This window comes from Bradyrhizobium sp. SPXBL-04 (assembly GCF_051853035.1).
In the GTDB taxonomy this organism is placed as follows: Bacteria; Pseudomonadota; Alphaproteobacteria; order Rhizobiales; family Xanthobacteraceae; genus Bradyrhizobium; species Bradyrhizobium zhanjiangense.
Genome location: NZ_CP182472.1, coordinates 4,081,092 through 4,136,236, shown reverse-complemented (window position 1 = coordinate 4,136,236; position 55,145 = coordinate 4,081,092). Strand labels below are relative to the sequence as shown.

58 protein-coding genes and 1 tRNA gene (2 of these 59 cut by a window edge) are annotated in these 55,145 nt (G+C 63.6%); 20 read left to right on the top strand and 39 right to left on the bottom strand.

What is annotated here, in order from left to right; translation table 11 throughout:
• Together ACNJX8_RS19525 and ACNJX8_RS19520 are read left to right on the top strand one after the other, a co-directional pair.
• Positions 1-171: the 3' portion of a hypothetical protein gene (locus tag ACNJX8_RS19525; protein ID WP_007603456.1), read on the top strand. The gene continues 27 nt to the left of window position 1, outside the view; only the last 171 of its 198 coding nucleotides appear in the window; its start codon lies off the left edge, out of view; its stop codon occupies positions 169-171.
• 74 nt (positions 172-245) lie between these two features.
• Positions 246-749, top strand: coding sequence for a GcrA family cell cycle regulator (locus ACNJX8_RS19520; protein WP_128955732.1), 504 nt, complete (start codon positions 246-248; stop codon positions 747-749).
• A 476-nt stretch (positions 750-1,225) separates the two neighbouring features.
• Here the strand turns inward: ACNJX8_RS19520 and ACNJX8_RS19515 are convergent, their stop codons facing one another.
• A complete protein-coding gene (locus tag ACNJX8_RS19515; RefSeq protein WP_128933386.1) occupies positions 1,226-2,749 on the bottom strand; it encodes a porin in 1,524 nt (507 codons plus the stop codon).
• Between the two features lie 407 nt (positions 2,750-3,156).
• Here ACNJX8_RS19515 and ACNJX8_RS19510 point away from each other — a divergent pair, with 407 nt between their 5' ends.
• Complete coding sequence (locus ACNJX8_RS19510) at positions 3,157-3,663, top strand: MarR family winged helix-turn-helix transcriptional regulator (RefSeq protein ID WP_164935046.1); 507 nt, start codon at positions 3,157-3,159, stop codon at positions 3,661-3,663.
• A 13-nt stretch (positions 3,664-3,676) separates the two neighbouring features.
• On the opposite strand, the gene ACNJX8_RS19505 is transcribed toward ACNJX8_RS19510, so the two are convergent.
• Both ACNJX8_RS19505 and ACNJX8_RS19500 read right to left on the bottom strand, forming a co-directional pair.
• Positions 3,677-4,789, bottom strand: coding sequence for an alpha/beta hydrolase family protein (locus ACNJX8_RS19505; protein WP_128933384.1), 1,113 nt, complete (start codon positions 4,787-4,789; stop codon positions 3,677-3,679).
• A 248-nt stretch (positions 4,790-5,037) separates the two neighbouring features.
• Positions 5,038-6,009: an SDR family NAD(P)-dependent oxidoreductase gene (locus tag ACNJX8_RS19500; protein WP_128946717.1), complete on the bottom strand. Its 972-nt coding sequence runs from the start codon at positions 6,007-6,009 to the stop codon at positions 5,038-5,040.
• Positions 6,010-6,500: 491 nt separating this feature from the next.
• Here ACNJX8_RS19500 and ACNJX8_RS19495 point away from each other — a divergent pair, with 491 nt between their 5' ends.
• On the top strand, positions 6,501-6,668 hold the full coding sequence (locus tag ACNJX8_RS19495) for a hypothetical protein (protein ID WP_231088410.1): 168 nt from the start codon (positions 6,501-6,503) through the stop codon (positions 6,666-6,668).
• Between the two features lie 121 nt (positions 6,669-6,789).
• On the opposite strand, the gene ACNJX8_RS19490 is transcribed toward ACNJX8_RS19495, so the two are convergent.
• Entirely contained in the window at positions 6,790-7,755 is a 966-nt protein-coding gene (locus tag ACNJX8_RS19490) for an alpha/beta hydrolase fold domain-containing protein (protein ID WP_439361704.1), read from the bottom strand.
• A 123-nt stretch (positions 7,756-7,878) separates the two neighbouring features.
• Between ACNJX8_RS19490 and ACNJX8_RS19485 the strand changes: the two genes are divergently transcribed.
• The 3 genes from ACNJX8_RS19485 (at position 7,879) to ACNJX8_RS19475 (ending at position 11,199) form a co-directional block, all read left to right on the top strand.
• A complete protein-coding gene (locus tag ACNJX8_RS19485) occupies positions 7,879-8,502 on the top strand; it encodes a TetR/AcrR family transcriptional regulator (protein ID WP_439361703.1) in 624 nt (207 codons plus the stop codon).
• A 216-nt stretch (positions 8,503-8,718) separates the two neighbouring features.
• On the top strand, positions 8,719-10,422 hold the full coding sequence (locus ACNJX8_RS19480; protein WP_439361702.1) for a P-loop NTPase fold protein: 1,704 nt from the start codon (positions 8,719-8,721) through the stop codon (positions 10,420-10,422).
• Between the two features lie 264 nt (positions 10,423-10,686).
• Positions 10,687-11,199 carry a septal ring lytic transglycosylase RlpA family protein gene (locus tag ACNJX8_RS19475; RefSeq protein ID WP_439361701.1) on the top strand — a complete coding sequence of 171 codons (513 nt, stop codon included), beginning with the start codon at positions 10,687-10,689 and terminating at the stop codon, positions 11,197-11,199.
• A gap of 367 nt (positions 11,200-11,566) precedes the next feature.
• On the opposite strand, the gene ACNJX8_RS19470 is transcribed toward ACNJX8_RS19475, so the two are convergent.
• Positions 11,567-11,812: a hypothetical protein gene (locus ACNJX8_RS19470; RefSeq protein WP_439361700.1), complete on the bottom strand. Its 246-nt coding sequence runs from the start codon at positions 11,810-11,812 to the stop codon at positions 11,567-11,569.
• 656 nt (positions 11,813-12,468) lie between these two features.
• On the opposite strand from ACNJX8_RS19470, the gene ACNJX8_RS19465 reads away from it, so the two are divergent.
• A complete protein-coding gene (locus ACNJX8_RS19465) occupies positions 12,469-12,699 on the top strand; it encodes a hypothetical protein (protein ID WP_245474193.1) in 231 nt (76 codons plus the stop codon).
• A gap of 138 nt (positions 12,700-12,837) precedes the next feature.
• Here the strand turns inward: ACNJX8_RS19465 and ACNJX8_RS19460 are convergent, their stop codons facing one another.
• A complete protein-coding gene (locus ACNJX8_RS19460; protein ID WP_128933376.1) occupies positions 12,838-13,071 on the bottom strand; it encodes a hypothetical protein in 234 nt (77 codons plus the stop codon).
• A 122-nt stretch (positions 13,072-13,193) separates the two neighbouring features.
• Here ACNJX8_RS19460 and ACNJX8_RS19455 point away from each other — a divergent pair, with 122 nt between their 5' ends.
• Both ACNJX8_RS19455 and ACNJX8_RS19450 read left to right on the top strand, forming a co-directional pair.
• A complete protein-coding gene (locus ACNJX8_RS19455; RefSeq protein ID WP_249756378.1) occupies positions 13,194-13,424 on the top strand; it encodes a hypothetical protein in 231 nt (76 codons plus the stop codon).
• Between the two features lie 108 nt (positions 13,425-13,532).
• Complete coding sequence (locus ACNJX8_RS19450; RefSeq protein ID WP_439361698.1) at positions 13,533-13,742, top strand: PRC-barrel domain-containing protein; 210 nt, start codon at positions 13,533-13,535, stop codon at positions 13,740-13,742.
• Positions 13,743-13,863: 121 nt separating this feature from the next.
• Here the strand turns inward: ACNJX8_RS19450 and ACNJX8_RS19445 are convergent, their stop codons facing one another.
• The 8 genes from ACNJX8_RS19445 to ACNJX8_RS19410 form a co-directional block, all read right to left on the bottom strand.
• A complete protein-coding gene (locus tag ACNJX8_RS19445) occupies positions 13,864-14,082 on the bottom strand; it encodes a hypothetical protein (RefSeq protein WP_128933374.1) in 219 nt (72 codons plus the stop codon).
• A gap of 1,077 nt (positions 14,083-15,159) precedes the next feature.
• A tRNA-Pro gene (locus ACNJX8_RS19440) sits at positions 15,160-15,237 on the bottom strand.
• Positions 15,238-15,349: 112 nt separating this feature from the next.
• Positions 15,350-15,928, bottom strand: coding sequence for a MerR family transcriptional regulator (locus ACNJX8_RS19435; protein ID WP_128933373.1), 579 nt, complete (start codon positions 15,926-15,928; stop codon positions 15,350-15,352).
• Between the two features lie 24 nt (positions 15,929-15,952).
• Positions 15,953-16,294 (bottom strand): integration host factor subunit alpha, encoded by a 342-nt coding sequence (locus ACNJX8_RS19430; RefSeq protein ID WP_176945860.1) that lies wholly within the window; start codon positions 16,292-16,294, stop codon positions 15,953-15,955.
• 131 nt (positions 16,295-16,425) lie between these two features.
• Complete coding sequence (locus ACNJX8_RS19425) at positions 16,426-17,406, bottom strand: beta-ketoacyl-ACP synthase III (protein ID WP_439361697.1); 981 nt, start codon at positions 17,404-17,406, stop codon at positions 16,426-16,428.
• On the bottom strand, positions 17,403-18,464 hold the full coding sequence (gene plsX, locus ACNJX8_RS19420) for a phosphate acyltransferase PlsX (RefSeq protein ID WP_439361696.1): 1,062 nt from the start codon (positions 18,462-18,464) through the stop codon (positions 17,403-17,405). The genes ACNJX8_RS19425 and plsX overlap by 4 nt, the downstream gene beginning before the upstream one ends.
• Before the next feature lie 297 nt (positions 18,465-18,761).
• The gene (locus tag ACNJX8_RS19415; RefSeq protein ID WP_439361695.1) at positions 18,762-19,331 is read right to left on the bottom strand and encodes a YceD family protein; all 570 of its coding nucleotides are present in this window, start codon (positions 19,329-19,331) and stop codon (positions 18,762-18,764) included.
• On the bottom strand, positions 19,328-19,879 hold the full coding sequence (locus ACNJX8_RS19410) for a ubiquinol-cytochrome C chaperone family protein (RefSeq protein ID WP_128933370.1): 552 nt from the start codon (positions 19,877-19,879) through the stop codon (positions 19,328-19,330). Before ACNJX8_RS19410 ends, ACNJX8_RS19415 begins: the two co-directional genes overlap by 4 nt.
• A 98-nt stretch (positions 19,880-19,977) precedes the next feature.
• Here ACNJX8_RS19410 and ACNJX8_RS19405 point away from each other — a divergent pair, with 98 nt between their 5' ends.
• Positions 19,978-20,460, top strand: coding sequence for an outer membrane protein assembly factor BamE (locus ACNJX8_RS19405; protein WP_164940807.1), 483 nt, complete (start codon positions 19,978-19,980; stop codon positions 20,458-20,460).
• Positions 20,461-20,570: 110 nt separating this feature from the next.
• A complete protein-coding gene (locus ACNJX8_RS19400) occupies positions 20,571-21,584 on the top strand; it encodes a Bug family tripartite tricarboxylate transporter substrate binding protein (RefSeq protein ID WP_245474190.1) in 1,014 nt (337 codons plus the stop codon).
• 175 nt (positions 21,585-21,759) lie between these two features.
• Here ACNJX8_RS19400 and ACNJX8_RS19395 read toward each other — a convergent pair whose 3' ends face one another.
• The 12 genes from ACNJX8_RS19395 to ACNJX8_RS19340 all read right to left on the bottom strand — a co-directional run bounded on the left by ACNJX8_RS19395 (position 21,760) and on the right by ACNJX8_RS19340 (position 32,422).
• Complete coding sequence (locus ACNJX8_RS19395) at positions 21,760-23,880, bottom strand: sodium-translocating pyrophosphatase (RefSeq protein WP_128941834.1); 2,121 nt, start codon at positions 23,878-23,880, stop codon at positions 21,760-21,762.
• 233 nt (positions 23,881-24,113) lie between these two features.
• On the bottom strand, positions 24,114-25,115 hold the full coding sequence (thiL, locus tag ACNJX8_RS19390) for a thiamine-phosphate kinase (RefSeq protein ID WP_164940025.1): 1,002 nt from the start codon (positions 25,113-25,115) through the stop codon (positions 24,114-24,116).
• Between the two features lie 154 nt (positions 25,116-25,269).
• Complete coding sequence (nusB, locus tag ACNJX8_RS19385) at positions 25,270-25,767, bottom strand: transcription antitermination factor NusB (protein ID WP_091893270.1); 498 nt, start codon at positions 25,765-25,767, stop codon at positions 25,270-25,272.
• A gap of 3 nt (positions 25,768-25,770) precedes the next feature.
• On the bottom strand, positions 25,771-26,262 hold the full coding sequence (gene ribH, locus ACNJX8_RS19380; RefSeq protein ID WP_128941835.1) for a 6,7-dimethyl-8-ribityllumazine synthase: 492 nt from the start codon (positions 26,260-26,262) through the stop codon (positions 25,771-25,773).
• Positions 26,263-26,351: 89 nt separating this feature from the next.
• Entirely contained in the window at positions 26,352-26,960 is a 609-nt protein-coding gene (locus ACNJX8_RS19375) for a riboflavin synthase (RefSeq protein ID WP_128933366.1), read from the bottom strand.
• Entirely contained in the window at positions 26,960-28,108 is a 1,149-nt protein-coding gene (ribD, locus tag ACNJX8_RS19370) for a bifunctional diaminohydroxyphosphoribosylaminopyrimidine deaminase/5-amino-6-(5-phosphoribosylamino)uracil reductase RibD (protein ID WP_439361694.1), read from the bottom strand. Before ribD ends, ACNJX8_RS19375 begins: the two co-directional genes overlap by 1 nt.
• Positions 28,105-28,587, bottom strand: coding sequence for a transcriptional regulator NrdR (gene nrdR, locus ACNJX8_RS19365; protein ID WP_011087793.1), 483 nt, complete (start codon positions 28,585-28,587; stop codon positions 28,105-28,107). The genes ribD and nrdR overlap by 4 nt, the downstream gene beginning before the upstream one ends.
• A gap of 15 nt (positions 28,588-28,602) precedes the next feature.
• Positions 28,603-29,901: a serine hydroxymethyltransferase gene (gene glyA / locus ACNJX8_RS19360; RefSeq protein WP_128933364.1), complete on the bottom strand. Its 1,299-nt coding sequence runs from the start codon at positions 29,899-29,901 to the stop codon at positions 28,603-28,605.
• A 266-nt stretch (positions 29,902-30,167) separates the two neighbouring features.
• A complete protein-coding gene (locus ACNJX8_RS19355; RefSeq protein WP_091893260.1) occupies positions 30,168-30,389 on the bottom strand; it encodes a hypothetical protein in 222 nt (73 codons plus the stop codon).
• Between the two features lie 37 nt (positions 30,390-30,426).
• Positions 30,427-30,663 (bottom strand): hypothetical protein, encoded by a 237-nt coding sequence (locus tag ACNJX8_RS19350; protein WP_091893370.1) that lies wholly within the window; start codon positions 30,661-30,663, stop codon positions 30,427-30,429.
• Positions 30,664-30,864: 201 nt separating this feature from the next.
• Positions 30,865-31,383, bottom strand: coding sequence for a transcriptional regulator LdtR (gene ldtR / locus ACNJX8_RS19345; RefSeq protein WP_091893258.1), 519 nt, complete (start codon positions 31,381-31,383; stop codon positions 30,865-30,867).
• A gap of 541 nt (positions 31,384-31,924) precedes the next feature.
• Positions 31,925-32,422, bottom strand: a complete 498-nt coding sequence (locus ACNJX8_RS19340; protein ID WP_128955723.1) for a DUF6163 family protein — start codon at positions 32,420-32,422, stop codon at positions 31,925-31,927.
• Between the two features lie 123 nt (positions 32,423-32,545).
• On the opposite strand from ACNJX8_RS19340, the gene hemB reads away from it, so the two are divergent.
• From hemB to ACNJX8_RS19325, 3 genes are all read left to right on the top strand, one after another.
• A complete protein-coding gene (gene hemB, locus ACNJX8_RS19335) occupies positions 32,546-33,607 on the top strand; it encodes a porphobilinogen synthase (protein WP_370985910.1) in 1,062 nt (353 codons plus the stop codon).
• A 407-nt stretch (positions 33,608-34,014) separates the two neighbouring features.
• Positions 34,015-34,554 carry an RDD family protein gene (locus tag ACNJX8_RS19330; protein ID WP_164939858.1) on the top strand — a complete coding sequence of 180 codons (540 nt, stop codon included), beginning with the start codon at positions 34,015-34,017 and terminating at the stop codon, positions 34,552-34,554.
• Between the two features lie 114 nt (positions 34,555-34,668).
• On the top strand, positions 34,669-35,445 hold the full coding sequence (locus ACNJX8_RS19325) for an arginyltransferase (protein WP_439361693.1): 777 nt from the start codon (positions 34,669-34,671) through the stop codon (positions 35,443-35,445).
• Positions 35,446-35,639: 194 nt separating this feature from the next.
• Here the strand turns inward: ACNJX8_RS19325 and ACNJX8_RS19320 are convergent, their stop codons facing one another.
• On the bottom strand, positions 35,640-36,992 hold the full coding sequence (locus tag ACNJX8_RS19320; protein WP_128933358.1) for an Nramp family divalent metal transporter: 1,353 nt from the start codon (positions 36,990-36,992) through the stop codon (positions 35,640-35,642).
• Positions 36,993-37,162: 170 nt separating this feature from the next.
• On the opposite strand from ACNJX8_RS19320, the gene ACNJX8_RS19315 reads away from it, so the two are divergent.
• A complete protein-coding gene (locus ACNJX8_RS19315; RefSeq protein ID WP_439361692.1) occupies positions 37,163-38,407 on the top strand; it encodes an MFS transporter in 1,245 nt (414 codons plus the stop codon).
• Positions 38,408-38,560: 153 nt separating this feature from the next.
• Here the strand turns inward: ACNJX8_RS19315 and ACNJX8_RS19310 are convergent, their stop codons facing one another.
• Positions 38,561-39,820, bottom strand: coding sequence for an adenylate/guanylate cyclase domain-containing protein (locus ACNJX8_RS19310; RefSeq protein ID WP_439361691.1), 1,260 nt, complete (start codon positions 39,818-39,820; stop codon positions 38,561-38,563).
• Between the two features lie 172 nt (positions 39,821-39,992).
• Here ACNJX8_RS19310 and ACNJX8_RS19305 point away from each other — a divergent pair, with 172 nt between their 5' ends.
• Both ACNJX8_RS19305 and ACNJX8_RS19300 read left to right on the top strand, forming a co-directional pair.
• Positions 39,993-41,150 (top strand): MFS transporter, encoded by a 1,158-nt coding sequence (locus ACNJX8_RS19305; protein WP_128937370.1) that lies wholly within the window; start codon positions 39,993-39,995, stop codon positions 41,148-41,150.
• A 31-nt stretch (positions 41,151-41,181) separates the two neighbouring features.
• Positions 41,182-41,373, top strand: a complete 192-nt coding sequence (locus ACNJX8_RS19300; RefSeq protein ID WP_128933355.1) for a hypothetical protein — start codon at positions 41,182-41,184, stop codon at positions 41,371-41,373.
• Positions 41,374-41,473: 100 nt separating this feature from the next.
• Here ACNJX8_RS19300 and ACNJX8_RS19295 read toward each other — a convergent pair whose 3' ends face one another.
• From ACNJX8_RS19295 to dmeF, 3 genes are all read right to left on the bottom strand, one after another.
• Positions 41,474-42,352, bottom strand: a complete 879-nt coding sequence (locus tag ACNJX8_RS19295) for a DMT family transporter (protein ID WP_128933354.1) — start codon at positions 42,350-42,352, stop codon at positions 41,474-41,476.
• 142 nt (positions 42,353-42,494) lie between these two features.
• On the bottom strand, positions 42,495-43,325 hold the full coding sequence (locus ACNJX8_RS19290; RefSeq protein WP_128933353.1) for an N-acyl homoserine lactonase family protein: 831 nt from the start codon (positions 43,323-43,325) through the stop codon (positions 42,495-42,497).
• A 79-nt stretch (positions 43,326-43,404) separates the two neighbouring features.
• Positions 43,405-44,391 (bottom strand): CDF family Co(II)/Ni(II) efflux transporter DmeF, encoded by a 987-nt coding sequence (gene dmeF / locus ACNJX8_RS19285; protein WP_128933352.1) that lies wholly within the window; start codon positions 44,389-44,391, stop codon positions 43,405-43,407.
• 197 nt (positions 44,392-44,588) lie between these two features.
• On the opposite strand from dmeF, the gene ACNJX8_RS19280 reads away from it, so the two are divergent.
• Positions 44,589-45,407, top strand: coding sequence for a chromate resistance protein ChrB domain-containing protein (locus ACNJX8_RS19280; RefSeq protein WP_164940805.1), 819 nt, complete (start codon positions 44,589-44,591; stop codon positions 45,405-45,407).
• Complete coding sequence (gene chrA / locus ACNJX8_RS19275) at positions 45,407-46,792, top strand: chromate efflux transporter (RefSeq protein ID WP_439361690.1); 1,386 nt, start codon at positions 45,407-45,409, stop codon at positions 46,790-46,792. Before ACNJX8_RS19280 ends, chrA begins: the two co-directional genes overlap by 1 nt.
• A gap of 86 nt (positions 46,793-46,878) precedes the next feature.
• On the opposite strand, the gene ACNJX8_RS19270 is transcribed toward chrA, so the two are convergent.
• From ACNJX8_RS19270 to rnc, 8 genes are all read right to left on the bottom strand, one after another.
• Positions 46,879-48,285, bottom strand: coding sequence for an FAD-dependent oxidoreductase (locus ACNJX8_RS19270; protein ID WP_128933349.1), 1,407 nt, complete (start codon positions 48,283-48,285; stop codon positions 46,879-46,881).
• Between the two features lie 298 nt (positions 48,286-48,583).
• Complete coding sequence (locus tag ACNJX8_RS19265) at positions 48,584-49,009, bottom strand: YybH family protein (RefSeq protein ID WP_128933348.1); 426 nt, start codon at positions 49,007-49,009, stop codon at positions 48,584-48,586.
• 864 nt (positions 49,010-49,873) lie between these two features.
• Positions 49,874-52,132, bottom strand: coding sequence for a DNA topoisomerase IV subunit A (gene parC / locus ACNJX8_RS19260; RefSeq protein ID WP_091893230.1), 2,259 nt, complete (start codon positions 52,130-52,132; stop codon positions 49,874-49,876).
• 61 nt (positions 52,133-52,193) lie between these two features.
• Positions 52,194-52,478, bottom strand: coding sequence for a hypothetical protein (locus tag ACNJX8_RS19255; RefSeq protein ID WP_128933346.1), 285 nt, complete (start codon positions 52,476-52,478; stop codon positions 52,194-52,196).
• Positions 52,479-52,579: 101 nt separating this feature from the next.
• Positions 52,580-53,332 carry a DNA repair protein RecO gene (gene recO, locus ACNJX8_RS19250; protein WP_128933345.1) on the bottom strand — a complete coding sequence of 251 codons (753 nt, stop codon included), beginning with the start codon at positions 53,330-53,332 and terminating at the stop codon, positions 52,580-52,582.
• 137 nt (positions 53,333-53,469) lie between these two features.
• Positions 53,470-53,850: a hypothetical protein gene (locus ACNJX8_RS19245; protein ID WP_128933344.1), complete on the bottom strand. Its 381-nt coding sequence runs from the start codon at positions 53,848-53,850 to the stop codon at positions 53,470-53,472.
• 21 nt (positions 53,851-53,871) lie between these two features.
• Positions 53,872-54,798 (bottom strand): GTPase Era, encoded by a 927-nt coding sequence (gene era / locus ACNJX8_RS19240; RefSeq protein ID WP_128933343.1) that lies wholly within the window; start codon positions 54,796-54,798, stop codon positions 53,872-53,874.
• Positions 54,788-55,145 carry the 3' portion of a ribonuclease III gene (rnc, locus tag ACNJX8_RS19235; protein WP_128933342.1) on the bottom strand. It continues 464 nt past the right edge of the window, so only the last 358 of its 822 coding nucleotides appear in the window; the start codon falls outside the window, past its right edge; its stop codon occupies positions 54,788-54,790. Before rnc ends, era begins: the two co-directional genes overlap by 11 nt.

Here is a 55,145-nt window from a genome sequence, read left to right as displayed (position 1 = left end):
CGTATTCCCGTAACCTTGGCGCTCTCGACCATCACCTATCTGGAGAAACTGGTGAGACAGGGCACCCACGGCACCAGCGTCCCCGGCGTCGCACGTACCTTGATCGAGGAAGGCATCCGTCTCGCCATCAAGGACGGGCTTTTGTCGATCCGCGACAATGGCAGGACGTGAGCGCGCGCCGGACGTGAGGCGGACTGATCTCGAGCGGCGGATGGCCGACATCTCGCAACCTGGGACCGTTACACATGCCTGCTGTTTCCCCGACTGCTTCACAGACTGCTTCACAGACTTGGACCGACGAACGCATTGAACTCTTGAAGCGGCATTTCGAGGCCGGCCTCTCCTGCCGCGAGATCGCCGCCGACATCGGCGTCAGCCGCAACGCCGTGATCGGCAAGCTGTCCCGATTGAATCTGACGCGGGGCCGGACGGCCGACGAGCGCAAGGTTCACGACAGGGGCTTTGCGCCGGCGCGCGCACCGAGGGCCGTGCCGCGGCTGCAATATGAGATGCTCGCCACGATCTACGGCGAGACCGACGCGCCCGTGATCACAGGGCCGATCGACGAGGCCAACCGCTGCTCGCTGTTGGAGCTTTCCGAGAACCGGTGCCGCTGGCCGATCTCGACGCCGGGCGAAGACGATTTCTGCTTCTGCGGCAACGCTGCACCCGACGGCCAGTCCTACTGCGCCGGCCACAGCCGCCTCGCCTACCGGCCGAACTCGCGCAGCCGCACCATGCGCGGCTGAAACTGCGGGATCTCTTGAGCATGATCCGGAAATGTGCGGCCGCGGCTCGGTCACCTCTCCCGCTTGCGGGAGAGGTCGGCGCGAAGCGCCGGGTGAGGGCTGTCTCCTCTTGGGGATTGTCCCATTGCGGAAACACCCTCTCCCCAACCCTCTCCCGCAAGCGGGAGAGGGAGTGCACCTCCGGTGTTGCAGCGATCAAGCCGCATCTCAATCATGCTCTAGAAAACGAAAAACCTCCGGCGGGGCATCACCGGAGGTTCTTGGAGGCTTAGCGTGAAGCTAAGAGCCGCAACTTTCGTCATCGGCTGGGAGTATATAGCTTAGTAACTCAGGTAAGTAAATAAGTCTGAGGACGATCGAATCGCATGGCTTGCCTTCATCGATTGCGTGGAAAGCTGCCGGATTTCCGAACCTCTCATCGTAACAAAAGCCCCGGCGGTTTCCCGCCGGGGCTGCTTCATGTCCGAAGACCGCGCTTACCAGTTGCGCTGGGCGCGCAGCAGCAGGCTGTAGGTGTCCTGGTCCTTCAGCTCATACGTTGCCGCGGGCTTGGCGACGCTCGTCAGTGCTCCGGTCGTGATCGCGCCCGAATACTTCTGGTCGAGATGGCTGTAGGTGAAGTCGGCCGAGAAGGTCAGGTTCTTCACCGGCGTCCAGCGGGTGATGACGCCGACCTGGCCGATGTTGAAGTCCGGGTTGCAGGTGCCGGTCAGGGTCGCGAACGCGGCGCTGCCGCAGATCAGGCCCTTCGCCGTGCCGCTGTAGTTGACCGCAGCCCACGCGCCGTAGAGCGCCGTGTTCCAGTACGGGCTCCAGTTGTGGGTGTAGGCACCACGGAAGCCGTAGGTCTTGGTCAGCTCGAGGTTGCCGCCGGGGCCGAACACCGCGTCAGACACGCCGGCGAAGCCGATGCTCTGATACGCCGCATTCGAGCTGCCGAACATCGAGTAGCTGGTCGCAGCCAGCGACTGGAAGTTGTAGCGGCTCGCGCCTTCGGTGTAGACGCCCGACACGTTGATCACGTCGCCTGCGCCGGTCGGAATGTTCTTGATCGACAGAGCGAGCTGGACGGCCCAGCCCCATTTGTCTTCCGGATGACCGGTGACTTCAGTGGCGCCGTAGTAGCCGACGTGATTGTCGTGCGCGGCGACCGACGCCTGGAACAGGCCCCAGGCCTGGTCGACACGGACGACGCCGACGATGTCGGGCGACCGGGTGCCACCGATGTCGTTCGATCCGTAGGCGCCGCCGAGGACGCCGGTGGTGCTCATGCCGGCCGTGTTCCAGATGTTGGTCGTGAAGAACTGAGTCTGGTCCTGCGCCGAGATCGTCGCCGTCACGCCTTGGCCGAAATCAGCCGTGTAGGTGAACTGGGCGACGCCATTGGTCGAGCCGCTGCCGCCGACCAGCTGGTCGAAGTTGTTGCCGGGATAGTTGATCCAGGGCGCGTCGAACTGCGAGACGGACTTACCCATGGTGAAGCCGGCGAACTGGATGAAGGCGTAGTAGACGCCGAGCGATCCGCCCGAGATGCCGCCGTCCGTCGGGTTGATGGTGGACGAGCCAGCCGTCGTGGCACTGTAGCCGGTCGCACCTGTGGCAGAGCCGGTGCCGACATAGCTGCCGGTCGTCCAGGTGAAGACCGCGTCGAAATAGGTGCGGACCACGCCGTACTCGGTCGCGGTGCGCGTATCGATGTTGAGATCCTCACGAGCACGCATCGAGTAGTAGTTCGTCAGGCGGTTGTTCGCCGCGAAGACGCCGTTGTACTGGGCGCTGTAGTTGCCGCCCGCGTTGAGCGCGACTTCGGCACGCAGATAGCCGCCCAGCTTGATGCAGGTGTCGCTGCCCGGGATGTAGTAGAAACCCGCGCCATAGAGCGAACAGATCTTCACGTATTCGACCGCCTTGGCCTTGACCGGAAGATCGGCCGCCTGGGCTCCACCTACGGCGATCAGACCCGCCGCAGTGCCGAGCAAAAGGCTCTTCACTACTTTCATTTAAAACCTCCAAGTTGCTCATTTTACGGAGGACTGGACCGTGAGGCCCCCCAGGTCCCCGCCTCTTCAATCCGCTCGGCCGCTTCGCGCTTTCGGACGCACCCGCTTGCAACGCGAGGGACGTGAGCGAACCACCTGCAACGGGACGATCGAGTACCCCCCACCGTCGCCAGCCAATATGCCTACGCTGTTCCGCTAATCAAAATAGTTTATTTAGTCAGCTTTATTGTTTCACTAAACCTGTGCCCCGCGCGCAACACCAGGGTCAGCCAAATCTGCTGAGCTGATCATCTTTGTAGTTTTAGTGACGAAATTACCCTGCTCTGCACTTGCGTCAGGGCAGGCTTGCGTGGACTATGGCCCTCCATGAACACCGGCCTGAAGAATCAGTTCACGGGAGTGACGCTGTGTCCGCAACGAGGAAAGAGGGTGCGCGCCTGCGCTCCATCGGAAATCTGGATATCATCAGGCGCTTCACCTGGGAGATATCGTCGATCAACATGTATCTGGAGGAGCTGCGTCAGTTCTGGGCGAGGACGCTCGGCATCAGCGGCCCGCAATGGCTGATCCTGATGGCCATCTCCGACCTCGACAAGGACGACGGCATCCCGGTCAACGTCGTCTCCAAGCTCCTCCACGTCGATCCCTCGTTCGTCACCACCCAGTCCAAGCTCCTCGAGAAGAAGGGCCTGTTGCGCCGTCGTCCCTCGCCGACCGACGCCAGGGTGGTGCGACTGTCCCTGACCGAGAAGACGCAGAAGCACCTGGCGAGCCTCAACGAGCAGTACAAGACCATCAAGGAATTCGTCTTCCAGGAGTTCGACGAGCACGAGCTCACTGAATTCACCGCCAAGCTCGCAATGCTGAAGTCCCGCCTCGAGAAGGCCTGCGTCCGCCTCACCCTCGATTTCTGACGCGCGCTTTAGATCAGATCCGCCCGGCCGCGCCGAGCCGCGATTCGAGCCAGTCGAAGATGTATTCGTTGGCAAGGCTGGGGTTGTCCGCATGCGCCTGCGCCGCGCCGGTCTCCGCCGCAGTGAACACCTTCAGCATCACGTCCGAGCTTCCGAGCCGGGATTTTTGGACGAGCTGACGGGCCCGATCGGCCTTGAGCCAGCCGTCCTCGCCGAGCGTGATCAGCACCGGGCAGTCGGCGCTGGAAGCCATCAGCGGGGCATGCGGCACCGGCACGATGCTGACGTCGCTCATCGCGAATCGGCTGGCGAAGAAGGCCCGCTCGTGCAGATCCCACAGCCCGCCGTCGCAGACGGCGGCGGCAAGCCGCGGCTCCTGCAACACCGCGCGCGCGACGAAGGAAGAGCCCCAGCCGTCCGCAACGATCGCGACGCGCCCGAAATCGACGTCGCTGCGCATCTCCAGATAGTCCATGACGCAGGGAATCGAGCTCTCGAGATCCCGGCGTCGCAGCAGCTCGTCGAGAAAATCGTCGCGCTGGTCGCCGAAGAGGTCCAGTGCCAGCATCGAGAATCCGCGCTCGCGCGCATGCGGCGCGAGCTTGAACAGAAACTCCTCCTTGCGGTGGCCGGGCTCGCCAATGCAGATCACGGTCGGCGCCCGCCCACTTCCCGACGACGCAGGCAGGAAGTAGCCCTGCAGCGCATGTCCGTCGATCCAGGGGATGGTCACGACCTCGCCGGCCGGGCCGCGCGCCGACAAATAGCGGCGGGCGCACTCCTGCATCGCGAGCACTGCGACCCAGCGGCGCTCGTCGGCCGGGTCGAGCGGCATCGCCGCTGCACCATAGTAGTTCGTCGCACGCAGCCAGTTGCGCTGTGCCGTCGCCAAATGGCCTTCCGCGAAGGCGGCTTCGGCACGCTGCCGGTTGGCCTGCGCCAGCTTCTTCCACTCGCGATGCCAGGACTGATCGTTGCCCCGCTTCAGCTGCCGCGCAATCATCAGGCATTCGGCGATCGTGGCGCCGCCCTCCTGGGCCGCGGTGAGCAGCCGCGTGAATTCAGCGGAGATGTCCTCTCTCTCCGGGCAAAGGGTCCAGTCGTCGGAGAGGCATGCGGGTATCATCGGGAGCTACGCTCTGTCGTCGCGTTACCCCTGATTGACTAGACTATTTTGGTTGGCCAACCAAGCTGGCGTGCGTCAAATGAGACCCGTTCAAGATCACCATCGCTTGAACGCACGGACGCGTCGCATGCGTGACATTCGAATTCGGCATGAGGCGCTGAACACTGGCAAGAGGTGGCACGCATTATCACCGGCGCACCTCTTGCCATGACGATTATCATACCTACATTCGCGCGCCTCTTGGGCGGTCAGCCAAGCCGCCAGCCGACCTCCTGCGTAAAACTTTCGTAGAAGGCGCGGTCGTAGGCCTGCTCCGGCGTGGCGCGCACGCGCTCGTCGAGGCGCTTGGCGTCCTCGCCGACGAGAATGCGCCAACGCTCCGCCTTGACCCCATCGAGAATGATCTTCGCGGCCTCTGCCGCCGTCGTCGGCGCATCCTCCAGGAAGCTGCGGGCGCGCTCGGCAAACGCCGCCTGGATGTCATCGTCCGACATCTTGTCGGCATCCGGCACGCCGGCCGCGACCATGCGCTTGCGGGTCAGCGCGACCTCGTCGGCGTTGAGTCGGTCCGAGCCGTCACTGCTCTGCACCTTGCGCGAATTGGAGACGATCGAGGTGCCGATGTGACCGGGCATCACCACCGAGCATTTGACGTGTGGCGCGTGCAGGCGGAGGTCGTTGATCAGCGCTTCGGTAAATCCCTTCACCGCGAACTTGGCCGAGCTGTAGGCGGTGTGCGCCTGGTTCATGCCGATCGAGGCCCAGAAGCCGTTGACGCTCGCGGTGTTGACGATGTGGGCCTCGTCGGCGGCGACCAGCATCGGCAGGAAGGTGCGCACACCGAGATAGACGCCGCCCCAGCAGATGTTGAAGGTTCGCTCCCACTGCTCGCGCGTGTTGGTGAACAAGCTGCCGCCGCCGCCGATGCCGGCATTGTTGAACAACAGATGGATCTTGTCCGTCTTCTGCTGCTCGGCGAGCTCGTCGCGAAAGCGCCTCAGATGATCCTCGATCGCGACGTCGGCGACATGCGTCGTGACGCGCAGGCCCTGGGGCAGCTTCTCGACCTCGCAGAGCCGCTTGGTCTCGGCCATCGCCGCTTCCGAGACGTCGCACATCGCGACGTTGCAGCCTTCGGCCACGAGCTGCCGCGCCAGCTCGCGCCCCATTCCCGTGCCACCGCCGGTGATGACCGCGATCTTTCCTGCAAAATCCTTCATGGGACTTCGGTCCCTCCCCTTGTCGGTATGTTTCTTCGTCACAGCGTCGCTCACCGCAACGCGCGCAAAACTGTAGCAGCGCCGCATCCGCAGGTAAAAGCGGCGTCCAGCCAGGTCCGACATCAGTTATTTCGGCGGACGGACTATTCCGCCGCGTCGACGCGCGGCTGGCTCAACGCGTCGGGCGCGCCTCGCGAAAGGCCGCCGCGTGGCGCTGGTCCCACAATCGGGGGATGACTGCCCCGTTCCCGTATTTGTCCGGCTTCGGGTTAGGGGGAATTTTTTTACAGTCCGAATCGCCAAATCGGCGTGGACGCTGGGGCGATTCGGCCAGGCCAGCGTGTTGCGTGCGTGTCACAGGCTCTGGCACTCCGCTTGCATCCTCTTCGTGGTCAGAAACAACCGATGAGGTGACAGGAATGTTCGTGACCGTCGTTGCCGTGCTTTGCCGGCTAAGCGCAGTCAGCTCAGGCAGTTGCGTCGAGGAAATCGTGACCGACAGCAACATGACGCCCGAGATGTCGATGATGCAATGCGCGATCGGCGCACAGGCCCCCTTGGCGAAATGGATGGGCGAGCATCCGATCTATCACGCCAATTGGCGCCTCGAGCGCTACAAATGCGTGCCGGGCCACTACGAGATCAAGGGCCACGCGTAGGCCCGTAGAATTACGACGTCGAGGAAACGCCCCGGAGGCGCGCCCATTCTCCCTCCGCATGGGCTCGATAGCGCCACCTCATTGGGCCGCCGCGCTCTGTGACAATGATCACGCCCTTCCTTTAAGCTACCGCGCGCAAAATGAGCGCACGCGCACGTCGCCCCTCCGGCGTCGGCATCAGCGCATAATTGTGCGGTTGGTCACGGAGCAGGTGCAGCTCGACCGCCACACCCACCGCTCTCGCCCGCTCCACAAGATCGACACTGTCGGGATATAGAAGGTCGCGCGTGCCCGAGAAGATCGTCATCGGCGCGAGCGCGCGGAAAGCGCCGTTGAGCGGGCTGACGAAGGGATGACCGACATCGAGCTCGCCGGCATAGAGCCGTCCCGCCTCGACGATCCCCGGAATGTCCTGAATGGGATCGCGGGCGGCAAGCGCGACCTGCTCCGGACGGCTGACCGAGGCATCCGCCGCAGGCGAGATCAGCACCAGGCGAGCCGGCTGCCGGTGCCCGCGATCGCGCAGCCACTGGCAGGCGGCGAGCGCAAGACCCGCGCCGGCGGAATTGCCGACCACCGTGACCTTTGCGGACCCCGCGTCTTCCAGCAGCATGCGCAACAGCTCGGCCGTTGCCGGCACGATCTCCTTCGCGGTCGCGCGCGGCGCCAGCGGATAGATCGGCACGACGCAAACGACGCGCGCCTTCCGCGTCATCTGCCCGACAAAGCGCCAATGCGCCGGCACGATCTCGTTGATGAAGCCACCGCCATGCAGGAACATGACGTGATTGCAGCCCTCATGGCCCGACGACGGCACGGTGTAATACACGGGCCAGCCGCCCATCTTGGTCAACGTCACCTCGACGCCGCGGCCCAGTCCCGTCGGCTCATACGAGGCCGGCTGTAATGCGAGCTTCTGAACATGCGCCTGCACGGCTTCGGCTGAGGCGAGCTGCTGCTTGAACGGAAGCTGACGCAGCAACGCATTGAAGCAACGGCTCTGCAAGCTCGGTGCGGGATCGCCGCGGCGCAAGGCACCGAAGTCAGGGCAAAACTGCAGGGACGACAACATCTTTGCGACGCTCATGGCCACTTCTCTCCGCCTGGCTTGATCTCTCAGGGCGACAAAGACTCTTGCCGACCCGCCGCCACTTGCGGCTATAATGCGAGCATTCGCTCGCTTTTCCTACTCGCATTCGGATTCGACACCATGGCGCGCAAACCGCCGACAAAACCCCGGAAAAACGCCTCGCAAGCGCGATCCCGCGCCACCGTCGACGCACTTGTCGAGGCAACCGCTCGCATTCTGGTCCGCGAAGGCTTTGAGAAGGCGAGCACGAACCGCATCGCCGAGGTCGCCGGCGTCAGCGTCGGTTCGCTCTATCAGTATTTTCCGAGCAAGGAGGCGCTCGTCGCCGCCGTGATCGACCGTCACAACGAGGAGATCATGGGCCTCGTCCGCGCCGCATTGTCCGAAGTCGCCGACCTGCCGATCGAAAATGCCGTGCGCAAGCTCGTCACCGTCGCGATCGAAGCCCACCGCATCGACCCGAAACTGCACCGCGTCCTCGCCGAGCAAATCCCGCGCACCGGCCAGCTCAAAGACGTCGAAGCCTTCAACCGCGAGGTCCACGCTCTCGTGCGCGCCTATCTCGAAAGCCGCCGCATGGAGATGCGCAAGATCGACCCGGCCCTAGCGACGTTCATCTGCGTCAGCGCGATCGAGGCGGTCGCGCACAACACCGTGCTGAACCAGGCCGAGATGCTGTCGGAGAAAATGGTGCGGACGCTGGTGGACGAGACGACGCGGATGGTGGTGGGATATTTGAGGTGACAGAGATCGAGAAAACGCGACGACAAGACGACGCCGCTCTGTATAACGCGCGCCGAACCCCGATCCGCCTTGCGCACGGTGCTCGCCCTTTGTTCTCCTTGTCAACCTGATATAAGGCGCTCGCCCAAGTGTTCTCGTTCGGTAAGCTCAACTTGACGAGTTCGACCGCGAGTTTGCGTTGAATCTATTGCGAACAGTCTAACGAGATTTGGCCAAATGACATCCACCGAAGCAGTAAAACGCGAGATCGAACGCTTTCTGCGCTCGCCGGAACCCGAAGTGCTGTGCATTACCGGAGCTTGGGGAGTGGGAAAAACCTATACATGGCGAACGATCCTAGATCGCGTTCAGAGCAAACGCGAAACCGGGTTGTCGCGATACTCCTATGTCTCGCTCTTCGGAATTGACTCCCTAGAAGGAATGAAGACGGCGATATTCGAGAACCTAGAATTTCTGCTACCGGAAGGCAGCACAAGTCTCGAACGCATTCTCTCAGGCGGCAATGCCGCCTTGAAGGGCGGAAAAAAGCTGGCGGGCGCTCTTTCTGCCTCGCCTGTTCCATATCTAGGCGGTGCATTATCGAAGGCGCAACCGCTCCTATTTTCAGCGATCCGCAATCAAATCGTTTGCGTGGATGACCTTGAAAGGCGCGGGTCGATTTCGGTGAAGGACGTCTTTGGCTTAATCTCATACCTACGCGAGCAGCGCGCATGCAAAGCCGTATTTCTTCTCAATAGAGGTCAACTGGACGATGCCGGACAGAAGCAGTTTGATGACTACTTTGAAAAAGTTATCGATACAAATCTTGTGCTCGCTCCAACGAGCGAGGAGGCACTTGCTATCGCGATCACCGGAAATGACGATTTGTCCAACCTCATTCGGGAACATTGCAAAAAGCTGAATATCTCAAACATTCGGGTCATTAAGAAAATCGAGCGTCTTATACGGATGCTCGACGGGCAGATTCTCAGCCAATGTGCACCTGATACGGTTCGCCAGATCGTTCACTCGATGGTCATGTTCGGGTGGCGCAAGCTTGATACCGGAGCCGCCCCGCCGCCAATTACTTACCTTAAGCGCGGGGAGTTTGAACGATACATGATGGGCCGTGACGAAATTCAGGACGAAGAAAACGTTGGTGACGGCGCCGAACGAGAGGGATGGGATGTAATTCTCGATGGTTACGGTTGGGGATCGATGGATGATCTTGATACCGCGCTATTGAATTTCGTTGAAACGAGCCTCATGGATGCAGACCAGATAATATCGAAGGCAAAGGAGATCGAAGCTGGCTTGGGCCATCGAAAGCAGATGGAAGCGTTCGAACAGTGCTGGCGTCCATTCCACGACAGCTTTAATGATAATGTAGACGAAGTGTGCGCCAGCATCGTGCAAGGCATCAAAAATAACTTCGCAGTGGTTTCGCGCCCGAACCTTGATGCAGCAATTTCGATACTCAATGACATTGGTCGCGCTAGCGACGCGACTGATTTGCTCGATTTTGCGTTAGCGAACGGCAGTACAGAGTTCTGGACTTCCGACGACCCTTTTCATCGCGAGGTAAAAGATGCTCGTATCCTTCAAATCATCCAGGAGCGGCGGCAGTCTGCGCAACCTGCCCTGAATTTCGAGAAAGATTTGGGGTCGGTGCAAAGCTTGAACCGCGAGAAGATGGCCTTGTTGGCAGCGGTGCCTGTGGAACGATTTGAACAACTGTTCAAAGATAGCTCGGGCGAAGCGCTCAGAGGCTGCATTTGCGCACCTCTAGAACTTCGCAAGATCGGCGGCATAAGTGACGACGCAAAGCGGGTCGCGGCGAAGGTCGAGGAAGCGCTTAGGCGGATAGCGAAAACTTCGAAGCTGAATGCAATCCGGATGAAAAAATACGACGTGCCTCTAGACGCCAACGAGGAAGACTAGCTGGCGAGAGCCATCAACGCTGCCTCGACGCGGCTGCTGGACGCGGCAATCTCGTGCCTCGGGTTGCAGATCTACGGCCGTGATGCGCCGCAGCGAGACAATTGCTTGCTGCGCTGCGCCTAAGTACTCTCGGAACTACGCATCGAACCATCGGTATGCATTCACCTTTGTCTGCACGAGAATGCCTGTGCAGGAACACCGGCCGATGAGTTGCATTGTCCGTCAGTTTCATGCGTGAGGCCGATCATGCAAGTTCTTTGTAGAATGATCGCGATTGCAACAATCCCAGCTTGGATGGCGATCTACTCGACTCCTGCTGTCGCGCAAACTTTCGATGATAGGTGGTTCATCATTCCAAAAGCTCAGGCGGAGCCAGCTCCTGAAGGCCTCGACCAGACAAAGAAGGACGAAGCGCAGACGCCACCTTCGACCCCACAGCAAGCGCAACCTCTGACTCCGGAAGAGCCCTCGAAAGATCGTTTAGGAGCCCAATCTTCTAATCGAGTCTTTTCCGGCAAAGCCTCCTACTATTCTTATTTCAAAGGCAAGACAGCGAGCGGTTCATCGTTTGATCGTAATCGGCTAACAGCGGCGCACCGCCGCCTGCCTTTCGGCACCAAGTTGCGCGTCACTCACGGCAGCCGAAGCGTCATCGTCACAGTCAATGACCGCGGTCCGTTCGTCCGCAGTCGTGTCCTCGACCTTTCGCTGGCTGCTGCGCGCAGCTTGGGGATTACGGATCGTGGCGTGGCTCAGATTCGTGCCGAGGTGTTGTGAACATACAACCGGCGCCGAAGCGAAATTGCCCGCAATTAAAAGAACTCCGACGCTACTGCGTGCTCCTGTTTTGCCCGACGCGTCAAATCGACTCGGAAAAACCAAATGACATCGCTACTGTGCATGGGGCTGGTGAGCGCGCATCCGCCGCCGGCGGGAGCAGGCTCCCACCGACGGTCAATCCACCCGACAGATGTTGAGAAAAATTGTCGGAGCGAGAGGATTTGAACCTCCCCCCAGTCTCCCAGGCGCAAGCAGACCTTTGTTCCACTAAGGAAAATTCAGGAAACTACTGAGCTGGTTCTGACTGAGCCGACACGACTCATTGGGGTTGTAAACCAGTCGCGGCAGGCCCGGAACTCGCCCGTCAGTCGCGATAGCCCTTGCACTTCGTCTCTTCTTTGTACTCGCCGTGCTTGCCCCACTTGCGCTCGATCTTGCAGTGGCCTCGGTGATACTCCTGCTTGTATTCGCGGTCGTAGTTGTAGGCGCGGTAAGGACCACGATCGTAGCCCCATCGGCCTTTGCCGCTCTCATCCTTCCAGGGGTCGGCGGATGCAGGTGTCACGACTAGCCCGAGAACAATTCCGATTGTCGGAAGCGCGTGCTTCATGGTTCGACCTTTTCAAACCAGCGCCGGGCAATGGGAGTGCGCTGGGCTTCCGGCAGTGCTGCAGCGTCGACCTAGGCGCCATCGAGCATCGCCCGAACGCTCAAAGCAACAGGATCAGTGCACGACACGGAGAAAATAGTAGCTGACGCCACCGATCACGAGAACCGTGGGCACAGCCCAAAGCAGGGCATGGTTTCCTTCTCCTTGTTCTGCCCGCTAGCCAAACGGGGTAAGCAAGGTTCCAGTTCCAGAGCGGACGATTCCCCGTTCCTCTTCGGGCTGCTCACAGCGCCAGAGAGGATGCGTCCAGGCCGCCCCGAGACCGGGAATGCTGAGGCCGCTCCGGAGCGCACAGCTGTACGGCTATCTGATCGAACGCGATGGCCTGCTATTTCATCCAGGAGGCAACCGTCCACTGTGCGGGTCAAGGCGTATGCTTAAAGTACGCTGGTTGAAGAAGGTGGGGAGTCGATACGAGCTGACTCCGGAAGCTCTGCAGCAATTGCGCTGATCATAAGATCGGCGCGAGCTTGGAGCGATTCGCGATGCGCCTTCTCATCTTGAGGAGGAACGTCGAGGTCACTGACTGCATTGAGCTGAGCGCGGCTTCAAGCAGCCGCCTCCACCCTTAGGAGCGAACGGTGTCGAGATCACCGGTGTCGAAGGACGAGCTCGAGCGAATTGCGCTGCAGGAGATCCGAAGTTTTCCAGGCACAGAGAAGGTCGTGTCCATCGAAGTTGAGTTCGGGCCCGATCACCGACCCGGCACCTCAGAGTGGAAGCTGCATGTCGTCGCGCAGGAAGGCTGCGACCTTGCACGCATTCAATACGCAGCAAAGACCACAAGCGACCGGCTCAAACGTCGCTATGAGATCCTTTTAAACTAATTTCCGATTGCTCTGCATCAAGCCCGAGTGGAACGGCCCCGGCCGTGGGGCTTTTGGGCGTCGAGAAAGGCCGCGCTTGGAGGCTGCTTGGAGTTCTCGCTGCTAGTCAGCTGCATCGGTGAGAGCGATTGCGGGGACCTAGCGGGTCCGCCGCCGTTTTACCAGCCAGTACACGCCGTATCCAATCGCGAGAATAGGAAGGCCGGCACCTGCGATCGGTCCGGGGGCTCCACTGACATGACCAGGCTTATTCTGGCCGGGCGCGTTGGGACAATTCCCATTGCCGTTGCAAGCCGAGGCAGGTGGCACGGTCGTCATCGCAAGAGCCAACGCAAATGCCGCTGCGGAAAGAACGCCAAAGGTGAGCTTCATGGATCTCTCCTCTCTCAGGTTGCGCTCCCCCGAGCAGTCCCTGCCAATTAAATGTCAGTTTATCTGCAGTTTAAAATTTAAACAATAATCCAAGTTAATCGACATTGTGTCGGGATGAGCGCGTGCGCCTCCTCTCTCGCAACGGCACCGACTGGACGAAGCGCTATCTCTGGATTGCTGAGGCCGCGCTGAAAAACCGGCAGAGGCGCTTTGTGATCGATGGCGAGGCCGTGATCCTCGGCGTCGACGGTATCAGCGACTTCAACGCTCTGCACAGCGCGTCGGCCGTACCGAGGCGGTCGGCCGAAGCACTGGATCAAGGTGAAGAACCGCAGCCATGCTGCTGCGATTGATCGGGAGTTATGATCTCCGTCTCGCCGACCCTTTCTACTCCGATAGGCGAAAGGAACGCAGTTCAGTCTCGACGGTTTTGCTCGCATAGCCAGGACGAGATGCGGCAGATGCCTCGGGCTGAAGCTCACGCCTCTGCTATTCTACGCGAATATCACGAAGCCGAGACAGAATTGATCGGTAAGGCGGTGGTGCTCACGGACGGTACAGCAGGGACTGTCGAGGAATTGTACTTGGACGAAGCGCACGGCTTGCGTCTTTCCATTGCTGGCCATCCCGGAAAGTGGCCTGTGGCAACGATTAAGCTGGCGGAGAAGTGACGGTGCCCACCTGCTTATGTGCGCTGATCGTCGTTCATGGCACGAGCAATTGGTGCTGCTGCGCTGTGGCAGGCGCTTCATCTGGCGCGGACGGCCGACGTGAGCGGAGGTAGTTGCCAACTCAAAAGGCGATCTTCTGCTCAGCCTCAAGGACGCGTTCGCGCAGTGCTTCCAATTCGGCAATCTGAGCAGCGAGCGCTTCGAAGCGGTGCCGAAGAACAGCGGCAGCTGTATCCGCTCGACCGCCGCGATTGCCCGCCTCGGGCAAGTTGGCCCATTCGAAGGGAGCTGCCGATCGCATTGACGCTGGGGAATTCTGGAAATGATGGAGACCAGTCATGGCCGGGACCTTCCGAGCGGGCGCATGGGAAATGGAGTAGGAAGGCCGCGCCGCGCTTTTTGCATAGCGAGGCAACAATTAAATCACACAGCAGGCCAAAAAAATAAATAAAGTTAATTCAAATTAATCACGAATTATAACACTCGTGCCGGAGGCTCTGTCGTGCGCCTTAGTGCTTTTTCCCCGGTTCCTCCCAGTCTGCGCTCCTGCCGAGCTGACTAAGCCGCTCTTCAAGTTCGCGCTTTGCTGCGATCAGCCTGACAGCTAGGACGCGCCCCACGTCGGTGTGCAGCGCCCACAACTCATCAATGGACATCGCGTCAAGGTGATCTCGATCCATGCCACCCGGGTCCCTGCAGATTACCCCAAGATGCGTGGCTGAGGAGATGCCCAGCGTTCTAGGCCAAGCTCAGGCACGGGCACTGTACAATTAACGCTCCAATATTAAATCACATTAAATAAATTATATATAGTCAATTTTATGATCGCCATCCGCAATCGCTTTAAAAGAGGGGCGGCAGAGTAACACCGCCCCGGCATGGGACAGTTCAAGAAACTGATCGATTGCTACGACTGCGGACACTCGGTCTCTGGGAACGCTGCTGCCTGCCCAAGTTGCGGGTCAAGGCAGCCGTTTGGTCCCCCGATCCTGGGTCGCAAGCGATCGCCCATTCACAACGTTGAGGCGCGCAACGATCGCAATATGATCGTTATTTTGACGCTGTTTGCATTTCGCGCCATCCGAACTTGGCGAGCGCGCCGACGCTTCGCAAATGGCGCACTCCGAATTCCGCGCGCATCACCAACACGGGATACGGAGCCGGCTGTCGGAGATACTTTCCCATCACGACACCGCTGGCATGCTGACATTACGCCCCTGTTTTGCCCGACGCGTCAAATCGATTCGGAAAAACGTTATTTTCCAATGACATCGCTACTGTGCATGGGGTTGTTTTTCGACTTTTTGATGCACCGGCGCCGAAGCGGCCAGCGCCTCTGGCGCACACGCATCCGTCGCGGCTGGGAGCAGGCCCCCACGCCGACGGTCAATCCACCCGACAGATCGTTTGAGAAAAATGGTCGGAGCGAGAGGATTTGAACCTCCGACCCCTAGTCTCCCAGACTAGTGCGCTAACCGGGCTGCGCCACGCTCCGAATGTCGTTCCATTAGCTAGGATCGCCGCTTTGCGCAAGGCGAGGCTGCAGCATTTTGGCTTATCAGCCACCGCCCCCGGAACTCCCTGCAAAGCGGGCGGAAAGCGGCCCCTCACCCGTCCTTCAGAGCCTGATCCAGCATTTCCTTGGCTGCGACGAGGTCGGCGAGCGCACGGCCAAGCCGTTCCCGGTCGAGCGCGCTGGGGCCGGCGGGTGCGGCAGCGGCGCCGCCCTTGCGAAAGGTGGTGAGGATGTCCTCGTCGTCGATCTCGGCGAAGCGGAAGTCGATGCCTTCCTCCTCGTTGCCCTGATAGTCGTCATCGTCGGTGTCGGTGACGCCCTTGATCGGCGCCTCGTCCTCGGGCTCCATCAGGCTCGCGCCGATGGCGTCCTCGATGGCGCCGAACGAGACCGCGGCGGCGCTGTCGGCGAGGCCCTGCACCGATTTGACGCCGTGCTCCTTCAGGATCCGCTGCACCCCGCGGATGGTATAGCCCTCCCCGTAGAGCAGGCGGCGGATGCCCTTGAGCAGGTCGACGTCGTCGGGGCGGTAATAGCGGCGGCCGCCGCTGCGCTTCATCGGCTTGATCTGGGAGAAACGGGTCTCCCAGAACCGCAGCACGTGCTGCGGAATGTCGAGCTCCTGCGCTACTTCGCTGATGGTTCGGAACGCATCCGGCGCCTTGTCCAAATGCCAATCCTTTCCGATAGGCGGTTACGCCTCGGGTTGAACCTTGCTGCCATCGCCGTTGGTGCGGTGCTGGGCGTTGATCCGCTGCTTCAGGATCGCCGACGGCTTGAACACCATCACCCGGCGCGGCGAGATCGGCACCTCAGTGCCGGTCTTCGGGTTACGGCCGATGCGCTGACCCTTTTTGCGCACCATGAACGAGCCGAACGAGGACAATTTCACCGTTTCGCCCTTCTCGAGGCAGTCGGTGATCTCCTTCAGCACGAGTTCCACGAAGGCGGACGACTCCGTGCGCGACAGTCCCACCTTCTGGTAGACGGCTTCGCACAGATCAACACGCGTTACGGTTTTGCTGGTCTCGGTCATCGCCCTGCCCCACATCACGGCGAACAATTGTTGTCTGAAATTAGGAGGTTACGATACGGCGGTCAACAGCGCTCATCAATGCAGAGGCATCGATAATCGCGCTGATTCCGGCAAAATTTTATCGACTGTTGCTACCAGCGCACGAGGGCAGAGCCCCAGGTGAAGCCGCCGCCCATGGCTTCCAGCAGGACCAGGTCGCCCTTCTTGATGCGGCCGTCCTTGCGCGCCACCGCGAGCGCCAGGGGAATCGAGGCCGCCGAGGTGTTGCCGTGCCGGTCCACCGTCAGCACCACCTTCTCCGGGGCGATATGCAGCTTGTGGGCGGAGGCGTCGATGATTCGCTTGTTGGCCTGGTGCGGCACGAACCAGTCGATGCTGCCGGCGTTGAGCCCGGTCGCCTGGAACGCATCGACGATCACGTCGGTGATCATGCCGACCGCGTGCTTGAAGACCTCGCGGCCCTCCATGCGCAGATGGCCGACGGTCTGGGTCGAGGACGGCCCGCCGTCGACGAACAGCTTTGCCTTGTGGCGGCCGTCGGAGCGCAAATGCGTGGTCACAATGCCGCGGTCGGTCGCGGCATTGCCGGGCTGCTCCTGCGCCTCCAGCACGACCGCGCCGGCGCCGTCGCCGAACAGCACGCAGGTGCCGCGGTCGTTCCAGTCGAGGATGCGCGAGAAGGTCTCGGCGCCGATCACCAGCGCGCGCTTATAGGCGCCTGTGCGCAGGAAATTGTCGGCGGTGGCGAGCGCGAACACGAAGCCGGAGCAGACCGCCTGGAGGTCGAACGCCGCGCCATGGTTGATGCCGAGCCCGTGCTGCACGGCGACCGCGGTTGCTGGGAACGTATTGTCCGGCGTCGAGGTCGCCAGCACGATCAGCTCGATCGATTGCGCGTCAACGCCCGCATCGGTGAGCGCAGCCTGCGCTGCCCTCAGCGCCAGGTGCGAGGTGAACTCGCCCTCGGCCGCGATGTGCCGTTCACGGATGCCGGTCCGCTGTACGATCCACTCGTCGGAGGTGTCGATGCGCGCCGCCAATTGGGCGTTGGTCACCACCTGCTCCGGCAGATAAGAGCCGCAGCCGAGCACGACCGAACGGATTTTCGTCACGAAACAGCCTCCTGCGCGGCCTGCACGGAACTGAGTGCACCGCCCTCGCGGTTGAGCATCTGATTGATCTTGTTCAGGAGATCGTAGTGAGCCATCTCATAGCCAACATCGATCGCATAGGCAAAGCCTTCGGCGTTGGTTCCGCCGTGGCTCTTGACCACCACCCCGTTCAGCCCAAGCAGCACGCCGCCATTGGACTTGTTGGGGTCCATCTTGTCGCGCAGGGCCTGGAAGGCGCTGCGCGCAAAGAGATAGCCGAGCTTGGACAGCCAGCTCCGCTCCATCTCGTTGCGGAGTAATTCCGCCATTTGGCGCGCGGTTCCCTCGGCGGCCTTCAGCGCGATGTTGCCGCTAAAACCCTCGGTCACGATGACGTCGGCCAGTCCCTTGCCGATACCGTCGCCCTCGACGAAGCCGATGTAGTCGAGCTCGGGCAGGTTCCTCGCGCGCAGGATCTCGCTGGCCTCGCGGATCTCCTCGTGGCCCTTGATCTCCTCGGCGCCGATGTTGAGCAGCCCGACCGTGGGCCGCGTCTTGTTGAACAGCACGCTCGCCTTGGCCGCGCCCATGACCGCCATCGACACCAGGTGGTGCGCATCGCCGCCAAGGGTGGCGCCGAGATCGAGCACGACCGACTCGCCGCGCCTGGTCGGCCATATCGCGGAGATGGCCGGACGGTCGATGCCCGGCAGCGTGCGCAAGTGGAAGCGAGCCATCGCCATCAGCGCGCCGGTGTTGCCGGCGGAGATCGCGACATCCGCCTCGCCCTTCTTCACGGCATCGATCGCGAGCCACATCGAGGAGGTCTTGCGGCCGCGCCGTAGCGCCTGGCTCGGCTTGTCCGAGCCGCTGACGGCAACGTCGGTATGAATGATCTTCGAGGCGGCCTTGAGCGCGGGGTGCTTTTCGAGCTCGGGCTCGATTTTGGCGCGGTCCCCGACCAGCAGGAATTCGCTATCGCGGTGCCTGCCCAGCGAGATGGCAGCACCGGGAATCACCACGGCGGGGCCGACATCGCCTCCCATGGCGTCCAGCGCGATGCGAACCTTGCTTGGCATGAAAGTCCTGGAAACCTGGTCTCGTGCGGTCTTGAGCTAGCGGGGCCGCAAAATGGGTTCGCCACGGACATGGCGACTGGCCAAGCGCCACGCCGCACCCGAACCGGGGCGCGACAATAGCGTTTTGTTACCCCGAAACAACCTCTTGCCCCCAGCCTTTTGCATTCAGGACGATCCGCGAGCGAACCCATGGATCGGCAGGGAACGCCTTGAAATCAAACGGATATAACCGTTCTTCAAACCATCGCAGCAAACGGCTCGTGTCCCGCCCCAAGCGGTCCCGCCAGAAATGCCGAGCTATTTGCCCTTTTTCCTGTCCTGAAGTGCCTTCAGGGCTGCGAATGGATGGTCCTCCGAATCGGGGGCCGTGACCTCCGCCTCGAACACGGCCCCCTCCTTGCGCGGATAGGGATCGATCGCCAGGAACAGCGCGTCAGTGGCGAGACGGCCGAGATCGATGATGCCATTGACGATCGCCTCCGGAGGGTCGGCGACATCAGGCGGCTCCTGATCGTCCTGCCCCTCCTCGATGAGGTCGGCGAGCCGGCGCGCCTCGGCCTCGGGAGCGAAAATCAGGTCCACCTCCTCCTCGATCTCACTCTCGATCGGATCGAGCGTGACGACGCAGGTCTGGCCGATCCGGCCGCGGACCAGCCCGGTGACCTCGACCCGCCCGCCGCTTTTCGGCACGACATCGAAGCTGGCATGAGCGGACAGGATCTCCCGCAGGCCCGCGATCTCGGCCATAGCCTGCCGCTCGGCCGCCGAGGCCTCGAGTTCGCGATGCAGGCCGGTGTCGGGGACCTGTGCCACGATCACGGGCGCCCGCCAGGGATCGGGCTGGGATCCGGTCGTCGGTCGGCTCATGGCGTGACATCCTTTGGGAGTGCCGAGGGAAACTTGAAGGACGCGCGCAGAAGCGCGGCCTCGTCGGTCCGGCCGAGATCGGCTTCCGTGGCCCGGGCATAGGCCGCGAGCCTCTGCGCCTGATCCATGCCGGTCCCATTCAAGATATTCTTGCAGATCGCCGATGCCAGCGCCTCGCGCCCGCCCTCCATGGCTTGGTCATAGGCCTGGACGCGGCCATAGAACGCCTCGCCAAAAGCCCGCATCCGCTTCGGCACGGTCTGGTCGCCCACCCCCATCTCGCGCAGATTGTCGTCCATGTCCTCGCAGAAGCGGTCGAACAGCGCCTGCGACAGCCCGGTGGCGCCCTGGACGGTGCGCAGGCGGCGCAGCAGCAGCCAGAGATGCAGCAGCAACAGGTCGAAACGCCCGTTAACCGTATCTGGTACGTCCAAGTCACGGTAAAATATGGGTTCTCGCGCCTGCGTCACGATCATGCCATAGATGGCTTCAATGGTGCCCGGCGGGGTTAGCCGGGGTTTCCTGAAGTGATTGAACGGCCAAAGCATTGTGGTTTCCGCAAGCGGGCGCGCGCGTGTTGCATTCAGAGCCTCCGCCCGGTACTTCAGCGCCTCGCGCGACGCAAGGGGACGGAATCAATTCCGCAATGACGATGACGAACCAGACTGGCCTGCGCGCGGACAAGCGCGGCCTTCATGCACGCTGGCGCGGCCTGCGCATGTTCACGGCCGTGGCTCTGGTCGGCGCCGCCCTCGCCGGGTGCACCGGTGAGCAGTTCCAGAAGGGCTACATCCTGCCGCCCGGCGCGCTGGAGCAGATTCCGATCGGCGCGAGCCAGGACCAAGTGCTGATCGTGATGGGCACGCCCTCCACGGTCGCGACCCTCGACGGTGAAGTGTTCTACTACATCTCGCAGCGCTCCGAGCGCATGGTCGCCTTCATGAACCAGAAGGTGGTCGACCAGCGCGTCATCGCGATCTATTTCGACAAGAACCGCCGCGTGCGCCGGCTGGCGAATTATGGCCTCCAGGACGGCAAGATCTTCGACTTCATCAGCCGCACCACGGCGACGTCGGGCCAGGAGATGAGCTACCTCGCGCCGCTGTTCAAGCTGCTCAGCTTTAACTGAACCTGCGGCGTCGTGCCGCCCTCCGCGCGGCACTTGCCCTCGCGCGCGGCTTGCCGCCGCGCGCCGGGTTCCCTACGCTCCCGGCAAAACAAGAAGCAGGGAGAGGATTCGTGCCCAAGAAACTTCAGAACATTTCGTTGTCCCGCCGTCGCGTGCTCACCGGCGTTGCCGGTCTGTCGGCCGCAGCCATCCTGCCGCGATCGAGCCTGGCTGACTGGAAGCCGACCGAGAACGTTCGCCTCGTCGTGCCGGCGGCGGCCGGCGGCTCCACCGACGTCATGGGCCGGCTGCTCGCCGCACAGCTGCAAACCGCCTGGGGCCAGTCGGCGGTCGTGGAAAACCGCTCCGGCGGCGGCGGCACGATCGGAACGGCCGAGGTGGTCCGGGCCAAGCCTGATGGTCACACCATCCTGGTCGGCAACCCCGGACCGAACGCGATCGCCTACAGCATCTTCAAGAACCTCACCTACAAGCCGGACCAGCTTCAGCCGGTCTCCAACATGATCCGGATCCCGAACATCGTCTCGGCGCATCCGAAGACCGGCATCAAATCGATCGCCGAGCTGATCGCGTACCTGAAGGCCAATCCGGACAAGCTCAGCTACGCCTCCTCCGGCGTCGGCCAGAGCCCGCATCTCACCGGCGCCTGGTTTCTCCAGCTCACCGGGTTGAAGATGACCCACATCCCGTTCCGCGGCGCCGGCCCCGCGCTCCAGGCCGCGCTCGCCGGCGACATCCAGATCCTGTTCGACAATCTCTATCCGAGCCTGCCGCAGGTGCAGAACGGCACGCTCAACGGCCTCTGCGTCACCACGACCGAGCGCAGCGAGCTCGCGCCGAACCTGCCGACCATGCGCGAGAGCGCGCCGGAGCTGACGAACTTCGACGTATCCTCGTGGTTCTCCGTCTTCCTGCCGAAGGGGGTCTCACCCGAGGTGCTCAACGCGCTCAATCTTCAGGTCAAGGCGATGCTGGAGCGCGACGACATCAAGAAGCAGATCGCAGCCATGGGCGCCCGCGCCGACTACGGCACGCCAGAGCAATTCGCCGCCTTCGTGGACGCCGAGACGAAGAAGTTCGCCGGCATCATCCAGAAGGAAGGGTTGCAGATGGACGTGCAGTGATCGCCACCTTCGTCATTGCGAGGAGCTCTTGCGACGAAGCAATCCAGACTGCCTCTGCCGAAAAATTCTGGATTGCTTCGCTGCGCTCGCAATGACGTGGTGAGAGGGCTCGGCCTGCCAAGCAAAAACCCCGCGGCTCGCGCCGCGGGGTTTTGTCTTGTGTCGCCGCCGCCGCTCAGTGCGCCAAAATCGCCAGCAGCAGCAAGGCCACGATGTTCGTGATCTTGATCATCGGGTTCACTGCGGGGCCGGCCGTGTCCTTGTAGGGATCGCCGACGGTGTCGCCGGTGACGGCCGACTTGTGGGCATCAGAGCCCTTGCCGCCGAAATGGCCATCCTCGATGTACTTCTTGGCGTTGTCCCAGGCGCCGCCGCCTGAGGTCATGGAGATCGCGACGAACAGGCCGGTCACGATCACGCCGAGCAGCATCGCGCCGACCGCCGAGAACGCTGCCGACTTGCCGGCCACGCCGCCGCCTGCGATCGCGTAGATCAGGAAGTAGACGACGATCGGCGACAGCACCGGCAGCAGCGAGGGGATGATCATCTCCTTGATCGCCGCGCGGGTGAGCAGGTCGACCGCCTTGCCGTAGTCGGGCTTGTCGGTGCCCTGCATGATGCCCGGCTTCTCGCGGAACTGACGCCGGACCTCCTCGACGATCGCGCCGGCCGCACGGCCGACCGCGGTCATGCCCAGCGCGCCGAACAGATACGGCAAGAGGCCGCCGAACAGCAGGCCCACCACCACATAGGGGTTGTTAAGCGAGAAGTCCGGATTGACGCCGGCGAAGTAGGCGTGTTTCGCGGAGTCCGCAACGAAGAACTTGAGGTCCTGGTTGTAGGCCGCGAACAGCACCAGGGCACCGAGACCGGCCGAGCCGATCGCGTAGCCCTTGGTCACCGCCTTGGTGGTGTTGCCGACCGCGTCGAGCGCGTCGGTCGACTTGCGCACCTCCTTGGGCAGGCCCGCCATCTCGGCAATGCCGCCGGCGTTGTCGGTGACCGGGCCGAAGGCGTCGAGCGCGACGATCATGCCGGCCAGCGCCAGCATGGTGGCGGTCGCGATCGCGATGCCAAACAGCCCGGCGAGGCTGTAAGTGACCAGGATGCCGGCGATGATGACGATCGCGGGCAGCGCGGTCGCTTCCATCGAGACCGCGAGGCCCTGGATCACGTTGGTGCCGTGGCCGGTAACCGAGGCCTGCGCAATCGACTTCACCGGACGGTAGTCGGTGCCGGTGTAGTATTCGGTGATCCAGATGATCAGCGCCGTGACGACGAGACCGACCACGCCGCATTCGAACAGCGCCATGCCGGTGAAGTCGACGCCCTCGAGCTTGCCGAAGCCGATCAGGTAGTAGATCACCAGCGCGATGCCGATCAACGACAGGATGCCGGTCGCGATCAGGCCCTTGTAGAGCGCGCCCATGATCGACTGGCTCGGCCCGAGCTTGACGAAGAAGGTGCCGATGATCGAGGTGATGATGCAGATGCCGCCGATCGCGAGCGGCAGCGTCATCATGTTGGCGAGGATCGGCGTCTTGGCGAAGAAGATCGCCGCGAGCACCATGGTGGCGACCGCGGTCACCGCATAGGTCTCGAACAGGTCGGCGGCCATGCCAGCGCAGTCACCGACATTGTCGCCGACGTTGTCGGCGATGGTGGCGGGATTGCGCGGATCGTCCTCGGGGATCCCGGCCTCGACCTTGCCGACGAGGTCGCCGCCGACGTCCGCACCCTTGGTGAAGATACCGCCGCCAAGACGGGCGAAGATCGAGATCAGCGAGGCGCCGAAGCCGAGCGCCACCATGGCGTCGACCACGGTGCGGCTGTCGGGCGCGAGCTTCAGCGAATGGACCAGGAAGCCGAAATAGAGGGTGACGCCGAGCAGCGCGAGACCGGCGACCAGAAGGCCGGTGATGGCGCCCGCCTTGAAAGCGAGCTCGAGGCCGCCGGCGAGCGAGGTCGTCGCGGCCTGCGCGGTGCGCACATTGGCGCGGACCGAGACGTTCATGCCGATGAAGCCGGCCGCCCCTGATAGGACGGCGCCGATGGCAAAACCGATCGCGACATAGACCCCGAGGAAATAGGCAAGCAGCAAGAAGATGACGATGCCGACGAGACCGATCGTGGTGTACTGGCGCCGCAGATACGCCTGTGCGCCTTCGCGCACCGCTCCTGCGATCTCCTGCATGCGCGGCGTCCCCGCATCCGCGCCCAACACCGAAGACGTCGCCCAAATCGCGTAGACGACGGAAAGCACTCCGCAGAGCACTATCAACCATAATGCTGTCATGTGATTTTTTGCCTCAGATCCTTGATGTACCCCCGGCGCCTTTTGTTGTCCGTCGTGCGGTGCGGCGCCTTGATTTTGAACAAAGCCGCCCCTTGCCCGAAGGGGCGGCCCCAGTCGGTCGCAAGCTTGCCAAAATCAAATTAAGGGTGCAACGCCGGATAAGGCCGAAACGGCCGATCTCGGCAGGTATTTAGGCCAGTCCGGAGAACTAAGATGCCGGTTTGGAGCAATTCCTAGAAGTGGCTGTACGACAGCCGCTTCAAGATCAGTTCCTGGCCCTGCCCATCCAGGAAGCGCGGTGGCGCCCCGCCCTCGATGATCGTGCCAATGGCGGTGACGGCGAGGCCTGCCGTCCGCCCGGCTGCGATCAACGCATCGCTTTGTGCCGGCGGAACGGTACACAGCACCTCGTAATCGTCGCCGCCCGCCAGTAGCGTCTCGACGCAAACAGCGTTGCGCGCGATCAGGCTTGCGGCCGCAGCCGACAGCGGCACGTTCGCCACCTCGACCGTGGCCGAGACGCCCGATGCCGCACAGAGCTTTGTCAGATCGCCGGCGAGCCCGTCGGAGACGTCCATCGCAGCGGTCGCATGATCGCGCACGGCCTGCGCCAGCACGTTGCGTGGCTGCGGCACGCGATAGCGCGAGACCAGAAAATCCCGTGCAGCGGGATCGGATGTCAGCGCGCCGGCCGCAGCGCCGCCCGTGAGCACGCCGAGGCCGAGCGCAGCATCGCCGATCGTGCCCGTCACCAGGATGCGATCACCCGGCCGTGCGCCGGTGCGGCCGACCATCCGTCCTTGCGGCACGCGGCCGAAGGCAGTGATCGAGACCATCTGCGGTCCCGGGGTCGACACCGTATCGCCGCCGAGCAGCGGGCACGCGAAGCTCTTGGCGTCCTCGCCGAGCGCATCCGCAAACGGCCTGAGCCAGGCATCCTCCTTGCTGCGCAGTGCCAGCGTCAGCACGAAGCCGGCCGGCACCGCTCCTTTGGCCGCGAGGTCGGACAGGTTCACCCGCAGCGCCTTGCGCGCGATGGCGTCAGGCGGATCGGTGACAAGATAATGCACGCCCTCCACCACCGCGTCGGTGGTGACGACGATGTCCTCGCCCGCAGATCTCAGGATAGCGGCATCATCGACCAGTCCGAACGCGCCGGGATCGGTCGCCAGCGGCTTGAAATAGCGCGCGATGAGGGAGTCTTCGCCGGAAATTTGGTATTTGTCCTGCGTCACGATAGCAGACCCGTCATCCTGAGGTGCGAGGCCTTGCGAGCCTCGAAGGATGCACGGCCGAGGTGCGACCTCAGCGGCACGCCGCCGCCCTTCGAGGCCTCCGCTTCGCTCCGGCACCTCAGGGTGACGGCTACGGCGGAAGTCGTCGTCTCAATTACCCCCGCCCGAACTCGTCACCGCGAAACTGGCGGCCAATCTGGTCGAGCACAGCGTTGACCATACCAGTCTCCTCGCGATCGACGAAAGCGTTGGCAACGTCGACATATTCGGAGATCACCACGCGACCCGGCACATCCTTGCGGTGCTCCAATTCGTAGGCTCCTGCGCGCAGCACCGCCCGCAGGATCGCCTCGATCCGCTTCAAGGGCCAGCCCTTCGACAGCGCCTCGTCGATCAGCGGATCGAGCTTCTTCTGGTCGCGAACGACGCCGGAGACGACATCGCGGAAGAAGGCGGCCTCTGCCGGCAGGTATGTGTCGCCCTCGACCTCGTTGCCGAGCCAATGGCTCTCGAACTCCGCAAAAATGTCGTTGATGCCGGCTCCCGCGATGTCCATCTGGTACAGCGCCTGCACGGCGGCAAGCCGCGCCGCGCCGCGGCGGTTCGCCTTCTTCTCCGGAGCGCCCGCCGGCTTTTTGTTGTTGTCGGCCATGGCTCAGGCCTGCGCCAGGCGGCGTTTGATGCGCAGCATCGCAAGCGCGGCACGTGCGGCATCGCCGCCCTTGTTGAGCTCGCTGGCGCGTGCCCGCGCCCAGGCCTGCGCCTCGGTGTTGACGGTGAGGATGCCGTTGCCGAGCGGTAGCTTTCGCGCCACCGCAAGATCCATCAGCGCGCGCGAGGATTCCTGCGAGACGATCTCGAAATGGATGGTGTCGCCGCGGATCACGCAGCCGAGCGCAATCACCGCGTCATAGGGCCTGCCGTTCGCCGCAGCCGCGTCGATCGCGATGGCAACTGCTGCCGGAATCTCCAGCGCGCCGGGAACCGTGATGACGTCATGGGTCAGGCCGGCCGCCTTCAGCTCGGCGACTGCGCCGTCCAGGAGCGCGTCCTGGAGATCGTCATAGAACCGCGCCTCGACAATCAGCGCGCGTGCGCCGGAGATGTCGGTCTGGTCCTTCAGGGGTGCGCGCCGCGCGTCTGCCATCGTTCAATCCGTTCTACAGTGGTCGGCGCGTTATGTAGTCGCCGCAGGCGGGTAAGCCAAGTTTTAAACCGTCGTTCCGGCTGCGCCGGTCACTTCATTTCCGTCAGCCGCGCCGCGTAGCGGGCCATCAGATCGACCTCGATATTGACCTCGTGCCCCGCCTTCCAGCCGCCGATCGTCGTCACCGTCAGCGTGTGCGGGATGATCAGCACCGAAAAGGTCGTGTCTTTCACCGTATTGACGGTCAGCGACACGCCGTCGAGCGTGACGGAGCCCTTGGTGGCGATGAAGCGCGCCAGCTCGCGCGTCGTCGAGAGCTCGAACCGCGCCATGTCGGGCAGGTCCTCGCGGCTGAGAAGCGTCGCGATGCCGTCGGCATGGCCGGCGACGATGTGGCCGCCGAGCTCGTCACCGATCTTGAGCGCCCGCTCGAGGTTGAGCTTTGTTCCGATCTTCCAGTGTTTTGCGGTCGTCAGCGCCAGCGTCTCGGCGGCGGCATCGACGTCGAACCAGGTCTTATTCCCCTCAATGCCGGAGGCGACCACGGTGAGGCAGACGCCGTTGCAGGCGATCGAGGCGCCATCTGCGATGGTGGTCTGATCATAACGGCAGGCGATGCGCAGGCGGTGCAGCTGCCCCTGCGCCGTTGGCGTGAAGCTGACGATCTCGCCGATATCGGTGACAATGCCAGTGAACATTACGAGCGCTCGTAAACGGTGAGAGTATCCCTGTCGAATGTCTCGCTAGCATGAACCTTGTAGGCCTGCGACTGCGTGATTTTCGACAGGGGCAATGCATCGAGCGCATCGACGCCGCCGGCGCCCACCTCTTCCGTGCCGCGGAACAGCCAGATTTCGTCGACGAGGTCGGCCGCCACAAAGGACGCGGCAACGCGGCTGCCGCCCTCGACCAGCAGCCGCGTGGTGCCTTTCTCGGCCAGCGCATACAACACGGCCGCAAGATCGAGCCCTGATGCACCGACCGGCGGCACGCGCAACATTTGCGCACCGGCCGCGCCAAGCCGCGTGGCGGCCGCGGCTTCGGCGAGTTCAGAGCTCACCACCCAGAGCGGCGTCTCGCGCGCGGTGCGAACGAGCTTGCTTGCGCCGGGTATCCGTAGGCTCTGATCGAGCACGACCCGCACCGGCGAGCGCGCCGCCATGCCCGGCAGGCGGCAGGTCAGAAGCGGATCATCTGCCAACACCGTGCCGATGCCGACCAGGATGGCATCGCTCTGCGCGCGCAAGAGATGCACGCGATTGCGCACCGCCTCGCCGGTGATCGCAACCGGCTTGCCGCCGGCCGCGCCGATCTTGCCGTCGGGCGAGACCGCGAGCTTCAGGATCACGTGCGGACGCTTGTCCCGGATGCGGCGGAAATGGCCGGCGTGATCGAACGCGGCTTCCGCAGCGCATGGACCCACATCCACGACGATGCCGGCTGCCCGCAAACGCGCATGGCCCTGGCCGGCAACTTCCGGATTGGGATCCTCGATCGCGGCGACCACCCGCTTGATGCCGGCGGCGATCACCGCATCGGCGCAAGGCGGCGACTTGCCGAAATGCGAGCATGGCTCCAGCGTGACGTAGAGCGTGGCGCCGCGCGCCGCCTCGCCGGCCCGCAGCAAGGCCTCGGGCTCGCCATGCGGCCGCCCTCCGGGCTGTGTCCAGCCGCGGCCGACGATGACCCCATCCTTGACGATGACCGCACCGACGGCCGGGTTCGGCCAGGTGCGACCCTGCCCGCGGCGCCCAAGCGAAAGCGCCAGCTGCATGAAGCGGAGATCGGCATCCTTGGCCTCACGGGCCTTCTGCGCGAACTGATCCTCCAATATGCGGAAGATCATTTGCGGATCGCGGCGAGCCGCGCTTCCTCCTCACCGGAGAGCTCGCCGAGCACGTCGGCAAAATCCTTGGCCTCGCGGAAATTGCGATAGACGGAGGCGAAGCGCACATAGGCGACGTCGTCGAGCGTGCGCAGATGCTCCATCACGGTCTCGCCGATCACCTCGGAGGAGATCTCGGCCTCGCCGCCGGTCTCGAGCTCGCGCACGATGGTGGAGACCATCTTCTCCACCCGCTCCGGCTCGACCTGCCGCTTGCGGAGTGAGATCTGCACCGAGCGCATCAGCTTGTCGCGGTCGAACGGCACGCGGCGGCCGTTGCGCTTGATCACCGTGAGCTCGCGCAACTGCACGCGCTCGAAGGTGGTGAAGCGGAAATTGCAGGCGACGCATACGCGCCGCCTGCGGATGACAGAAGAGTCCTCGGTCGGACGCGAGTCCTTTACCTGCGTATCGAGACTGTTGCAGTTCGGGCAGCGCATCCGTTTACCCAAGCCTTACTGGTAGATCGGGAACCGGTCGGTGAGCGCCTTGACCCGTTCCTTGATCGCAGCTTCCACGAGCGGCGCCTTGCCGTCGTCGGATTGCGCGATCGCGTTGAGGACCTCGGCAATCATGCCGCCGACCTGCTGGAATTCGGCGACACCGAAACCGCGGGTGGTCGCGGCGGGAGTGCCGAGACGCAGGCCCGAGGTGACGAAGGGCTTTTCGGGGTCGAACGGAATGCCGTTCTTGTTGCAGGTGATGGCGGCGCGGACCAGCGCCTTCTCCGAGACGTTGCCCTTCAGGCCCTTCGGCCTGAGGTCGACGAGCATCAGATGGTTATCGGTACCACCAGAGACAATATCAAAGCCGTGGCTCTTCATCGCCTCGGCCAACGCCTTGGCGTTCTCGACGACGTTCTTGGCATAGACCTTGAAGTCCGGACGCAGCGCCTCGCCGAAGGCAACCGCCTTCGCCGCGATCACATGCATCAGGGGGCCGCCCTGGAGGCCCGGGAAAATCGCCCCGTTGAGCTTCTTGGTCAGCGTCTCGTCATTCCACAGCATCAGGCCGCCGCGCGGACCGCGCAGCGACTTGTGCGTCGTGGTGGTGGTGACGTGGGCATACGGCACCGGCGAAGCGTGCACGCCGCCGGCGACGAGGCCGGCGAAGTGCGCCATGTCGACCAAGAGATAGGCGCCGACGCTGTCCGCGATCTCGCGGAAACGCTTGAAGTCCCAGGCGCGCGAATAGGCCGAGCCGCCCGCGACGATCAGCTTCGGCTTGACCTCTTCGGCCTGCTTGGCGACCGCGTCCATGTCGATGATCTGGTCCTCGCGGCGCACGGTGTAGTGCGCGGCCTTGAACCACTTGCCGCTCATGTTGACGGGCGAGCCGTGGGTGAGATGGCCGCCGGCCGCAAGATCAAGACCCATGAAGGTGTCGCCGGGCTGGAGCAGCGCCAGAAACACCGCCTGATTCATCTGGCTGCCCGAGTTCGGCTGCACGTTGGCGAAGCCAGCGCCGAACAGCTTCTTGGCGCGATCGATCGCAAGGTTCTCGGCGACGTCGACCCACTCACAACCGCCGTAGTAACGCGCGCCCGGATAACCTTCCGCATATTTGTTGGTCATCACCGAACCCTGCGCTTCCAGCACGGCCCGGCTGACGATGTTCTCGGAGGCGATCAGCTCGACCTCATGGCGCTGCCGGCCGAGTTCGCCCCTGATGGCGGCGGCAATGTCCGGGTCGGCCTGCTCGAGCGAGGCGGTGAAAAACGAATCGGGCGCGGAGGCGGTTTTAGCTGAGGTCATCTTGCGAATATCTCCACCGCCGCAGCCTTTTGGCAGGCTACGGGCGGGTCTGGTGTGGCGGTCGGAAGCACGCGCGATCTACCACATTGCCCGCCCCCGGCCAAGCATTTGCGGGTCGGACCTGAGATTTATGCAAGATATGGTGGAGATTTGAGGTTTTCGGCGCTGGAGCGGTTTCATAGAACCGCTCCTCTGCGACTGTCCGGACTAGGACCGCTTTGGGCCTCACCTCGCGCCAACGGCCGCCGGCCCCAGCCGGCGTCATTTCACAGCCCGGTATAGCCCGCCTTCACCGGGTCCACGCTGCCGTCGAGTTGCCGGAGATAGGTCAGGCCGCAAACCGTCAACCGGTGGGTGTCCTTTTCGCCGGCCTCCATCAACGTATTGAGATAGTTGGTGACCTTGGCCCGAGCCTCCTCGCTCGCCGCTGCGGTGCGGTTGGCGAGCAGATCATAGGTCTGCATGATGCGGTCGATGGCGGCTTCCATGGCACCCTCTGGTTCTCTTGAATCTTGGGAGTTTTGATCAGGCAACCGCGCGGGCCTCGGACTGCGTCTCGAACCGGGCGATCGCCTTGTTGGCGAGCCTGATCTTGTTGAATTCGCCCTGCTGGAGCAGCTTGACGATGATCCTGAGCAGGCGCTCGTCGGTGACGAGGGAATCGGGAATCGCGCCGGAGCGGCGAAGGTAGTTCGCGGCAATGGCGTAGGCCTCGCTCACGAGTTCCACGTTCATCGCCTGAGGCCCGCGCTCAACCAGCATCGACATTCTCCGATCCGACGGAGATAAGCGCCGAGCCCGGAACTGGTTCCTCACCTGCGAGACTTTTTTCGCAGTTGCAAAAAATACAAAACGCCCCGGTCCGGACGGAATCCGGGCCGGCGCGCTTGGGGAAGTCTAAGGCACGTTCGGAAAGGCTTGCCGGTCTTGTTAGGGGGCCGGCTTGGCCTTGTCCCTTGGAACTCAGAGCCGGTACAGGATCTGGTCGGTCCAGAACCGCTCGAGACGGTGCAGCGACTTGTTGAGGGTCGAGAACTCCTCGCCGGAGATGCCGCCGACCTGCTCCACCGTCTTGACGTGCTTCTGGTAGAGCGCATCGACGATGCGGCGGACTTCGTGGCCCTGCGGGGTCAGGCGGATGCGCACCGAGCGGCGATCAACGCGCGAGCGCTGATGATCGAGGAAGCCGAGTTCAACGAGCTTCTTCAGATTGTAGGAGACGTTGGAGCCGAGATAGTAACCGCGCGTGCGCAGCTCGCCCGCGGTCAGCTCCTTGTCGCCGATGTTGTAGAGCAGGAGCGCCTGGACCGAGTTGATGTCCGCACGGCCGCGGCGATCGAATTCATCCTTGATCACGTCGAGGAGCCGGCGATGCAGCCGCTCCACCAGAGTCAAAGCTTCCAGATAGAGCGACTGCACCGAACCCTGCTGGCCGGAGACGCGCTCTGCGGTATCTGCCGCAGTTGCGACGGCTTTCATCATGACACTTCCCCTGTTGTCGTTTTTATCGACACTTATTCGACGAAACTTGTGTCCCGTCTGATAGGTGCAACTTAAGGGGCTCGTTTGAAGATCGGCTTAAATAAGAGAATAAAGAGATCATGAATTTAAGACAGTGAATTGCGGATTAAGCCTGTCGCAAAAGGACTTTTCGCAACCCTCTGTTGACCCTCGCAAGGTCCTGTTCACCCTCCGTCCGCCCCTATTGTCGCATTCCAGTACAGCCCCGCCCCGTTTCGAAACGGGCGCGTAACAGCTGTGGCGGAACAGGCTGGTCAACGAAAACTTACCGCAAATTTTAGGCAACCAACGGTCAACCAATCGCGCACAACTCCGCTAACGCCAGTCTCGTGTCCCGGACAAGCGAAGCGCACAGCCGGGACCCAGAAAGCCACAAACGAGATTGCAGTGAGATGAACCCGGCTCTGCAACGCATCTCACCGCACTGGACGACGCTTCGCGTCGCCGGGGGCGCGCTGCATTGCGTCCGGGGCACGAGAGCACCGAGGTGTCGAACTATCTGCTACGGCGGTCGTTCCCGCGCGGCCATCCAAGCGAGCGCGAGATATGCGGCGAGCATGAACGCTTCGACGCCGACCACGACGAGGCTGCCGCCGTAGATGCCCGGGAACATCAGCTCGATCACCGCCATCGACACCACGGTCGTCAACCACACCACCGCGCCCCAGGGCGTCGCCAGCCACAGACCAACCGCCGCGACGAGCTCGATCACGGCGAAGTAGACGGTCGCGGCCTGCCAGGCCATCGACTGGTTCTCGAAGGCCTCGTCCTCGCCACCGACGAAACCCGTCACTTGCGCCCAGTGATAGAGACCCTTCAGGATCGAAAGCAGCGCCATCACTCGCAGGAACAGCACGAGCCGGCGCGTCCACACATTGTCATCGGACTGGGAGCGCTCCGACGAGATCGCAGCCACCGACATCGCGCCATCCCTGGCGGTGTCTCTGGCATTGTCCCTGGCATTGTCGCGGGCCGCATCGCGGGTGGAGATCTCGGACATGGCCCCCTTCTGGCTGTTTCGCCCCGCAAAATCAATCGGCGGCCATCCCTTGCGGCAGGTCAAGCCGCGGTGACGGGAACCATGCGAGCTGGTATAAGAATAATTCCAGCCGGAGGAAGAGTAATGGCGATCAAATACGGGCGTCCGATCGAACTGCGCGAGGTTTCGCGCCGGGATGATGCCGGCGCCTCCCCTGCCCTCGATCTGACCGTCCGTCCGCGCCGCAACCGCAAGGCCGAGTGGGCGCGGCGCATGGTGCGCGAAAATGTCCTCACCACGGATGATCTGATCTGGCCGCTGTTCCTGATCGACGGCAGCAATAAGCGCGAGCAGGTCGCCTCGATGCCCGGCGTCGACAGGCTCAGCGTCGACCAGGCCGTGCGCGAAGTCGAGCGTGCGATGAAGCTGACCATCCCCTGCATCGCGCTGTTTCCCTATACCGACCCGTCCCTGCGCGACGAGGAAGGCTCGGAAGCGACCAATCCGAACAATCTGGTCTGCCAGGCTGTGCGCGCGATCAAGAAGGAGTTTCCGGAGATCGGCATTCTCTGCGACGTCGCGCTCGATCCGTTCACCAGTCACGGTCACGACGGCCTGATCTCCGACGGCAAGATCTTGAACGACGAGACGGTCGCGGTGCTGGTGCGCCAAGCCCTGGTGCAGGCCGAGGCCGGCTGCGACATCATCGCGCCCTCCGACATGATGGACGGCCGCGTCGCCGCGATCCGCGAGGGGCTCGACCGCTCCGGCCTGCTCGATGTGCAGATCATGGCCTATGCGGCCAAATATGCCTCGGCCTTCTACGGCCCGTTCCGCGACGCCATCGGCTCGGCCAAGACGCTCACCGGCGACAAGCGCACCTACCAGATGGACAGCGCCAATACCGATGAAGCACTGCGCGAGGTCGAGCTCGACATCGCCGAAGGCGCCGACATGGTGATGGTGAAGCCGGGCATGCCCTATCTCGACGTGGTTCGCCGCGTGAAGGATACCTTCGCGATGCCGACCTTCGCCTACCAGGTCTCCGGCGAATACGCGATGATCGCAGCCGCCGCCAATAACGGCTGGCTCGACGGCGACCGTGCTATGATGGAGAGCCTGCTCGCCTTCAAGCGCGCCGGCGCCGACGGTGTGCTGAGCTATTTCGCGCCGAAGGCCGCGGAGAAGCTGCGGAGCCAAGGATAAGGTGCTGTAGGGTGGGCAAAGTCGCGTAGCGACGTGCCCACCATTCCGGCTTGTGATCGCGGAACGATGGTGGGCACTGCGCTAACGCGCCTTTGCCCGTCCTACCGCTGCCTCCCCATCGTCGTTTCGGCGAAGACCGGGCGCACCTGCCTCCTCATCGTCGTCCTGGCGAAAGCCAGGACCCATACTCACCAGCTTCTGTTTGACGAGGACTCGTAGTGGGCATTTCGCCGCAATCCCTCCTGCCTGCGGTAATGGGACCAGGACGACACCGGGATCGATAGCTCGCTGCCTCCGACAGCCGCCGAATCGCCGGAATATTTTCGCTTGTTGATCCCAACGCGCCCTTGGCATGCGGACGCCCTGTTCCCATGTCCTGCCACGGGGGTTCGCTGGGAGAAACGGACATGTCGGACTCGGGCAATTCAGGCGCCTGGCGCAACGACGGCGGGATGCAGCCGCACGCCTACGACCCCTATCTGCATCCGGAACTGTTCCGCGGCGTTGCAACGCGGCGGGTGTTCGCCTTCCTGATCGACATGGTCGTGATCTCGGTGCCGGTGATCCTCGGCTACATCTTCATCGCCCTGTTCGGCGTGGTGACGCTCGGCATCGGCTGGGCGCTGTTCTGGATCGCCTGGCCGGCCTCGGTGGTCTGGGCCATCGTCTATTACGGCGCCAGCATCGGCGGCCCTTCCTCCGCAACAGTGGGCATGCGCGTGATGGATCTGGAACTGCGCACCTGGTACGGCGCGCCCGGTTACTTCGTCCTCGGCGCCACCCATGCCGTGCTGTTCTGGGTGACGATCTCGTTCCTGTCGCCCTTCGTGGTGCTGGTCGGCCTGTTCAACGGCCGCCGTCGCCTGCTGCATGATTTCGTGCTGGGAACGGTCGTGATTAACAACTCGGTTCGTGTACCCGCGCCCCAGGCCGCAAGGACGTACTGATCACCGACCTATCAACCCGGGCCTTCTAGACTGACTGATCTGCCGAGCAGGCCAATTGACCGGGAGCGTCCGTAGCGCGATGCTGAGATACAGTTCGGAGGCCTACGACGTCCCTTGACCCAGCACTCGCGCGATACCCCTCAATTTTACCTCACGGCGCCTTCCCCGTGCCCCTATCTGCCGGGCCGGCAGGAGCGCAAGGTGTTTACGCACCTCGTCGGTGAGCGCGCCGGTGACCTCAACGACCTCCTGACCCATGGCGGCTTCCGCCGCAGCCAGTCGATCGCCTACCGCCCCGCCTGCGACCAGTGCCGCGCCTGCGTCTCTGTCCGGGTGATCGCCAACGAGTTTCGGCCCTCCCGCAACTTCCGAAAAGTGCTGGCGCGCAACGCCGACATCATCGGCGAGCAGCGCAGCGCGGTGCCCACCTCCGAGCAATATTCGGTGTTCCGCGCCTATCTCGATGCCCGCCACCGCCACGGCGGCATGGCCGACATGACCGTGCTCGACTACGCCATGATGGTCGAGGATAGCCATGTCGAGACCCGTATCATCGAGTACCGCAAGCGCGGCCCGGACAGCGGCCTCACCGGCCGCGGCGAAGAGCTGATCGCCGTGGCGCTGACCGATGTGCTCAGCGATGGTCTGTCGATGGTCTATTCCTTCTTCGATCCGAGCCAAGTCAGCCGCTCGATGGGCACCTTCATGATCCTCGACCACATCGCGCGCGCGCGGCGCCAAGGCCTACCTTACGTCTATCTCGGCTACTGGATCGAGGGCTCCAAGAAGATGGACTACAAGGCCCGCTTCCTGCCGCAGCAGCGCCTCGCGCCCTCAGGCTGGCTGCGCATCGACGCGCAGGGGGACACGACGTCCGAGCCTCAGGATTAGCTCACTGTCATGCCCCGGCTTGCCGCGTTCGCTAAAGCTTCGGCGGCCGAGCACCCTTGTGGCCCCGGCGTAGCCTTGGCGGAGCCGGGACTGAGACATCCGGTACGCCGCGGCTTCTCGACTCAATCACAACGCTCTCCGGAATACTGGATCCCCGGTTAAACCGGGCGATGACAGAAAGCATTGCGGCGACATTACCCGAACAGCGTATCCGCCAGCAGCTTCACGTTCAAAATCACGATCACCCCCGCGACGATCCATGCGACGGCGGCGACCGAGACCGGGATCGCGAACTGCCCCATCTTGCGGCGGTCGGAGACGAATCGCACCAGCGGAATCACGGCGAAGGGCAGCTGCATCGACAGCACGACCTGGCTGAACACCAACAGATCCGCCGTGCCGCGCTCGCCATAGATCGCGGTGACGATGATCACCGGAATGATGGCGATGCCGCGCGTGAGCAGGCGGCGCGCCCAGCTCGGCAGATGCAGGTCGAGAAAGCCCTCCATCACGATCTGGCCGGCGAGCGTCGCCGTGACCGTTGAATTGAGGCCGGAAGCGAGCAGCGCGACCGCAAAGAGCGTCGAGGCGATGCCGAGGCCGAGCAGCGGCGACAGTAGCTCGAAGGCCTGACCGATCTCGGCGACGTCGGAATGGCCGCTCTTGTGGAATGTCGCAGCTGCCACCACGAGGATCGCGGCGTTGATGAACAGCGCCAGCATCAGGGCGATGGTCGAGTCCGTCGTTGCCCATTTGATCGCCTCGCGCCGGCCAGTGTCGTTGCGCTCATAGGCGCGCGTCTGCACGATCGAGGAGTGCAGGTAGAGATTATGCGGCATCACGGTCGCGCCGATGATGCCGATCGCGATGTAGAGCATGTCGGAATTGGTGAAGATCTCGGTCTTCGGCACGAAGCCGTGCAGCACCTCCGCGACCGGCGGCGCCGCAGCCGCGATCTGGACCACGAAGCAGACCGCGATCACCGCCAGCAGCGCGATGACGAAGGCTTCGAGGAAGCGGAAGCCGCGGTTCATCAGGAGCAGCAGCAGGAAGGCATCGAGGGCTGCGAGCAGCGCGCCGCCGATCAGGGGAATGCCGAACAGAAGCTTCAGCGCGATCGCGGTGCCGATGACCTCGGCGAGATCGCAGGCGATGATCGCCGCCTCGCAGGCGAGCCAGAGCAGGAAGTTCACTGCCGGCGAATAGGTGGCGCGGCAGGCCTGCGCGAGGTCGCGGTCGGTGACGATGCCGAGCCGCGCCGCCAGCGACTGCAGCAGGATCGCCATCAGGTTGGAGAGCAGGATGACCGAGAGCAGCGTGTAACCGAACTTCGATCCGCCGGCGAGGTCGGTCGCCCAATTGCCAGGATCCATGTAGCCGACCGAGACGAGGTAGCCCGGACCGACGAAGGCCAGCAGCCGCCGCCACCAGCGGCCGGCGGCCGGAATGGCGACGGTGGAATTGACCTCGGCGAGGCTCTTGGTGGTCGGCGCGTCGGCACGCCAGCCGGCTGCGTCGGGGGTCAGGTGGGGAGATCGGGCATCCATGCTGGCAGAATACCCGACTTGGTTCTTATTGCAACTCATTTGCAACTGCATCTAGCCACACCGGTTCCTGGCGTGGCCGTGGCAATCTCGCCTCTTGTCGGGAAGCGGGTGGGTTCGGTGGTCCTCACGGGCGAACATTGGCGCAAATTCGCCTCTGCAGGATATGAGCCATGTCAACGCCTCCTCGCCTCCCTGACACCTTCAACCGCCTCGCCTGGTCGAACCTTGCGGCGCAATCGGCCGAGCAGATCGCACTGGCCGCAGCGCCCATCGTCGCCGTGCTGACGTTGGGGGTCGCCGAAGGCCGGACCGGCCTGCTACAGACCGCCCTCACCCTGCCCTTCGTCCTGTTCGCCATTCCCGCCGGCGTGCTCGCCGACCGCATCTCCCGCCGCTGGCTGATGGCGGGAGCCGAGGCGTTGCGGGCCGCCGCACTCGCAGCCATCGTGCTGTTGCTGGCGCTGGGCGCGCTCAATTTGCCGCTGCTGGCGTTGCTCGGCTTCGCTGCGGTGTGCGGCACTGTCGTCTACAGCGTGGCCGCACCGGCGCTGGTGCCGTCGCTGGTGAGCCCGGACCTGTTGCCGGCGGCGAATGCGCGGATCGAGCTCGCGCGCACCATCGCCTTTGCGAGCGGCCCTGCACTCGGCGGCGCGCTGGTGGGATGGTGGGGCGCGAGCCCTGCCTTCGGCTTTGCGGCGGCGCTCTCGGCCGTCGCAGTGGCGCTGCTCGCCGGCATCTACGAGCCTGCTCGCGCGCCGGCGCCGCAGCGCCACCCGTTCCAGGACATCCGCGAAGGCGCAGCCTTCGTGTTTCACCACCCGCTGCTGCGGCCGGTGTTCATCACCCAGTTCATCTTCAACACCGGATGGTTCGTGCAGATCGCGGTGTTCGTGCCCTATGCCGTGCGCCATCTCGGCCTGACCGCCGCCGGCGTCGGCACCGTGCTGACGATGTACGGCGTCGGCATGGTGATCGGCGCGCTGGTCGCCACGCGCGTGATGCAGTGCGTCGCGTTCGGCACCGTGGTCGGGCTCGGGCCCGTCACCGGCTTCGTCGCCGCGCTCGTGATGGCACTGACGGTGCTGGTCCCCTCGCCCTGGCTTGCGGCCTTGAGCTTCTTCCTGCTCGGCGTCGGGCCGATCCTGTGGGTGATCTCGACCACGACACTGCGCCAGTCAGTGACACCGCCGCGCCTCTTGGGGCGCGTCTCCGCCATCAACATCATGAGCTACGGCGCCCGCCCGCTCGGCTCGGCGCTGGGCGCAATCGTCGGCGGCATCTGGAGCGCGGAAGCCTGCCTCTATCTCGCCGCCGCCGTGTTCGGCGTACAGGCGCTGGTGATCCTGCTGTCACCGGCGGTGGCACTGGACCGGCAGCCGGACATGGTGGGCGATGAGGCGCCGGCGCGGTGTTGAACCATTTCCTGGCGTCGTCCTGGCGAAAGCCAGGACCCATTACCCCAGGGAGTAGACGTGTTGCGCGATGGTCATCACCGATCTTCGCAAAACTATGGACGGTGGTTATGGGTCCTGGCTTTCGCCAGGACGACGTTGGGGAAGCAGCCTGCGCTAACCCGCCAGATAGCGCTCGTAGCTTCCCGTCACGGGCTCGCTGGCATCGACGTCGGGATCGAGCGTGTAGAGATCCTGCGCGCGACCGATGCCGCGCAGTGCGTAGCGGCCGGTGGAGACGAGATAGCGGCGCCCAGTGGCGTCGAGACCCTTGTAAAATTCCGAGGACGCGAGCAGTTCGCGATCGACCGAGCGGCTCATCGAGGCGATGCGGCTGACTTCGTTGACGGTCGGGCCGACCACGGTGAAATCGAGCCGGTCCTCGCTGCCGATGTTGCCGTAGAAGACCTCCCCGACATGCAGGCCGATATAGGCCGACGTGGTGGGACGGCCGTCGGCCGCCCGGCGCTTGTTCAAGGCAGTGATGTTCTTGCGAAACAGATGCTCGGCGCGCAGCGCGGCCCGACGCGCATCCGCCATATCCTCGCCCCAGAACATCGCGAGCACACCGTCGCCGATCAGCTTGAGGACGTCACCGCCGACATCGTGGATGGCGTCGATCACGGCCTGCGCATAGTCATTGAGGAACGGAATGATCTCGTCGGGACCGATGCTCTCGCTGATACCGGTCGAGCCGCGCAGGTCCGAATACCAAAGCACGGCGTTGATGCGCTCGGTAACGCCGCGCGAGATGCGCCCGCGGAGCACTTGCTCGGAAGCGTCGCGGCCGAGATAGACGCGGCCGAGCGTGCGCACGATGTCGACCTGCTGCGCCGACTTGATCGCGAGACCAAGAACGGGGACGAGGTCGCGCAGCGCGACCAGCTCGGATTCCGTAAAGCCGTCCTCGCGCCGCGTCGTCCAGTAGGAGTAGAGACAGTCCATCTGCCCGAGCGCGCCGGTCTCGCCGAATCGATGCACGAAAGCAAGAAAATGCCGATGGCCCTTTTCGGCGAGGTCGCCGATCTGCGAGAAATCGAGCGACGGCGCATCAGCAAGATCGATCACCATCTCGTCGTGCCCGTGCTCGAGCAGATGATAGAACACCGACCGGCGCCAGTTCTTGGCGGCGTCGCCCTCCGCGGTCGAACCGTATTCGATGACGTCGCTCTCGTTGGTTGGCGTATCGCTCCAGCGAAACGCGCGGCCCTCGTAGATCGGATGCAGCGTGTCGATGACCACGAGCCCGCGCGACAGGTCGAGCCCTTCGGCGCAGCAGCGCTCGCAGAAACCGCGGAGCAGCTCGGGTTCAGCGAGGCCCGTAAGCCCCTGGCCGGCGACCCAGTTCATCAGTGAAAGGCGCGAAGTTACTTGCATATGCCATTATGACGCGCATTCGTGACGAGCGAAAGGCGCGAGGGCCGACGTGACGCCAGGCTCCCGTCCCTTGCAGGTCGAATATGCCGCCGCCGCGGTTGACGCGTCCGCCGCGCGGGCTGCAAATGCCGGCGATGATGACTTTGTCGGCCAGAATCGGAAGCACGCGCAAATGACCCAGCGCCAGCTTCCGATCATCCTGGCGCTCGGCACCACGCAGACCCTGGCCTGGGCTTCCAGCTATTATCTGCCGGCGCTGCTTGCCGATCCCATGGCGCACGACCTCGGCGTCTCCTCCAACTGGATCTTCGGCGCGTTCTCGGCTTCGCTCGTGATCGCGGCGATGCTCGGCCCGCGCATCGGGCGACAGATCGATCTTGTCGGCGGACGGCAGGTGCTGTCGGCCTCAAACCTGACCATCGCCGCCGGCCTCGTCCTGCTCGGGCTCTCGCAGTCGGTGGCGGTGATGGCGATCGCCTGGCTCGTGCTCGGCATCGGCATGGCGATGGGCCTCTATGACGCCGCCTTCGCCGCGCTCGGCCGCATCTATGGCACCGAGGCGCGCAGGCCCATCACCGGCATCACGCTGATGGCGGGCTTCGCCTCCACGGTCGGCTGGCCGCTCACCGCCTGGGGGCTGTCGCATATCGGCTGGCGCGAGACGTGCTTTGCCTGGGCCGCCGCCAACATCCTGGTCGGCCTGCCTCTCAACTTCTTCATGCTCCCGGCGATCAAGGGCGCCAGGCAGGCCGCAGCGACCGCCGAGAAGCCGCACCTGCCGCTCGACCGCACCATGATCCTGCTCGCCTTCATCTTCGCCGCGGTCTGGACCGTCACCGGGGCGATGGCCGCGCATTTCCCGCGCATCCTGGAGACGACGGGCGCAACGCCGGTCGAGGCCATCGCAGCCGGCGCGCTGATCGGGCCGGCCCAGGTCGGCGCACGCATCCTCGAAGCCGGCGTCCTCAGCCGTTTCCATCCGCTGTGGTCGACGCGGCTCGCCTGCCTCACCCATCCGATCGGCGCGGTGGTCGTGGCGATCTTCGGCGGCGCTGCGGCGAGCGCGTTTGCGCTGTTCCACGGCTCCGGCAATGGCATCCTGACGATCGCGCGCGGCACGCTTCCGCTCGCGATCTTCGGGCCGAAGGACTTCGGCTATCGTCTCGGCATCATCGGCGCGCCGGCGCGGATGGCGCAGGCGGTGGCGCCGCTCGCCTTCGGCCTGCTGATCGACGTCATGGGCGCCAAGGTGCTGATCGTCTCCTCCGCGCTCAGCCTCTCGGCGTTGGCGGCCCTGTTCCTGATCCGCCCGGAGCGACGCCCGGATTGACCGCCCAGCCACTTTCACGCACAAGCGGGCCATGAGCGAAGACGCCGGCCCGCCCCGCACATTCAAAGGCCTCCTGCGCTGGGCGACCACGCCGCCGCAGGCCTGGGGCGTCTATCTCCTCGCCATCCTGCTGGTATGGCTGCTCTCGTTCTATGCCGGCACGCTGAAGCCGAAGAAGACGCCCGAAACGAGTCCGCCCGCGGCAACCGTCCCGCGGAGCTAGAGCATGATCCGGAAAAGTGTGCAGCGGTTTTCCGAAAAGATCATGCTCAAAACAAAAACCTAAAGCGCGGTGACGATTCATCCTAGGCTCATCGCGCGCTTTAGGCCGGCTTCGTCTCGCTGGTCGCGATCCAGATCCCGGCGAACACCGCAAGCAGGCCGACAAGCAGATTGGGCGTAATCGGCTCGCCGATGAGCAGCGCCGCCAGCAGAGCGGCAGCGATCGGATTGACCGTCATGGTGTTGGCGACGCGGGTCGGCGTTGCCCGCCGCAGCGCCATGACCCAGAGGATGAAGGCGAGCGCACCGCCGCCAATGCCCAGATAAATGCCGGCGATCCACTGCGCCGTCGCGAAGTGATCGAGCGCCGCGAAGCTGCCCTTCACCAGACCCGCCAGCACCAGCACGACGGCGCCCGCACCCATGCCGACGGTGAGAAAGCCGAGCGCGCTCGATCGCTGCATGAGCGGACGCGACAATACGTTGTAGAAAGCCATGCAGAATACGGCCGCTGTCATGATCAATTCGCCACGCCAGGCTCCTGGCGGACTCTGCGCCAGGCCCGCGGCCAGCGCCGCGGCCACGCCGAGCACGGCGATGCCGACGCCGGTGATCTTGCGCGCCGTCAGCCGCTCGACGCCAAGCAGCGCTCCGACCACCATGGTGTGGAGCGGCAACGTCGCGAGCGCAAGACTGGCGCGCGCGGCGGTCGTGTAGGACACCGCGATGTTGTAGAGGATGAAGAACAGGCCGAAGAAGCAGACGCCAAGCAGCGCCACGGCCGGCCAATCGGGCCGCTGCGGCCAGCGCACGCCGAGCATCAGCGCGCATGGCAGGAGGCAGAAAAAGCCGATCCCCCAGCGCAGGATCGCGAGCAGGATGGGATCGGCGCCGCCGACGAGATAGCGAGTAATGGCCGCCGCCGTGCCACCGAGGCTGCTCGACGCCAGCGCGATCGCAACCCCGGCCCATTCGCCCACGATCATCTCCTGTTGCGGAGCTTTCGCGGGCCCTAGCACGCAGCTGCTGCCAGCATCATGGCAGCAACGTCGTCACGCACCCAGTTCTTATTTTGACGCGTTTTCTTGGCGCGAACCGGTGTCCACTTCGCTGGAAAACGCTCTACTCGTAAAACTCCGGCGCCATCTTCTGGCTGTCGCGCTGGGCCTTGTCGTGGTTGATCCAGAGCTGGGCTTTTTCCTTGGCGAGCGTGTCGGCGATCTTCTGCATCGAGGCCGCGGTCTGGTCCTTGCTCACGTTCATGCTGGGCACGCGGCGATTGTCCCAATTGTCTTTGAAGTGCACGGCATCGCCCGACAGGATCACCGCGCCGGTCTTCGGCAATTTCACCAGCAGCGACTGGTGCCCCGGCGTGTGGCCGGGCGTCGACAGGATCGTCATGCTGCCGTCGCCGAACACGTCCTTATCGCCCGCCAGCAGTTCGACCGGATGTGACGGCTTGAAGCGCGGCTCGTTGTTGGCGGCGGGCCAATCATATTCGGCCTTCTGCACATAGAGCGTGGCCTGCGGGAACAGTTCGACATTGCCGGTGTGATCGGGATGCGTGTGCGAAACCGCCATCGCCTTGATGTCGGCGGGCTTGACGCCGAGCTGCTCGAGCTGGGCAGCAAGCGTCTTCGGCCGGCGCCAGGTGACGGCTTTGGGATCGGCGGGCACGAGCCCATTCGGCATCGCGGCGACGGAATCGGCAATGCCGGTGTCCCACAGGAACCAGCCCTTGCTGTGCTTGATGAGATAGCAGGTGTCGACGAAGTCCATCGTCTTGCCTTCGTTCAGGCCGGGCGTCCAGCGCGAGATGTCGCCCGCGGTGCCCTCGCCACAATTGAGCACGTAGAGCCTTTCGACGCCGGTCTTTTCCGATTGTGCCAGCGCTGAAGGGCTGGACAGAGCGAGTGCAGCAATGGCGAGCGCGAACTTCATCCTGGGCATCATTGTTGTTCCTCCCGTACAGCCATGCAGGCCACGACCGAGGATCAACCCCGGCCCGTTCGCGGAATTCCCGTAAAGCCCGTCAATGCGGGCAGGTCTCGACCTCGACCGTGACGTGGCTGAGGCCCTTCAGCCCGGCCAGTCGCCGTTTGTAGACGGCCGGCTGCTTCGGCTGGTCCGACACCACCGAGAGCAGCACGGCACAATGGCCGGGGCCAACCTGCCACAGGTGCAAATCGGTGACGCGGTCGTCACCGATCTCCATGCGCGCCCGGATCACCCGCTCCAGCTTCTCGTCGGCGCGCACGTCGAGCAGCACCGCACCTGATGACTTGATCAGGCCGAACGCCCAGCTCGCGATCACGACGCTGCCGATCAGGCCGACGGCTGGATCGGCCCAGATCCAGCCTGAATACATCGCGACGACGAGTGCCGCGATCGCCAGCACCGAGGTCGCCGCATCAGCCATGACGTGCACATAGGCAGCGCGAAGATTGTTGTCGTGATGATGATGGTAGTGATGGCCATGATGATCATGGTCGTTGTCATGATCATCGCGATGATCATGCGCGTGGCTATGGCCGTGATCATGGCCGTGATGGTGGTGATCGTGGCTGCCGCGCAAAAGCCACGCGCTGGCGAGGTTGACGCACAGGCCGAGCGCGGCAACCGCGATCGCCTCGCCATAGACGATCGGCACCGGGGCGATCAGCCGTAGCACGCTCTCATAGGCGATCTCGACCGCGATCAGGCCCAGGATGATCGCGCTGGAGAAGGCGGCGAGATCGCCGAACTTGCCGGTGCCGAAGGTGAAATGCGCATTTCCGAGGTGCCGGCGCGCGAAACGATACGCGAACGCCGCAATGCCGAGCGCGGCCGCATGCGTTCCCATGTGCCAGCCGTCGGCGAGCAGCGCCATGGAACCGAACAGCGAGCCGGCGACGATCTCACCGACCATCATGACCAGCGTCAGGACGACCACGAGCCAGGTGCGCCGCTCGTTCTCCTCGTGCTTGTCGCCGAGGAAGGCGTGGTCGTGGGTCCATTGCTCGATGGAGTGCGAGTGCATCGAATTCTCCAGAAAATTCAGGTCTGTCGGCGCGCAGTATAGACCGCCGGGGTCCGATTTTCTAAGGCCCAATCGTCCAGTGGATTGACAGTCCAGCTTAGTTTCGCTGTAATCTGCGCCATGGGGATTTGAGCGATCTCCCCACGAGGCGACATGCCCAAGTATCGCGTCCCGTTCGGTTTTTGCGAGGACGCATCATGTCTACTTTCACGACCATATCATCCGACAAATTGGCGCGCCTGATCGGCACGGCCAATGCCCCTGCACTTATCGATGTTCGGACCGAGGAGGATTTTGCCGCTGATCAGCGGCTGATCCCCGGCTCGATCAAGCTCAGCCACGACAAGGTCCAGGACTGGGGCCGCGACTTCGCCGGCCGCCGGGCGATCGTCGCGTGCCTGCGCGGCGAAAAGCTCGCACAGGGCACGGCGGCCTGGCTGCGCCAGCTCGGCGTCCAGGCCGAGACGCTGGAAGGCGGCTTCGAGGGCTGGAAGACAGCCAAGCTGCCGCTGCTCGACACGCGCAAGCTGCCGCCGCGCGATGCGAGGGGGCGCACCGTCTGGGTCACGCGGGCGCGGCCGAAGATCGACCGCATTGCCTGCCCCTGGCTGATCCGTCGCTTTGTCGACCCCAACGCGGTGTTCCTGTATGTGACACCGTCCGAGGTGGTCGGCGTCGGTGAGCGGTTCAATGCAGCTCCCTTCGACATCGAGAACGTGTTCTGGAGCCACCGCGGCGAGCTCTGTACCTTCGACGTCATGATCGAGGAATTCGGGATCGCCTCGCCTGCCCTGCTCCGGCTCGCGACGCTGGTGCGCGGCGCCGACACCGCGCGGCCCGATCTCGCGCCAGAGGCGCCGGGCCTGCTCGCGGCCTCGCTCGGACTGTCGCGCATGTATGACGATGACCTCGAACAGCTCGAGGCCGGCATGCTGCTCTACGACGCCTTCTACCGCTGGTGCCGCGATGCCACGGCCGAGACCCACAACTGGCCGACCAACAAGGTGAAGGCGTAATGGATACCCGTAACCTTCAAGCAGGAGCTGACGCCGGTCACGGCGTCAGCTTCAATGAGGCATTTCGCGTCTGGCTGCGCGTCGCGTCCTTGAGCTTCGGTGGGCCCGCCGGCCAGATCGCCGTGATGCATCGCATCCTGGTCGAGGAGAAGAAGTGGATCTCCGAAGGCCGTTTCCTGCATGCGCTGAACTACTGCATGCTGCTGCCGGGACCGGAGGCGCAGCAGCTGGCGACCTATGTGGGCTGGCTGATGCATCGCACCGCCGGCGGGCTGATGGCGGGCGGGCTGTTCATCCTGCCCGGCATCATCGCCATCATGGGCCTCAGCTACGTCTACGCCGCCTACGGCAATGTCAGCTTCGTCGAGGCGCTGTTCTTCGGGCTGAAAGCCGCTGTGCTCGCCATCGTCGTCGAGGCTGTGGTGCGCGTCGGCAAGCGCGCGCTCAAGAACCGCATCATGATCGCGCTCGCGGCCGCGGCCTTCGTCGCGATCTTCTTCCTCGCGGTGCCCTTCCCGATCATCATCATCGCTGCCGGCATCATCGGCTATGCCGGCGCCAGAAGTGGCCGTCCGGAATTCGCGCCGGCCGGTCACGGCCATGGCGGCAACAATGCTGCAATCGACAGCATGCTCGGCGAAGCCGTGCCCGAGCATGTGCGTGCCAACACCGGGCGCGCGATCCGTGTCGGTGCGTTGTGGCTTGCGCTTTGGCTCGTGCCAGTCGTGACGCTGCTCGCGGCCTTCGGTCAGGACAACGTCTTCAGCCAGATCGCGCTGTTCTTCTCAAAAATGTCGCTGGTCACCTTCGGCGGCGCGTATGCCGTGCTGGCCTATGTCGCGCAGCAGGCGGTCGAGCATTATCATTGGCTGAAGCCGCACGAGATGCTGGACGGCCTCGGCATGGCCGAGACCACGCCCGGCCCGCTGATCATGGTGCTCCAGTTCGTCGGCTTCATGGCGGCCTATCGCGACGCAAGCGGCCTGTCGCCGATGCTTGCGGCAACGTTCGGCGGACTGCTCGCGACCTGGGTCACCTTCACGCCCTGCTTCCTCTGGATCTTCGTCGGCGCGCCCTATATCGAGCGCCTGCGCGGCAATACGGGATTGGCCGGCGCACTCAGCGCGATCACCGCCGCGGTGGTCGGCGTGATCCTGAACCTCTCGATCTGGTTCGCGCTACACACGCTGTTCCGCGAGACCGTGCCGGTGCACGCGTTTCCATTCGACTTCGACAGGCCGGTGCTGACGAGCGTCGATGTTCCGGCGCTGGTGCTGTCGATCGCGGCCGCCACCGCGATCTTCCGCTTCAAGCTCGGCATGCTCACGGTGCTTGCGGGCAGCAGCGCCGCCGGCGTGGCGCTACGGCTGGCGGGGGTGATCTAGGGCGTGGTTAGCAAGAGAAACGAATGTTTCGCGCCGAGCGATGCTCCCCATAACCACGCGCGGAAGTGTGGCTGGCTTCGCTAGGATCAGCCATCCAGTAGCGCTGCCATCCGTTGTCGATCGACGATGCTGGGGTCTTGCGGCAATTGACAGCCGTCCAACTCGGCCAGTTTTGCGGCTACATGCGGTCTAGCGATGACGTCCTGAGGCAGCGCAAGGCACATTGCGATTTCGATCAGGCCACGGAGCACGTCTGCGTCTTGGGATGATGCCACCAGAAGCTTGGCCATGACTGGGTTGGGCGCGGGCATCGGCATGCCCTCTTCCAGAGCTGTCATTTCGGCGATCCGAACGCGGTCCGCGGCGATCTGATTTCGATAAAACGGACCGACTTGGCTTTCGGTGTCAGCGTCGTATTCCCGGGAGAAAGCTCCGGGATCGTCGATGTGTCGGCGGGCAACATTACGGAGCACCTGCGCGTGCAGAAGGCCGACGCTCAAGCCGCGTCCGGCGGACGGATTGGTGCACGCCCATGCATCACCTACAGCGGCGAATCCCGTGACGACCGGCCGACCATCGACGACAAACCGCCGGTATCGGTCGACAACTCCCGTCATCAGAAGGACGGGCGTTACTGGCTCGCCGTCGAGCCAATGGGCTTGCCGCGGACATGCGGAGACGACGCGATGGAATGTCGCCGTATCGCGCAAGGCTCGCATCGCCTTGTTCTTCGACGAGGTATACAAAGTGATCGACCAGGTGTCATTGTCCCCGTCCAGCGTAAGGATCGAAAACAAGCCCATCGGCGTGAGTGCACGTCCCGTCCTGCGAGGCCGCCGTTGCCCTGAGAAATACCGCGTAAAATAAGCGAAGTTGCTATCCTCGCATTCCTCGATCGGGCTACGGGCACCCGCGCTGACGATCCAATCGCAGGCCGCGCTTCGTCGTCCCATGGCGTCGATTACCAGATCAGCGCGAATCTCTTCGCCAGATGTCGTGCGTACCCCTGCAACGTGCGGCACACCTCGGATCGCCGAAGCGCCCGTGATCAGTTCTCGAACCTTGGTGCCCCGACGAATGGTCACGTTAGGTGCCACTTGCGCCATTGCAGCTACGGCGCATTCAATAATGGGCCTCCGACCGGTGACGAAGCGTATGGCCTCGTCGCCCGGACGCGGCGTCCGATCCGTTATGGTTGGGGGAAGAGATCGACTGTCCAGATAGTCCACCCAAACGCAACCGGCTCGAAGCAGACCATCAGTCAACCCCGGCAATTCCTGATCGCTGATCATCCGAAATCGCGAACTGAGGTTATGAGGTTGCCTGAATTGGGCAACTCCCGGACGTTCCCACGAATTCCATCCCTCGGCCGGCGCGGCAGGTTGATCGGCCGGGTCAGCCTCTAGGACTGTGACTCGGTGGCCATCGCGACCAAGCATCGTCGCTGTGCACAATCCAATCACGCCTCCGCCGCAAATTAGGATTTTGCTCATCCGTTCTCCCCCTAGAGTTCGGCCGACCGCGGAAGTCGCGCGGAATCGTCATCATCTCCTCCCGGCGAAACGACGACGATCCTCATGCGCGCATGGTTCTTCAAGATATAGGTCGACGTGGCGAACGGGAGGTTCAAAGCTCTCAGCCTGCCTTCGGAGCCGGATGTCACAGGTGAGCCCATTGATCGGTGATGTCAGCGTGAGCAAATCACGTCTGTTATGCCCCACCAAACGGACCTCAATGAGAACCGCCGCCACTTCGCTGATGGGTCAACAACAGACACGTACGCCGACTGGCCTACTTGCCCTCGTTCCATATGTCGGTGGCGAGCTTCCAGTCATTTCCGACCTTTTCCCAAACAACGACGTACTTCCCAGTCACTTCCTGCGGTGTCGGCCCTTTGGTCTTCAGAGCAAACGTGCCGATCTCGCGTGCCGCCAAAGGGCCGAGCGCCTTCACATCAACAGTCGTGAGCTTCGGGTCGCCGACTTGTTCCGCCATGCTTTTCCACATGACTTCGATGGCTGCTCGGCCCCGCGCCATCGAAGAACCGGGCGGCAAAGCGATCGCATCAGCGCTATAGAGCGACGCAATGCCAGGGAAATCACCCTTGTTGAAAAATTCGACAAATTTGTTGTTGATCGCTTCAATCTCGGGCTTCTGAGCCAAAGCCGGAGTCGACAGCGAGTTCACGAATGCCATCACCAATACGATGTTGCGCATGATCGTCTCCAACTCAATGTACGATTCGAATGCAGCGCGGCTGTTGCTCCACAGAGCATGCAATGCCGCATCCCAGACCGTGTTTGACGAAACAGCAACTCCGGGGAATTACTGTAAGAAATATTGACGAACTAAGTGCACGACACGACGCGGACAGCGTCTTCGCATGGTTTCGGGGGCGAGCACACGCCAGCCCTCGAAGTCCCAACGGAGACGTGCGCGGACGGAGAAGTCGTGTGGTCCTGACGCCCGGGGTCTGCGCGTCAAGTCCTGCGGTGATGCCTGCGACCCAACCGGGTCCGCACATCAGCCATCTGCAGGGCGATGGGGGCAATAGTGCATCGCTCCCCGGGGAGAGCACGAAGGACACCGTTAAAACCATTCGCGCAGGGAAGGCCGGGCGACCGGCATCACCTGTGGTCCACCCCCGTGTGCATTTCTACAGCGCACGGACCTGCGGGTGCCAGCCGGCGCCCGGCCTTCCCTGCGCCCTTGTCTTTTTCGAGGGTGCACCTGGAGCAAAACTCGGGCGAATGCGCCGCGGGAATGCGAACGCTCGCGCGCTATTTGAAATGTGAATTGCAGAGCGATGGCCGCCCGGCTTGCTCCGTCATTGCGAGCGCAGCGAAGCAATCCAGAGTCTTTCCGCGGCGGGATTCTGGATTGCTTCGCTGCGCTCGCAATGACGGTGGAAAGACAGGTGCTCGCTTCACGCTCTCTCGTGCCCCGGACGCAGTGCAGCGCTACTTCAGCGGTGCGCTGCAGAGCCGGGGCCCATGTCTCCGAGCAATCCGTGCAGCGTGGGTCCCGGCTCTGCGCAGCAACGCGAAAAGCGTTGCAGCGCGTCCGGGACACGGGACCGCCCTACCCGATCACCCGGCCGAACTTGTTCGACTTCGGAAAACCCTTTGGCGGCAGGCGGCCGGCATCGGCGCGGGTGCCTTGCCACTCGGCGAGCTCCTTCATGGTCGCCGAGAATTCGCGACCCGCGGAGTCCTTCCAGGTCAGGCCCGCCTTGGCGTCGAACACCGCAACGTCGGAGAGGCCGCCGTCCTTGTATTTCTGCAGGCGCACGCCGCGGCCGCGGGCCATCTCCGGCACCTGGTCGAGCGGGAAGATCAGCATCTTGCGGTTGTCGCCGATGACCGCGACGGTGTCGCCAAGCACCTCGGTGATCGCACGCGCCTCGTTCGGCATGTCGACGTTGAGGACCTGCTTGCCCTTCTTGGTGGTGCCGACGCAATCGTCCTCGTTGACGACAAAACCTTGGCCCTCGTGGCTCGCGACCAGGAATTTGCGTCCGCCCTTGTTGACGAACAGCGCAACTGGCGCCGCCTCCTGCTCGAGGTCGATGAACAGGCGGATCGGCTCGCCATGGCCGCGGCCGCCCGGAAGTTTGGCCACGTCGAGCGAGTAGAATTTTCCGTTGGTGGCGAACAGCAGCAGCTTCGACGTCGTCTCGGCGAAGAAGGCGAAGCCGAGCTTGTCGTCCTGCTTGAAGGCAAGGCCCGAGAGATCCTCGACATGCCCCTTCATGGTGCGGATCCAGCCCTTGTCGGAGACCACGACCGTCACCGGCTCGCGCTCGACGAAGGCTTCCTCGATCGCGGCGAGATCGTGCTCGGGTGCATCCGCAAAGGTGGTGCGGCGCTTGCCGAGCGGCGTCTTGGGTCCGAACATGTCGCGGACCTTGCCGACCTGCTCGCCGACCTTCTTCCACTGCTCGGCTTCGGAAGCAAGCACGCCTTCAATGCCCTTTAGCTCCTTGCGGAGATCCCTGTCCTCGTTGCGGATCTCCATTTCCTCGAGCCTGCGCAGATTGCGCAAACGCATATTGAGGATGGCCTCCGCCTGGATCTCGGTGAGCTTGAACGCCTTGATCAGGGCCGGCTTCGGCTCGTCCTCGGTGCGGATGATCTTGATCACCTTGTCGAGGTTCAGATAGGCGACGAGATGACCGCCAAGCACTTCCAGGCGGTGCTCGATCTGCGCCTTGCGGTAGTTGCTGCGGCGGATCAGCACGTCGCGCAGATGATCGAGCCATTCGCGCAAGCACTCCGCGAGCCCCACGACCTTGGGAATGCGGCCCTTGATCAGCACGTTGAGGTTCAGCGGAATCTTGCTTTCGAGCTCGGTCAGCCGGAACAGCGATTCCATCATCAGGGCGGGATCGACGTTCTTCGACTTCGGCTCGATGACGAGGCGGACGTCTTCGGCCGACTCGTCCCTGATGTCGCCGACCAGCGGCAGCTTCTTCTGGTCGAGCAGCTCAGCGATCTTCTCGACCATCCGCGACTTCTGCACCAGATACGGAATCTCGGTGACGACAACCACCCAGGTACCGCGCGCACCCTCCTCCTGCTGCCACTTGGCGCGGACGCGAAACGAGCCGCGGCCCGTGGTGTAAGCTTCCGCAATCGCCTGCTTGGAATCGACGCAGATGCCGCCAGTCGGGAAATCCGGGCCCTTGACCCATTTCAGCAGCGCCTTGGATTTCGCGTCGGGCTTCTCGATCAGATGCAGCGCGGCATCGCACAGCTCGGCGGCGTTGTGCGGCGGGATCGAGGTCGCCATGCCGACCGCGATTCCTTGCGCGCCATTGGCGAGCAGATTCGGGAAGCCGCCCGGCAGCACGATCGGCTCTTTCGACTGGCCGTCGTAATTGGCGCGGAATTCGACGCCGTCCTCGTCGATGCCCTCGAGCAGAAGCCGCGCGACGTCGGTCATGCGCGCTTCGGTGTAGCGGTAGGCGGCGGGATTATCGCCGTCGATATTGCCAAAGTTGCCCTGGCCGTCGACCAGCGGGTAGCGCGAGGAGAAATCCTGCGCAAGGCGCACCATGGCGTCGTAGATCGCCTGGTCGCCATGCGGATGGAACGAGCCCATCACGTCGCCGACGATTTTTGCGGATTTCTTGAAGGCCGTGCCGGGGTCGAGGCGGAGCAGGCGCATGCCGTAGAGGATGCGCCGGTGCACCGGCTTCAGGCCGTCGCGTGCGTCCGGCAGCGCACGGTGCATGATGGTGGAGAGCGCATAGGCGAGATAGCGCTCTTCCAGCGCGTCACGCAGCGGCACCTCGTGAATTTCGGCCGGTTCTTCCGGCGGAACGATTCGTTTTCCCATGCCGCCCGGTTAAACCGTGGAAGCGAATCGGGCAAGGATCGATTGGTTCCCTGGGGGCGGCCTACTGGCCGGCCCAGCCGGCTGTCACAGGCTGGGTCTTGGATTGGCCAGGGGATTGAGCCGGCGGCGCATTGGTCACACAGCGGCGGGCGGCGTCGATTTCGGCCTCGGTCGCGCCGTGGGACCGCGCCCATGCCTCTGCGGCCGCAGCAGAATATTTGGCCACATAGTACCGGACAACCGTGCAGGACGCCCGGCGAAATACGCCAGGTTGCGGCTCGCCGGCCATTGCATCAGGCGCAAACGCGAGCAGCGCCGCGGATAAGGCGAATCCCCTGATCAACATTTAGGCTGTCCCCCATTGTGGAACCCGCGAGCCAATTCCGGCCGGCCTGATTTGGTTCCCGGAAAATCTATGCTGGCTGGCAAGGCAGAAACGCGATTTCATCATGGCGCCGGGATTGCCGCCCTCGCCTGCTGCCGCATCAAGGCGTTGATGAAGCCGGCGCGCGCGTCGGAATGGCCCTGACCGCGCGGCTCCAGCACGTGGCGCAGCAGGAACAGACCGGTGAGCCGAAAACCGTCCAGGAGATCCTGCTCCGTGAGATCGGTCTGCACCTCGCCCTGGCGCAGGAATGGCGGCAGGCGTAGCAACCGGTCGCGCCACGGCTCGCCCGCGCCGCGCGACACCGCGCCGCCGGATTTGGGCGAGACATAGATCAGGTCCGTGGTCTCCCCGGTCACCGCACAATTTTCCAGCGCGAGCCCAAAGCCGAGCTCGGCGAGCATCGCCAGCTCGAAATGAATGACGTGCACGGCGGCGCCGCCGATATCGTCGAAATCGTCGAGCGAATGTTCGAGCAGCGCAAAGATCGCCTCATGCGGATCGCGCTCGGGCAGCAGCCGCGCAATCGAGGCCAGATGGGTGACGCCGTAGACCCCGTAGGACGATGCCAGCAGCGTCGCTGCGCGCAGCTTCAATCCCTCGATCGCATAGGTACCGAGATGCTCGTCGAGCCGCGCCCGCCACACCGCACTGACGCTGTTCCCCGGCTGCAAAAGCGGCCGCATCCGCGAGCCGGCGCCGCCGCGGACGAGACCGAGATGGCGGCCATGCGCGCGCGTCAGCAGCTCGACGATGGCGCTCGACTCGCCATGCCGCCGCACACCCAGCACGATGCCTTCGTCGGTCCATTCCATGGGAGGAAGTGTAGCCCATTCGAGGGGCCGTAGGGTGGGCAAAGCGAAGCGTGCCCACCGATTTTGATCCATGGCCAAACTTGGTGGGCACGGCGCGCAAGGGTGCGTGCGCCCATTCTACGGCACCGCGTGAAACTTCACGCGTTGAACCAGCCCTGCGCATCCCCGGTGAAGGAGAAATACAGTCCCATCGTGGTCAGCACGCAGGAGACGACCTCGATGGCGCTGTCGAGCTGCATGCCCTTCTCGCCGATGATCTGGCCGAGCGAGATCACCGACAGCACGAGGGCTGCCGCGAGCACCCAGCGCGGCCAGTTCTTGCGCCAATGCGCAGCGAGCCAAACGAAATAGAACAGTAGCAGGATCATGCCGCCGGCGATCAGCGTCGCCGTCGTGATCATCTGCTCGGTCATCTCGGCATTGGGCGTGCGATCCTGCACCGCGACTGACAGGGCATCCAACATCAACGATGCATAGAGCAGCGCTTCGAAGCGCCGGACGTTGCTGGGCACGCTCATCGGATACCGATCTTTGCTTGGCTATTCCTTGGGGAAGTCCAGCCCCATCTCGCGATAGCGATCGGGATCATCGCCCCAGTTCTCGCGCACCTTGACGAACAGGAACAGATGCACCGGCACGTCCAAGATCTGCATCAGCTCTTTGCGCGAGTCCGCGCCGATCGACTTGATGGTGGCGCCGCCCTTGCCGAGCACGATCTTGCGCTGGCTTTCACGCTCGACGAAGATCGTCTGCTCGATGCGCACCGACTTGTCCTTGCGCTCCTCCCACTTGTCGGTCTCGACCGTGGACTGGTAGGGCAATTCCTGGTGCAGCTTCTGATAGATTTTTTCGCGCGTGATTTCGGCAGCCAGCTGCCGCATCGGCGCGTCCGACATCTGGTCCTCGGGATAGAGGAACGGGCCTGGCGGCACCATCTCGGCCAACGTCGTGCGGATGTCGTCGACGCCGTCGCCTGAGATTGCCGCAATCATGAAGGTCTTCGCGAACTTCATGCGCTCGTTGGCGGCCTGCGCCAGCGCCAGTAGCTTCTCTCGCTGGACCAGATCGACCTTGTTGATCACCAAAATCTTCTCGTGGTTGACGCTGGCCGCCTTGGCGAGGATCGCCTCGGCCTCCTCGTCAATACCCGTCTTGGCATCGAGCAGCACGCAGACGAGATCGGCGTCGTGCGCCCCACTCCAGGCGGTCGAGACCATGGCGCGGTCGAGCCGGCGCTTGGGCAGGAAGATGCCGGGCGTGTCGACCAGGATGATTTGCGCGTTGTTCTCGATCACGATGCCGCGGATCAGCGCGCGCGTGGTCTGCACCTTGCGCGAGACGATCGTGACCTTGGCCCCGACCAGCGCGTTGACCAGGGTGGACTTGCCGACATTCGGCGCACCGATCAGCGCAACGAAGCCGCAGCGCGTCGCGGTGGGCGCCTCGCCGCTTGCTTCAGCCGTCATTGCCGCCGCCAACGCCTTCGCGTTCGATCATCACTGAAGCTGCCACCTTCTCTGCCGCGCGCTTGCTGCCGCCGATGCCTTCGGCCGGGGCCAATCCCGGCAGGTCCACCGCGACGCGGAACTGCGGATCGTGGTGCGGGCCGGTGCGCTCGACCTCGCGGTAGACCGGGGTCGGCAGCCCCTTCCCCTGCGCCCATTCCTGGAGCACGGTCTTGGGGTCGCGCAAGGGACGGCGCGGCTTGTGCATGCGCTCGGTCCAGTTGCGCCTGACGAACTCGGCTGCCGCCGCATGGCCGCCGTCGAGGAAGATCGCGCCGATCACGGCCTCGCAGATGTCCCCGAGCACG

What these genes read in the sequence shown, in the direction of transcription:
- ACNJX8_RS19520 (WP_128955732.1), top strand. Translation starts at nt 246, where the DNA reads ATGCCTGCTGTTTCCCCGACTGCTTCACAGACTGCTTCACAGACTTGG.
- ACNJX8_RS19515 (WP_128933386.1), bottom strand. Translation starts at nt 2,749, where the DNA reads ATGAAAGTAGTGAAGAGCCTTTTGCTCGGCACTGCGGCGGGTCTGATC.
- ACNJX8_RS19505 (WP_128933384.1), bottom strand. Translation starts at nt 4,789, where the DNA reads ATGATACCCGCATGCCTCTCCGACGACTGGACCCTTTGCCCGGAGAGA.
- ACNJX8_RS19500 (WP_128946717.1), bottom strand. Translation starts at nt 6,009, where the DNA reads ATGAAGGATTTTGCAGGAAAGATCGCGGTCATCACCGGCGGTGGCACG.
- ACNJX8_RS19490 (WP_439361704.1), bottom strand. Translation starts at nt 7,755, where the DNA reads ATGAGCGTCGCAAAGATGTTGTCGTCCCTGCAGTTTTGCCCTGACTTC.
- ACNJX8_RS19485 (WP_439361703.1), top strand. Translation starts at nt 7,879, where the DNA reads ATGGCGCGCAAACCGCCGACAAAACCCCGGAAAAACGCCTCGCAAGCG.
- ACNJX8_RS19480 (WP_439361702.1), top strand. Translation starts at nt 8,719, where the DNA reads ATGACATCCACCGAAGCAGTAAAACGCGAGATCGAACGCTTTCTGCGC.
- ACNJX8_RS19475 (WP_439361701.1), top strand. Translation starts at nt 10,687, where the DNA reads ATGATCGCGATTGCAACAATCCCAGCTTGGATGGCGATCTACTCGACT.
- ACNJX8_RS19470 (WP_439361700.1), bottom strand. Translation starts at nt 11,812, where the DNA reads ATGAAGCACGCGCTTCCGACAATCGGAATTGTTCTCGGGCTAGTCGTG.
- ACNJX8_RS19460 (WP_128933376.1), bottom strand. Translation starts at nt 13,071, where the DNA reads ATGAAGCTCACCTTTGGCGTTCTTTCCGCAGCGGCATTTGCGTTGGCT.
- ACNJX8_RS19450 (WP_439361698.1), top strand. Translation starts at nt 13,533, where the DNA reads ATGCCTCGGGCTGAAGCTCACGCCTCTGCTATTCTACGCGAATATCAC.
- ACNJX8_RS19445 (WP_128933374.1), bottom strand. Translation starts at nt 14,082, where the DNA reads ATGACTGGTCTCCATCATTTCCAGAATTCCCCAGCGTCAATGCGATCG.
- ACNJX8_RS19430 (WP_176945860.1), bottom strand. Translation starts at nt 16,294, where the DNA reads ATGACCGAGACCAGCAAAACCGTAACGCGTGTTGATCTGTGCGAAGCC.
- plsX (WP_439361696.1), bottom strand. Translation starts at nt 18,464, where the DNA reads ATGCCAAGCAAGGTTCGCATCGCGCTGGACGCCATGGGAGGCGATGTC.
- ACNJX8_RS19415 (WP_439361695.1), bottom strand. Translation starts at nt 19,331, where the DNA reads ATGAGCCGACCGACGACCGGATCCCAGCCCGATCCCTGGCGGGCGCCC.
- ACNJX8_RS19410 (WP_128933370.1), bottom strand. Translation starts at nt 19,879, where the DNA reads ATGCTTTGGCCGTTCAATCACTTCAGGAAACCCCGGCTAACCCCGCCG.
- ACNJX8_RS19405 (WP_164940807.1), top strand. Translation starts at nt 19,978, where the DNA reads ATGACGATGACGAACCAGACTGGCCTGCGCGCGGACAAGCGCGGCCTT.
- ACNJX8_RS19395 (WP_128941834.1), bottom strand. Translation starts at nt 23,880, where the DNA reads ATGACAGCATTATGGTTGATAGTGCTCTGCGGAGTGCTTTCCGTCGTC.
- nusB (WP_091893270.1), bottom strand. Translation starts at nt 25,767, where the DNA reads ATGGCCGACAACAACAAAAAGCCGGCGGGCGCTCCGGAGAAGAAGGCG.
- ribH (WP_128941835.1), bottom strand. Translation starts at nt 26,262, where the DNA reads ATGGCAGACGCGCGGCGCGCACCCCTGAAGGACCAGACCGACATCTCC.
- ACNJX8_RS19375 (WP_128933366.1), bottom strand. Translation starts at nt 26,960, where the DNA reads ATGTTCACTGGCATTGTCACCGATATCGGCGAGATCGTCAGCTTCACG.
- ribD (WP_439361694.1), bottom strand. Translation starts at nt 28,108, where the DNA reads ATGATCTTCCGCATATTGGAGGATCAGTTCGCGCAGAAGGCCCGTGAG.
- nrdR (WP_011087793.1), bottom strand. Translation starts at nt 28,587, where the DNA reads ATGCGCTGCCCGAACTGCAACAGTCTCGATACGCAGGTAAAGGACTCG.
- glyA (WP_128933364.1), bottom strand. Translation starts at nt 29,901, where the DNA reads ATGACCTCAGCTAAAACCGCCTCCGCGCCCGATTCGTTTTTCACCGCC.
- ACNJX8_RS19355 (WP_091893260.1), bottom strand. Translation starts at nt 30,389, where the DNA reads ATGGAAGCCGCCATCGACCGCATCATGCAGACCTATGATCTGCTCGCC.
- ACNJX8_RS19350 (WP_091893370.1), bottom strand. Translation starts at nt 30,663, where the DNA reads ATGCTGGTTGAGCGCGGGCCTCAGGCGATGAACGTGGAACTCGTGAGC.
- ldtR (WP_091893258.1), bottom strand. Translation starts at nt 31,383, where the DNA reads ATGATGAAAGCCGTCGCAACTGCGGCAGATACCGCAGAGCGCGTCTCC.
- ACNJX8_RS19340 (WP_128955723.1), bottom strand. Translation starts at nt 32,422, where the DNA reads ATGTCCGAGATCTCCACCCGCGATGCGGCCCGCGACAATGCCAGGGAC.
- hemB (WP_370985910.1), top strand. Translation starts at nt 32,546, where the DNA reads ATGGCGATCAAATACGGGCGTCCGATCGAACTGCGCGAGGTTTCGCGC.
- ACNJX8_RS19330 (WP_164939858.1), top strand. Translation starts at nt 34,015, where the DNA reads ATGTCGGACTCGGGCAATTCAGGCGCCTGGCGCAACGACGGCGGGATG.
- ACNJX8_RS19320 (WP_128933358.1), bottom strand. Translation starts at nt 36,992, where the DNA reads ATGGATGCCCGATCTCCCCACCTGACCCCCGACGCAGCCGGCTGGCGT.
- ACNJX8_RS19315 (WP_439361692.1), top strand. Translation starts at nt 37,163, where the DNA reads ATGTCAACGCCTCCTCGCCTCCCTGACACCTTCAACCGCCTCGCCTGG.
- ACNJX8_RS19310 (WP_439361691.1), bottom strand. Translation starts at nt 39,820, where the DNA reads ATGCAAGTAACTTCGCGCCTTTCACTGATGAACTGGGTCGCCGGCCAG.
- ACNJX8_RS19305 (WP_128937370.1), top strand. Translation starts at nt 39,993, where the DNA reads ATGACCCAGCGCCAGCTTCCGATCATCCTGGCGCTCGGCACCACGCAG.
- ACNJX8_RS19300 (WP_128933355.1), top strand. Translation starts at nt 41,182, where the DNA reads ATGAGCGAAGACGCCGGCCCGCCCCGCACATTCAAAGGCCTCCTGCGC.
- ACNJX8_RS19290 (WP_128933353.1), bottom strand. Translation starts at nt 43,325, where the DNA reads ATGATGCCCAGGATGAAGTTCGCGCTCGCCATTGCTGCACTCGCTCTG.
- dmeF (WP_128933352.1), bottom strand. Translation starts at nt 44,391, where the DNA reads ATGCACTCGCACTCCATCGAGCAATGGACCCACGACCACGCCTTCCTC.
- ACNJX8_RS19280 (WP_164940805.1), top strand. Translation starts at nt 44,589, where the DNA reads ATGTCTACTTTCACGACCATATCATCCGACAAATTGGCGCGCCTGATC.
- chrA (WP_439361690.1), top strand. Translation starts at nt 45,407, where the DNA reads ATGGATACCCGTAACCTTCAAGCAGGAGCTGACGCCGGTCACGGCGTC.
- ACNJX8_RS19270 (WP_128933349.1), bottom strand. Translation starts at nt 48,285, where the DNA reads ATGAGCAAAATCCTAATTTGCGGCGGAGGCGTGATTGGATTGTGCACA.
- ACNJX8_RS19265 (WP_128933348.1), bottom strand. Translation starts at nt 49,009, where the DNA reads ATGCGCAACATCGTATTGGTGATGGCATTCGTGAACTCGCTGTCGACT.
- parC (WP_091893230.1), bottom strand. Translation starts at nt 52,132, where the DNA reads ATGGGAAAACGAATCGTTCCGCCGGAAGAACCGGCCGAAATTCACGAG.
- ACNJX8_RS19255 (WP_128933346.1), bottom strand. Translation starts at nt 52,478, where the DNA reads ATGTTGATCAGGGGATTCGCCTTATCCGCGGCGCTGCTCGCGTTTGCG.
- recO (WP_128933345.1), bottom strand. Translation starts at nt 53,332, where the DNA reads ATGGAATGGACCGACGAAGGCATCGTGCTGGGTGTGCGGCGGCATGGC.
- ACNJX8_RS19245 (WP_128933344.1), bottom strand. Translation starts at nt 53,850, where the DNA reads ATGAGCGTGCCCAGCAACGTCCGGCGCTTCGAAGCGCTGCTCTATGCA.
- era (WP_128933343.1), bottom strand. Translation starts at nt 54,798, where the DNA reads ATGACGGCTGAAGCAAGCGGCGAGGCGCCCACCGCGACGCGCTGCGGC.